Below are 54763 nucleotides of genomic sequence, written 5' to 3' on the forward strand. Positions count from 1 at the left end.
CGGGCACTGTGCGATGGCCCGGCCGAGTGCCTTGGTGGTGGCCACCCGCGAGTCCATGATGATCGCCTTGTTCCGCCTGTTGTAGCGGCAGGAGACGGACCGGCCGGCGAGGTTCACCACCAGTGCGGCGCCGTTGAGCACCCGGACCATGCCGGCGTCGTCGTCCCACGCTGCCGCAGAACTGCCGGTTCCCTTGCGTCCTATGGTGCGCACCGTCCACCCGTCCTCCTGGAAACGCCGGCGAAGGTACGTGCCGATGAAGCCCGAAGCCCCTGCCACCACCACGGTCTTTGTGCTGCCCATCTTGTCCCCCAATGTTTCTTCCCTAATCGCGGATGCTGCGGCTCAGGTCCAGGACATCGTCCAGAACCTTGTTGACTCCCGGAATGCGGGCCAGTGACAGTCCGCGGGCAAGGAGTGGGGCCGCGCCGTCCACCAGCTTCCTGGTCCGCCGCTGGCCCTCCGATGTGTCATAGACCCAGAAGAGGGTGACCCCCATGTAGCAAAGCCACAGCAGCTCCGGCAGGTCGGCCCGCAGCTTCTTCGGCACGGCAGGTTTGGCTCCCTCCACGGTGCGCCTGAAGATGTCCAGGGATGCCTCCCGCGCAGTCGTGGACCCTGCTGAAAAGGGGTTCACCGGTGACGTGGGCCGGATGGCGGTGGCCACGAAGTCCGCGCCGAACCGGTGGTACGGGGCCATGACGTCAAGGCCGGTATGCAGCGTGGCCTTCAGCCGGTCGGCCAGGGCGGCGGTCCCGTCCAGCGCCTCCGCGGCCCGCGCCGCGTGCTCTGCCTGTACTTGGATGTACAGCTCGTGGACCAGGTCATCCTTGGATGCGAAGTAGTAGTAGGCGTTGCCCACGGAAACGCCTGCCTCGGCGGCGATGGCGCGCATGGTGGTTTTCTCGAACCCGATGTCCCGGAACATCCGCAGCGCGGTGTCCGCCACCAACTGCCTGGTCTGTTCGCTCTTCGCTGCCACAGCATCCCCATTCTTGAACGTGTTCAAAAGCAGTCTGCCACACTACTTGAACATGTTCAAAAAATACTCCGCGCCGGTCAGCCCTGCTGCTCGAGGAGCTTTGTTGCGAAAGGCGGTGCGAGAATGACACGAGTGCTAATACAACCGGCCGCCCATGACGGCGGGCCGGCCAACCACTCCTGAACGGATCCCCTGATGACCCCTGCCCCCGGCCGCAGCGCCGTGCCCGAAGACATCCAGCCAACCGCCGCGCGTTCCGCCGCCAGATTCGCGGACATCGGTTCGCCCTACTTCGGGATCATGCTGGCGGCCATGGCAGTGGTGCTGATCCTGTCCAACATCGGAGCGTCCAAGGGAGTGGCATTCGGCCCCATCGTAACCGACGGCGGCTTTTTCCTCTTTCCGCTCGCGTACATCCTCGGGGACGTAATCAGTGAGGTCTACGGCTATAAGGTGGCCCGGAAGGCCATTTTCACCACCTTCGCGTTGTCCGTGTTCGCTTCCCTTTGCTACTGGGTGGTCATCGCGCTGCCCGGGTTCGACGACGAGTACGGCGCAGCCAAGCAGTCCGCCCTGGAAGGCGCCCTTGGCCCCGTGCCGCAGATTGTCCTGGCTTCGCTGCTGGCATTCCTGGCCGGGCAGACCATCAACTCCTGGATCCTGGTGCGGATGAAGGCCCGCACGGGGGAGAAGTCCCTGTGGGCGCGGCTCATGGGATCCTCGGGGGCCGGAGAGTTCGTGGACACGCTGATCTTCTGCAGCATCGCCGCGCCCGTCATCGGCATCGCCGACTTCGGCGGCTTTGTGAACTACGTGCTGGTGGGTTTCATCTACAAGACCCTGGTGGAGTTCCTCTTCGTCCCCGTGACCTCGCTGGCCATCAACTGGGTCAAGCGGCGCGAGCCCAGTTACGGTGCCCCGGCCCGCGCCGCGGAAGCGGTGACCAACGCCGCGTAGCTGCCACCCGGCGTCGGGCGTTCCAACAGCTGATCGCGTGGGACCGCCGGAAAGCTGCCGGATCGACGGAAATTACCGGCGTTTTGGTGCCGTTCCGGCGATTTGGCGCCCCGTGGCATGACTACCGCCGGAGCGCGCCAAGAACTCGGGCTTTGAACTCCTGTTCGCGGAAGAGGTCGGCCCATTTCACGCGGACGAAGGTCCAGCCGTCCTCGGTGAGGGCATTCTCCCGCTGCCGTTCCTGGTACAGCACTTCGGCGGCCGGTTTGTAGTCGAAGTACTTCGTTTTACCGTCGAATTCCAGGGCGACCTTCTTTTCCTTCCAGGCAAAATCAAGGCGGTACCGGCCCGCGCGCGTGTCAACGTTGACTTGGGGCTCCGGCAGGGGAAGGTTCAGCCGTATGAGGAGTTCACGGGTAAGCGTCTCACCGGCCGACTCCGATCGAGGATCTGCGTGGGCGAGCGCGAGCCGGAGCCACCGGATCCCACGGCTTCCCGGCAGGCCGTCAGCCATGCTTTCCATGACGGCTTTGTCCGCACCGAGCCGGAGGGCGTGGTCCATCAGCACCAGTGCCTGCCGGTGGCCCAGCATCATGGCGCAATCCACTACCGTCCGCTCAAGCGATGTCACCCGGAGGCTGCCGAGAGTCACCACATCCGCCTCCGTCCAGGGCCGGGTGTGGCCACGGACATCCTTGCCGAGCCGTTCGCTTGATGGGCTGCCTGGCAGCAGAAGGTGGATCAGGTCATCGACGTCCCAGACATACAAACGGTGCAGCCGGGCCGCCGAAGTGTGGCTGTACACATAGCCGCCTGCTGAGGAGGTCAGCGTCCCGTGGGCATGGGCGTAAATCAACTGCCTGCTGCGGACAGGCCCTGACTGCTCCTCCCACAGCCCGGAGCGGATGTAGCAGCCGTGGCGGAGGCGGACAAGCTTCCCGTGGAGCACCAGCGCCTTGATGGCCCGGGAATTGAGCCCGTGCTCGTGCAATTGTCCCGTCCGCCACAGGTTGCCGGTGCTCGGAAGGGCGGGGAGGCGGACCGGCTGCTGTGGCGTCATGCCGACACGATCCTGCAGCTGTGGCACCTCCGGAAGGGGCCGCCGTCGTCATGTGGACAACGTCCTGCCTCCCGGGCTCGCCGGAAATGTGCGGGGTCGCCGGAACGTTCCGGCGGGCCGGCAGCTTTCCGGCGGGTTCGACGGCGGCTGGCCGGCTTAGCCCTTCAGCGCGCCGTCCAGCAACGCCCGCAGTTCCTGGAAGTGCCGCTCGGTGGCTTCGGGGTGGAAGGCGGAGGTGTCCGCCATGGTGTAGCCGTGCGGGGCCCCCTCAAAAATCTCATTGGACGCTTCCAGCCCTGCGTCCTTCAGCGTTTCGCCCAGGCGGGCGACGGCGGCGGGGGCCATGCTGGGGTCGTGGTTTGCGTGGCCGAACACGAACCGCGCCTTTGCCTCCTTGAGTCCCAGATGCGGGCTGTCCGGCTCGTCGGTGACAAGGCCGCCGGCGTGGAAGCCCCCGCACGCTGCCACTTCCTCGGGGTGGGAAGTGGCGGTGCGGACGGCGAGCCGGGCACCCATGCAGTAGCCGGTGGTCCCGATAGGGCCGGGGGCCACGCCGTCGAGCGCCCTGAGCGCGGAAACCCAGGCATCAATGTCCGGCAGCGCCTTGTCCGAGGTCAGCCGGCCAACGCGCGGGAAGGCAGCCTTGCCGGCCGTCTCCCGGCCTTCCTGGCTGGTCATGTCCATTGAAGGGGCCAGCTCTGCGGCCGATCCTTCCCGGTAGAAAACATTCGGCGCCAGCACCACGTAGCCCCAGTCGGCAATGCGCTGGGCCATCTCGTGGATGCGGGGCCGCAGGCCGAAAGCGTCCATATAAAAGATGACGCCCGGGAAAGGGCCGGTTCCGTTGGACGGACGGGCCACCAGGGCCTCTGCGGTGCCGTCAGCGGCAGGGATTTCGATGGGTTCGATAGGCATGGGGCTCACCCTACCGGAGCTCCCTGATGGTAGTGCCTAGGAGTAGTACCGGCCCAGCGTCTCGGCCTTGAAGTCGAAGAACGTGCCGGACTCGATGGCCAGCCGGGCATCGTCCACCATCTTTACCACGAACCGCTCGTTGTGGATGGAGATGAGGGTGGCGGACACCATTTCCTTGGCCTTGAACAGGTGGTGGATGTAGGCCCGCGAGTAGTTGGCGCAGGCGTAGCAGTCGCAGCCTTCCTGCAGCGGCCCGAAGTCGCGCTTGTACTTGGCGCCGGAGAGGTTAAACCGGCCTTCCGGGGTGTAGAAGGCGGAGTTCCGGGCCACCCGGGTGGGGGAAACGCAGTCGAAGGTGTCGGCGCCGTTTTCGATGGCGGTGAAGATGTCATCCGGTTCGGAGATGCCCAGCAGGTGCCGCGGCTTGTCCTCCGGGAGCTCCTCGTTGCACCAGCGGACGATGGTGCCCAGGTTTTCCTTCTCCAGGGCACCTCCGATGCCGAATCCTTCGAAGGGCATGGCCCCAAGATCACGGCAGGCCTTGCGGCGCAGGTCCTCGTACTGGGCGCCCTGGATCACGCCGAACAAAGCCTGGTACGGCTTGGCCGCCCGTGCCTCCGTCAGCCGGAAGTGCTCTTCGATGCACCGCTCCGCCCACAGCCGGGTGCGTTCCAGCGATTCCTCCTGGTACCGCCGGGAGTTCTGCAGGGTGGTCAGCTCGTCGAACGCGAACATGATGTCCGCGCCGATCTGGTGCTGGACCTGCATGGAGATTTCGGGGGAGAAGCGGTGCCGGTCGCCGTTCAGGTGGGACTTGAACCAGACACCGTCGTCGTCGATGTGTGCCAGGCGTTCCTTGCCGGGTGCCACCGCGTCGTCCGGTCCGGAGGCGTCCACAGACTTCATGTCGATGACCTTTTTGAACCCCGAGCCCAGGCTCATCACCTGGAATCCGCCCGAGTCCGTGAACGTGGGGCCGGACCAGTTCATGAAGGCGCCCAGCCCGCCGGCTTCGTCAAGGATGTCCGGGCCCGGCTGCAGGTACAGGTGGTAGGCGTTGGCCAGCAGCGCCTGGGCGCCAAGGTCCGCCATGGATTCCGGGAGGACGGCCTTCACCGTGGCCTTGGTACCGACGGCGATGAACGCCGGCGTCTGGATCTCGCCGTGCGGGGTGGTGATGGTGCCGGTGCGGCCCAGGAACTCCCCGCCGTTTTCAGCAACCTGTTCCCCGGAGGGCGGGCAGGAGTCCCCAAGGCGCGTGCCTACCGTGAAGGAAAACTGTGACCGGGTATCAGGCAGGGCGAAGGCAGGGTTGGCTGGCACCGTACCAGTGTGCCAGCAAACCACCCGGCCCCCGTAAATCAAGGGGCAAGTGGGGTCAGCTGGCCGGTTCCGATGCCGGGTAGTTCGTGGCCCGCCAGGAATCCCAGGACTGCCGGATGGCGTCGAACGCCCCGGCCCCGAGATCGTAGGTGGACGCGACAACCAGCGAGCCGTCGCCTTCTGCCCGGACATCCTTGATGGCGGGATGGTCGGCCACCACCAGCAGCCCTTCGCCGTGCTCCGCGTAGCCGTGAACGGTAAGCCCCACCTGGTGGCTGGTCCGGTACCAGACCTTGCCGCTGATCTCCTCACCGGTGCCCAGCGTCACCTGGTACGGCTCACCCGGTGCCGGGAGGCCGGCGAGCCCCAGCTTGTCGATGGCGGAGCCGTTGCCCTCGGTCAGGTGCAGGAACAAGGTGTGCCGCTTGCCGTGCGGGTGCCGTTCCAAAGCGAAGCGGAGCTGCTGCAGGAACGTCAGCCAGCCCTGGGTGATGTCCTCGTCCCAGGCAGCCCACTCGGAATCGTGATCCACGGCTCCACGCGTGACGCTGACCCGCGTCCCCCCGGCTTCCGGGTGGAGCTGGAACGTGTCCCCGCCGTGCACGGTAAGGCTCGTGTGGTCCGCGGCTTCCTCCACGTCGCTGGAAAAGTAGATCTCCTTGATCTCGGATTCCAGGTCTTCGGCCTGCCAGCCATGCCACTGGGCCACCCTGGACGGTTCACGCAGCATGGTCCAGACCTGCGGCGCGTCGGCGTTGATCACTACGCTGAGATTGTTCGTCATAGCCCCGAATGTACGCCCCGGAAACTGCCCCGGGTAGGGGTAACTTCCCCGCCCGGGCAGATGCCGCGGGGCTCAGGAGCGGACGGCCTCCAGCTCGTTGCTGATGCGCCGTTCCAGCTCCGACATCCCGATGGTTTCAGAGCCGCCGTGCGCCCGCAGGAAGAGCAGGGACTCCAGCCGCAGCAGCCGCCACTCGCGCTCGGCGTCGTGATTGGAGTTGTCGATGGAGCGGAAGATCTCTTTGTCGTACAGGTTGGGCTCGTTGAGCGAGCGCTGCCGCACCTTGGCGGCCATGCGCGCCTTGAACGGGTCCGTTTCCTGGTTCTCCGGCGTGCGGATCAGCTTCTCATAGACCTCGGCGCGTTTGTCCTGGCCGTCCTGCCGGCAGATGTAGCTGGCCAGCGCCAGGGACGCCTCCACCGAGGTCCATCGACCCGGGTTTCCGTCATAGGGCAGCACGGTCAGGAGGTCCGCCACGGACAGTGCACCGTCTGCGTCCTTCAGCGTGATGAACAGCTCGTGCGCCAGGTCGCTGAGGTCCTTCAGGCAGCTTCCGGACTTGAAGTTGACGCCCTTGGACAGCCGGTCGGCCAGGAGCAGGACGCCCTCCGCGTCAGGGTGCGCCTCAGCGGCGGCTTCCACCACCGACTCAGGGGTGCCGGCAGGAGCCGGGATGAGCGCCAGTTCCTCTTCGCTGGGCCCCGTCACCGCGGGCGGCACCGGCGGAAGGGGAGGGACGACGACGGCGGGGGCCACGTTGATGGGACCGGTCCCGGCGCCGGGCTGCTCCTGCCGTCCGTCGTTGGGTGCGGCGGTTTCCGCCGGCGGTGTGGGCTCCGGAAGGTTTGCCGGCAGCGGAAGCTGGGTGACGTCGTCGTGCGCTCCATCCACCACCGTGACCGTGGTGCCGATGGCCACCCGCAGCGTGCCGCCGCCCGAAAGGCTTGCCAGCACCAGTGCCGGTGAGCCGAAGTCGTCGTGCTCGAGCTCCACCTGGTCGATTTCGGCAGTGCGGCGGCCGTCGGGAAGGAGGATGTGGCTGCCGGTGGTCAGAGATCCAGCCTGCTGCTCACTGTGGTGCCTGGCGGCTGGTGATTCGGTCATGGGAGTCCTTAAGTTCTCTTGCGGTCCGCCCTACAGTCTACAAAGGCGGGCACTCAAAACCGGGGACCCCCACGTCCCGGCGGGGTGGTTAGAAGCCCACGCCAGCGAACGCCAGGGCCTGCCGGATGAGGCCGCCACGGCCGCCGGAAAACTCCAGCTGGACGCCCGGGCTGAGGACTTCCTCGGGGGTCATCCAGGTCAGTTCCAGGGCGTCCTGGCGGGGCTCGCACTCGCCCGTCACCGGGATGACGTAGGCCAGGGACACGGCGTGTTGCCGCTCGTCCGTGAACCCCGTCTGTGAGGGCGCGGGGAAGTATTCGGCCACCGTGAACGGCACGGGGCTCAGCGGCAGCTGCGGGAACGCCAGCGGGCCCAGGTCCTTTTCCATGTGCCGCAGCAGGGCGGCGCGGATGGTTTCGCGGTAGATGACCCGGCCGGAGACCAGGGAGCGCACCATGGTTCCGTCCGAGTCCGCCTGGAGCAGCGTGCCCACCTCGTTGACGTACCCCAGCGGATCCAGCCTGACCGGTACGGCCTCCACGTACACCATGGGCAGCCGCCCGCGCGCCTCAAAGAGGTCTTCTTCGGAGAGCCAGCCGGGATTCGGGTCAGGTGTGCGCACGTTCATGCTTAAGTTCTACCCCATGGGGCGGCGCTGGGAGATCCAGACGGTGGCTGGCGCGTTGGGGCTGCCGGCGTCCGGATTGGCCACGTGGAGGGTGCTTCCAAACGCCTCCTCGGTGAGGCTGGCGGCAAAACCGGCGGCGGTGAGCCGGTCCCGCAACGGTTCCAGGCCGCCGTCGTACTCAAAGCCCAAACCCGAGCGGGAGGCGCCCGTTGCCGGCCGCACCAGGAGGACACCGCCGTTCTTGGCCGTGAAGTCGGCGGTCTCGTCATTGTCCGGGACCGGGCGGGGACGCGCGCCTACGTGCAGCAGGGTGCGGACGGCTCCCTCGGGGTCCGCTGTGTACCAGACCGCGACGACGGCCAGGGCGGGGTCGGCGTCAGCGCACTGGGCGGCATGGGATGCCTTGTCGGCCATGAAACTGAAGCCGTCCGGGGCGCTGATCCGGCAGGTTTCGCCGTGGGCCGCCGTAACCAGCTCAGCCGGCTGCGCTCCTCCTCCCTGTGTCCCATCCTCCTGCGCGGAGAGGTTGGTGCGGCGCGCGAATTCGGCCACGTCGCCCACCTCCACCCCGAATACGGTGTGGCCGTCCTGCCCGGACCCGGCCTCCGCTCCGTGGAGCGCCAGCCGTCCGGACGCTGAATCGAAGACGTGCCAGCCGCCGTCGTCCTCTGTCTGCACCATGCCCAGTGCGGTGAGGAACTGCTTCCAGGAGTCGGTGCGGGAGGTGAAGTGGACGGGGCGGACTCGAAGCATGGCGTTGTCCTTGAGGAGGTGGGCGACGGTCTGTAGGGCCATGATGCCACCTGGAGGCGCGGTGCACACGGGGCTTGTGGCCTGTGCTTCCGGGGGCAGAATTAGGCCATGGCCAATGACCTTGAGGAACTGCTGGTGCCTGATGCCGCTGCCTGGCGTGCCTGGCTGGAAGCGAATCACGGGACCAGCCCGGGCGTGTGGCTGGTCCTGCACAAGAAGGGCGGGACGGTCACCGGGCTCGACTATCCCGCTGCACTGGATGAGGCCCTGTGTTTTGGCTGGATCGATGGGCAGGGGCGGCGCCGGGATGCCGAGAGCGTGTTCCAGCGGATGACGCCGCGGCGTCCCCGCAGCATTTGGTCCGCCCGGAACGTGGGGCATATCGCCAGGCTGGAAGCGGCAGGAAAGATGACCGACGCCGGCAGGGCGGCGGTGGAAGCCGCCAAGGCCGACGGCCGCTGGGACGCGGCCTACGGCGGGCAGGCCGATGTTGAGGTTCCGGCGGACCTGGCAGCCGCCATCGCGGAAAACCCGGCCGCCCAGGCAATGTTCGATGTCCTCACCAAGACCAACCTGTTCTCCCTGGTGTACCGGACCAATTCCGCGAAGCAGGCCGCCACCCGCGAGCGCAGGATCGCCGGTTTCGTTGACATGCTGGCGCGCGGCGAGACGCCCTATCCGCAGAAGAAGCGCCCGCCAGGGTTGGATTAGGGAAGACCCGCTGCGGTTACGGCCGCGGCGGCCTCCAGCGTCATCCATGCCTGCAGCTGGGTGGCGAGCTCGACGGCGGCGCCCGGCGGATATGTCGCGGCCGCCGGTTGCGCAGCGTGAATAGAGAAGATACTCCTGCCCCGCAACCGCCCACCGGCTTCGTTGGGGCCTACCGGGCGGCGGCCGGACCAGAACGCCTCGGCCGTGTCCGTCACCAGCCGGGCCGCGGTTGCGCGGGTGGCCTGGGGAAGCCGGGTATCCGCTGCCGCAAGCGCCAGGTAACGGCAGAGGATCCCGGTGAACAGGCCGCCGTCGCCGGTTCCTTCGCAGCGGAGCACCGAACCGCCGGCGGAAGCGCCCTCCGCGCCGCCTGCCGCCACCGTCAGCAGCCGCTGCACCGCGTCCACCAGGACGGCTGCCCGGGCCAGATTCGCTTCGCCGCCCAGTTCCAGGAGCGCGCCCAGCACCGGGCCCTGGTTGTAGGTGTACACGGCCCGTTCCACCACCTCGCCGGCAGGGGTGAGGCGGACGCCGTCCAGGTACAGTCCCTGCCCGGCGTCGAACAGGGTAGCGTCCAGCCAGTCCAGCAGCGCCTGTGCCTTGGCATGTTGGCCGGTGCGGGCATAGAACAGCGCCACCGGCGCCGTGGCGGGGGTATTCTTGAAGTCCCGCTTCTTGCTCCAGAACGTTCCGCCGCCCAGGTCGTCGGTGCAGGCGGCGTCGAACTGCAGCGCCAGCGACGCACGGACTTTGGCGTTGCGGCGGCGGCCGGGGCGCCGTGTCTCCCCGGCCAGCCGGTCCAGCCGCAGGGTTGCCAGGGCAAGCCAGGCCATGTCGTCGTAGTAGCTGTTCACGAAGGTCAGCGCGTTGCGGAGCCTGATGCCCGTCACCAACCGCGAGGCCAGGTGGCCCGCGCTGGGCCGGTCCGGGCCGTCGAACCGGGCCGCGGGGGTTGCTCCGCTGCCAAGTTCGCGCCGGCCGGCGTCCACCAGGCAGTCCACGTAATGCGCCTGCCACCAGTAGTGCCACGGGAGGGCCAGGGCGGCGGCCGGCCGGGCCCGCCGGAGCAACGCGAGCCACCGGCTGCCCGGATGCGCGGCCTGGTCCTGTTGTTCCTGCTGGGCCCGCAGTCCCGGGTGCCTGCCCTGCCACAGCACCGCGCCCAGATGCGTGCGGGGGAGGAACAGCAGTCTGTGCCCGAACAAGGCGGTGACAGACCGGGCCGCGTGGTTTGCCCTGTCCGGCCAGGCGGTCATGGAAGTGCTGCTGGACGTCATGCCGTCCACCCTAACCGTGCCTGCGGAGCCGCCGGGGCAACGTGGCATGCGCTCAGGGTGCGGGAGATCACAATTTCAGTTAACATTCATTAACTGTTGCTCGAGGCCGCGCCGCGGCATGGGGACACGCATCAAGGAGGATGTATGGACATCAAAGGCAGCGTCGCGCTGGTGACAGGCGGCGCGTCCGGGCTGGGAGCGGCCACCGCGCGCAGATTGTTCGACGGCGGCGCGTCAGTCGTGCTCGTCGACCTGCCGTCCTCAAGCGGCCAGGCAGTGGCGGACGAACTCAACGGCCGCGCCCAAGCCGGCCAGTCCGCCGTCTTCGCCCCCGCAGACGTGACCAGCGAGGCCGACGTGCGGGCCGCCGTCGGGACCGCCGCGGAGTTGGGGCCGCTCCGGATCGTAGTGAACTGCGCCGGGATCGCCACCCCCGGCAAGGTCCTGGGGCGCGACGGCGTCCTGCCCCTGGACACGTTCAGCCGCGTCATCCAGGTGAACCTGGTGGGCACGTTCAACGTCCTGCGGCTGGCCGCCGAAGCCATGGTGGCCACGGAGCCCACCGCCACCGAGTTGGGCGGCCCCGAACGCGGGGTCATCATCAATACTGCCTCCGTGGCGGCCTTCGACGGCCAGATCGGCCAGCCCGCCTACTCCGCGTCCAAGGGTGCGGTGGCTGCGATGACCCTGCCCATCGCCCGGGAGCTGGCGCGCTCGCTGGTCCGGGTGGTCACCATTGCCCCGGGCATCTTCGAGACGCCCATGATGGCCGGCCTGCCGCAGGAAGCCCAGGACTCCCTCGGCGCGCAGGTCCCGCACCCCTCCCGGCTGGGCAAGCCCGCGGAATACGCCAACCTGGTGGCGCACATCGTGGACAACGCCATGCTGAACGGCGAAACCATCCGCCTGGACGGCGCCATCAGGATGGGGCCGAAATGAGCACGCCGGACCTGTCCCAGTTGCCTGCGGCGGACTTCTTCGCCGTCGAAGCGATGCTGGACGGGGCTGAACGGAACAAGCTGGCTGAGCTGCGGGACTTCCTGGCGGCCGAGGTTGCACCCTACGCGGGGGACTGGTGGAACAAGGCCGAGTTTCCGGCGCACATCCTGCCCAAGCTGGCCGCCCTGGAACTGAGCACGCCCGTGCACCGCGGCTACAGCCACCTCTTCGCCGGGCTGGTCATCGCGGAGATAACCAGGGTGGACACGTCCCTGGCCACCTTCTTCCTGGTCCACCACGACCTCTTTGTTGAATCCCTGCACACCTTCGGCACCGACGACCAGAAGGAACGGCTTCTCGCTGACGCCTCGGAACTGCGCACCACCGGTGCCTTCGCGCTCACCGAACCGATGCACGGGTCCGATGTGGCGGGCGGCATGGAGACGCGTGCCAGACGGGTTTCGTCGGCAACAGGAGAAGTGGACGACGGCGGCGACGCCTGGGTGCTCAACGGCGCCAAGCGCTGGATCGGCAACGGGACGTTCTGCGACTACATGCTGGTGTGGGCCCGGGACGAGGCGGACGGATCGGTCCGGGGGTTCATTGTCGACGCCGCTTTGCCGGGCGTCAGCCGGAGCAGGATCGAGAACAAGATCGCCCTGCGCACGGTGCAGAACGCGAACATTGAGTTCCGGGACGTCCTGGTGCCGGAAGCGGACCGCTTTGCCGGGATCAACAGCTTCGAGGACACCAAGGAACTGCTCCGCAGTTCCCGGATCATGGTGGCCTGGCAGGCGGTGGGCCAGCAGTTGGCGGCGTTCGACGTCGCCCGGCAGTACGCGGTTGAACGCCACCAGTTCGGCCGCCCGCTGGCCCATTTCCAGCTGATCCAGCAGCAGCTGGTGACCATGCTGGGCAACGCCGTGGCCAGCATGTCCATGATGGCCGGGATCGCCAGGCTACAGGACCGGGACGCCGCCGACATGCCCCAGGTGGCCCTGGCCAAGTCCTACCTCAGCGCCAGGATGCGCGAAACCGTGGCCCTGGGCCGTTCCATCCTGGGCGGAAACGGCATCGTCACCGACTACCGGATGGCCAAGATCTTCGCCGACGCCGAAGCCATCTACACCTACGAGGGCTCGTTTGAGGTCAACACACTGATCGTGGGGCGGGCCATCACCGGGATTTCCGCCATTTCCTGAGCTTCCCGGATGCTAGGCCGGATACGGCTGCTTCTCGCCTGCCTCAACCCGCACATCCAGGCTGTTGTTCTTCACCGGCATGGGGCAGGTGCCGTACGGGGTGAAGGCGCTGGGGTAGTTGATCGCGCGGTTGAAATCCAGGACCACGGAGCCATCCGGCCGCGGCCTGGGCACCGCGAGCTTTCGCCAGTCGTCCGTCGTGTCCCCATTCGTCTCGTCGCGGAAGGTGACGGTCAGGGCGCCGAGTTTCTCCTCCTCGGCCTGAAGCCGGAACTCGTGGCTGCTGCCAGGCAGGCGGAAGACCACCTCGCCCACACTCCGGTGCACGCCGTCCACCAATGGGTTCGCAGTGCCGATCGGAACGTCCACCGGCTCGGGGTACGGCTCAAACCGGCCCGTCACTTCCCAGTCCGGGTTGTAGGGGTAGGTGGGGACGCCGTCGAAGTCCGTGAAGACCGGTGAGGCCGCGTCCCGGGTGCGGATGGCGTACCGGCCTCCGCGCATGGCCAGTTCCACCACCACCTGGTCCCCGTCCGGGCCGCCGTACCGCACCCACATCAGCGATTCCTCGTCCGCCAGGACGGCGGACACGGTACCGTCCACCTTCCCGCCCGTCTCCACCAGCGTGAGCCCGTCCGACGGGACCGCGGTGAGGAACGCCGTCGTACCCTTTGCGTCAGTGGACCACAGGCCCGGGGCGAGGTCGACGGCGGCGGGGGAGTCCCCGAGCCACTGGAAGGAAGTGAGGGTGAGCCAGCCATGCGGTGAGGCGAGGGCCTTGTCCCGGTTGGTACGGAAACGCTGCCAGCGCTCTACCCGCGCGGCCGGCGGGGCGGCAGTTGGTGCAGTGGCAGTTGACGTTTGGGCGGCTGGGGTGGTGGCCATGGTTCCTTCCGTTGCGGATGCCCCCGCTATAACCGCGTACACGGCGTGTTCATTCCGCCCTAAGTCCTCTTGTTCCCGCTGGTGCGGAGAGTAGCGTTCTGCCATGAAGATCGCAGTTCTTGGCACGGGCACTGTAGGACGCACGCTGGCAGCAGCATTCAGCAGGTTGGGCCACGAGGTGGTCCTGGGAACACGGGACCCCGCCGAAACCGCGGGCCGGACCAGCCCGGATCCCATGGGCGGCCCGCCCTTCAAGGAATGGCATGCAGGGCACGGCCACATCCGGCTGGACACCTTCGCGGCCGCGGCGGGTGACTGTGAGCTGGTGGTCAATGCCACCAACGGCGCCGCTTCCCTTGCGGCCCTGGGGGCGGCCGGTGCCGCGCGGCTGGCCGGAAAAGTCCTGATGGACGTCTCCAATCCGCTCGACTTCTCGCAGGGCATGCCGCCGGTGCTGAACCCTGTCAATACCGAAAGCCTGGGTGAGCGGATCCAGCGGGCCTTCCCGGAGACGCGGGTGGTGAAGACGCTCAACACCATGAATGCCGGGCTGATGGTGGACCCGCGCCGGCTGGCGGACGCAGACCATTCGGTGTTCGTTTCCGGCGACGACGCCGAAGCCAAGAAGATCGTCACCGGCCTGCTGGAATCCCTGGGCCACCGGGACGTCATCGACCTCGGCGACATCACCACCGCCCGTGGCGCCGAAATGGTGCTGCCACTCTGGCTGCGGCTGTTCGGCGCGCTGGGCACCCCGGATTTCAACTTCAAAATCGTCCGCCGGGGTTGAATGGGGAGGTGGACATCCTTGCCGGAGTGAATCGGGAGTGGCTGGCGGCGCTCACCTGGATAGCAGCCGCGGCTGCCTGCGCGGGCGTGCTGGTGTGGCGGCGAAGGCGGGCGGACCTCGCCGCGCTCGCCGCCGTCGTCGTCTTCATGGCAGCAAACGTCGGCGCCGGCATCTATGTCCTCAACCACCTGGCGGACGGGCGCTGGGGCGGGGATGCGCAGGCCAAGCTCGCCGCGCCATCGTTGTCCGGGACTCCCGTTGTGGGCCAGTTCCTGCAGCCTCTTGAGGGGGCCATGGCCGGAATGGCCGGCGGCGTCAACGACTTCATCGACTTCCAGGCCGCGCTGCCTGTGGCACTGGGCTTCTTCGCGGCTGCAGGCTGGGCCCTTGCCGCTTCGGTGCCGGTGGCACTGGCAGCCGCAGCGGTGCAGGCCAGGCGCGCACGCCTGCGGAAGGCCCAGGCTGCTGCCTGGCAGGACGAGGTGGAAAAACTACGCAACGAGCTCGACGCGGTCAAACACCACCTGGGTATCACGACATCTTTTGAGACGGATTCCACCACCGCGCAGGAGCGGGGGTAGCATCTTTAGCTAGTAACGTGGCTCACAGTATCCAGCGCAGTGTACGAGCCAAGTCCGAACCCCTCGAAAGATTGTTTCAATGGCTCACACTGCAACACCTCCCGAGACCGATCTTGCCTCCGAACTGCGCGCGGACGTCCGGCGCGTCTCCACCCTGCTGGGCGAATCCCTGGTCCGCCAGCACGGCCCGGAACTCCTGGACCTTGTGGAACAGGTCCGGCTCCTGACCAAGGAATCCAAGGAGGCGGCGCGCGGCGGTGCGCACGCCACCGGCCCCTGGAGCGCGCACGACGTCGTTGCCCAGGTCCGTGAACTCCTCGGCTCCCTGCCCATTGAGCAGGCAACCGACCTGGTCCGTGCCTTCGCGTTCTACTTCCACCTGGCCAACGCCGCCGAGCAGGTCCACCGCGTCCGGGGACTGCGGACCCGCGCCGAAAAGGACGGCTGGCTGGCCAAGACCGTGGCGGACATCGCCGCCAAGGCCGGACCCGACGTCCTGCAGGAAGTGGTTAACGGCCTGGACGTGCGGCCCATTTTCACCGCCCACCCCACCGAGGCCTCCCGCCGCTCGGTCCTGGACAAAATCCGCAAGCTCTCCGACGTCCTGTCCCAGTCCACCGCCGAAGGATCCACGGCCCGGCGCCGGCAGGACCGGCAGCTGGCCGAGATCATCGACCAGATGTGGCAGACCGACGAACTGCGCCAGGTCCGCCCCACTCCAGTCGACGAAGCCCGTAACGCCATTTACTACCTGGGCGGCATCCTCACCGACGCCATGCCCGAAATGCTGTCCGAACTCTCCGAGCTCCTCGGCGAGCACGGCGTCACCCTTGCCTCCAAGGACGCCCCCATCCGGTTCGGCTCCTGGATCGGCGGTGACCGCGACGGCAACCCGAACGTTACCGCGGCCGTTACCCGCGAGATCCTGCAGATCCAGAACCAGAGCGCCATCCGGATCAGCATCGGCATGATCGACGAACTGATCTCCATCCTCTCCAACTCCACAGCACTGGCAGGCGCGGACGAATCGCTGCTCACGTCCATCGACGAGGATCTGAGGAAGCTTCCCGGCCTGGACAAGCGCGTCCTGGAGCTGAACGCCCAGGAGCCCTACCGGCTCAAGCTCACCTGCATCAAGGCCAAGCTCATCAACACCGGCAAGCGTGTCGCCGTGAACTCCAACCATGAGCACGGCCGCGATTACAGTGGCACCGAAGAGCTCCTGGCGGACCTGCACCTGCTGGAACTGTCGCTCCGCAACCACTCCGCAGCCCTCGCTGCGGATGGCTCCCTGGCCCGGGTCCGCCGCGCCATCGCGTCCTTCGGCCTGCACCTGGCCACCCTGGACATCCGCGAGCACGCGGACCACCACCACGACGCCGTGGGGCAACTGATGGACCGGATCGGCGGTCCGGGGCTGCGCTACGCCGAACTCAGCCGGGAAGAACGCTTTGAGGTGCTGGGCTCCGAACTGGCTTCCCGCCGCCCGCTATCCGGCCACCCGATCAAGCTCGACGGCGCTGCCGATGGCACCTACGACGTCTTCCGCGAGATCCGCCGGGCGCTGCGCATGTACGGCCCGGACGTTATCGAGACCTACATCATCTCGATGACTCGCGGCGCCGACGACGTCCTGGCCGCGGCCGTGCTGGCCCGCGAGGCAGGGCTGATCAACCTCTTCGGTGACAAGCCCTACGCCAAGCTCGGCTTCGCGCCGCTGCTGGAGACCGTGGAGGAACTGCGGGCCTCCGCGGAGATCATCGACCAGCTCCTGTCCGACCCCTCCTACCGCGAACTGGTGCGGCTGCGCGGTGACATCCAGGAAGTCATGCTGGGCTACTCGGACTCCAACAAGGAATCCGGCGTGATGACCAGCCAGTGGGAGATCCACAAGACCCAGCGCAAGCTGCGCGACGTCGCCGCCAAGCACGGTGTCCGCGTCCGCCTGTTTCACGGCCGCGGCGGTTCTGTGGGCCGCGGCGGCGGGCCCACCTACGATGCCATCCTGGCCCAGCCCAACGGCGTCCTGGAAGGCGAGATCAAGTTCACCGAGCAGGGCGAAGTCATTTCCGACAAGTACTCCCTGCCGGAGTTGGCCCGGGAAAACCTTGAGCTCTCCCTGGCTGCGGTCCTGCAGGGGTCCGCCCTGCACCGCGATCCGCGAACCTCCGAGGACCAGCGGGAACGCTACGGGCACGTCATGGAGGCCATCTCGGACGCCGCCTTTGACCGGTACCGCAAGCTCATCGACCACCCGGACCTGCCCGCCTACTTCATGGCCTCCACCCCCGTGGAACAGCTGGGTTCCCTGAACATCGGGTCCCGCCCGTCGAAGCGCCCCGATTCCGGTGCCGGCCTGGGCGGCCTGCGCGCCATCCCGTGGGTGTTCGGCTGGACCCAGTCGCGGCAGATCGTGCCCGGCTGGTTCGGCGTGGGCTCCGGGCTGAAGGCCGCACGTGAGGCCGGACATTCCGTCCAGCTGATGGAAATGATGGACCACTGGAACTTCTTCCGCTCTGTGCTGTCCAACGTGGAAATGACACTGGCCAAGACGGACATGGACATCGCCGGCTACTACGTGTCCACCCTGGTCCCGGAGGAGCTGCACCACCTGTTCCGGACCATCCGCGAAGAGTACGAGCTGACGGTGGCCGAGGTGCGGAAGCTCACCGGCGAGAACATCCTCCTGGACGCACAGCCGACGCTGAAGCGCTCCCTGGAGATCCGGGACCAGTACCTGGACCCCATCAGCTACCTGCAGGTGGAGCTCCTGCGCCGCGTCCGGACCGAATCCGACATCAGCGGAGCCGAGCTCGACGAGCGCCTCCAGCGGGCCATGCTCATCACCGTCAACGGCGTGGCCGCCGGCCTCCGCAACACCGGCTAATCTCTCCTGTTGCTCTATCACTTATGGTCCCTAACAGGCGATGTTAGGGACCATACGTGATGGAGCATCGGGGCGTTTGGATAGGGTGGAGGGCATGCCTTCCTTCCAGACCCGCCTCAAGATCACCGGGCTCCGGCCGGGCAATGCGCCGGAATCCGTCATGGACGCGGCCGTGGAGGCGTTGGGGACCCGGCACCACGTGGAGGCGCACCAGCTCCAGATCGCCGGAGGCGTGCCGCAGCTGAACCTGCGCTTCCTCGTGGAGGCGAGCGAATACAGCGGCGAGAACCGCCAGGCGGTGGAGTCGGCAGCCATGATGCGCGACGCCGTCGAACGCGTTGCGCTGACGGGTGCACTGAGCGTGCTGCGGCGCAGCCGCGGCAAGTGGCTGCCCGTCTAGCCTGCGTCGGGGATGGGCTCGTCCTCGACCGGGGAACGGGTGCCCCTGCGGCGGGTGACGATGATGCCCACGACGGCGCCGATCACCAGGCCCACCGCCACGCCGATGAGCGAGCTTGCCCAGAACGGCAGCTTGGTGGTTGAGCCGGTGAAGTAGCCAAGCCCCACCAGCCAGCAGGCCCACAGGACTGCCCCCAGCCCTGCGCACAGGCTGAAGCCGCGGACCGAAACGTTTGCCACGCCTGAGGCTGCCGAGGTGGCCAGCCTGCCGCCGGGGATGAAGCGCGCGCCGATGATGGTTCCGTAGGTGGAGGACCGCCCCGCCTTGGCCAGGGCCGCATGGATGCCGGTATGGACGCGCCGGCCCCACTTCCAGCGGTCCAGCACATGGCTGAGGCGTCGCCGGAAGAGATGGAAGACCACCATGTCACCAAGCCAGGACGCCAGGGCGGCGAGCACCAGCACCAGGAACACGTTGGCCCGGCCGTCCGCGGACAGGGCGCCGCCGGTGATCACCACCATTTCGGACGGGATGGGCGGAAAAATGGCGTCACCGATCACCATCGGGATGACCCACAAATAGAAGGTCGCTCCCCAGCTGTCGATGCCGCCGAAGTCCATTGCCACAAGGTACCGCACTTGGGAAACTGGCGGCATGCGGATCTCTGTTCTGCAGGGCGACATTACGCAACGGCGGGTGGACGTGGTGGTGAACGCCGCCAACGCTTCGCTGCTCGGCGGCGGGGGAGTGGACGGGGCGCTGCACCGGGCCGCGGGGCCGGAGCTGCTGGCAGCGTGCCGGGAACTGCGGGAAAGCGCGTTGCCGCACGGCCTCCAGACCGGCGCCGCCGTGGCAACCCCTGCGTTCCGGCTGCCGGCCCGCTGGGTGGTCCACACCGTGGGGCCCAACCGGCACGCGGGCCAGACCAACAGCGCGCTCCTGGTGTCCTGCTTCAGCGAAAGCCTGCGGCTGGCCCATACTTTGGGCGCCCGGGACATGGCCTTTCCCGCGGTGGGAGCCGGAGCCTATGGGTGGAGCGCGGCGGCCGTTGCGCAGGCCGCGGAGGATGCCGTGGCGGGGTTCCAATCCTTGCACCCGGACAGCGGACTGGCGCTGGTGGAGTTCGTGCTGCACACCGCCGGGATCGAGGCCGTGTTCAGGGACGTGCTCGGGGTTTAGGGACGTACCCGAAGCTTAGGGCTGTGCCCGAATTGCTTCGCTGAGCTCCAGGCCGCTGCGGTACTCCACTGGCTTCCCCGAGATAGGGTCTACGAACCGGATGCCACGGGCCAGGAGCTGGAGCGGCCTGGTGTAGTCGTCCGGGGCCTTGTCCAGCAGGTCCGGGTAGAAGGCGTCGTTCACGATCCCCAGTCCCAGCGAAGCCATGTGGACGCGCAGTTGGTGGGTCTTGCCGGTGTGCGGTTCCAACCGGTACCTGGCGAGGCGGTTGGCACCCGAGGTTCCGTTCGCACTGGTTCCCCGGGCACTCATGGCCGTGCCGCCGTCGAACGTTTCCAGCCGTTCAATCCTGGTTTCAGCGTTCGGCTCGCCGTCGATGACTTCCGCCAGCAGGTAGCTGCGGGACTTGGTCATCCGGTTGCGGACCACCACCGGGAATTCGACGGCGGGATACCCCGGCGCGGGCTCGGCTGCGGACACGCACTCGTACTCTTTCTGCACCTGCCGTTTCTCGAACAGCACCTGGTACTTGCCGCGTGTCTGCGGATTGGTGGAAAAGAGCAGGACGCCGGCGGTCATGCGGTCCAGCCGGTGCATGGGGATCAGGTCCGGCAGGTCCAGCTGGTTCCGCAGGCGCACCAGGGCCGATTCCTGGATATAGGTGCCGCCCGGCGTGGTGGGCAGGAAGTGCGGCTTGTCCACCACCAGCAGGTGCTCGTCCTGGTGCAGGATGCTGAGGTCCACGGGCAGGCGCGTCTCCTGCGGCAGGGTGCGGTAGTACCAGATGAAGGTGTGGTCCTCCAGCTTGGTGTGCCGGGTCAGGGGCACGCCGCCCTCGCCGACGATCTCGCCGGCGTCGAACCTGTCCTCGATGCCCTGCGGATCGATGTGGCCCCAGCGGTGCATCATGTAGTCCATCGCGGTGTCCCACGGCCCTTCGTCCGGAAGCCGCAGGCGGGTGGCGTTGACGCCGTCGCGCACGGGGAGGGGGGATCGCATCACCGGTCCATTCTACCGGGGCAGGATCGGCACCCTCCTGGCACTGTCCTCCCGACGACAAAAAAGTTCTTGACAAAAAAACTTGTCGGTTGCCAGACTGAAGGCATGCAGGACATCGCAATCATCGAGGACCCGGCTGCGGCCGAGGCATCCCTTGACCCCATCCGCACGCAGATCCTGCGCGAGCTGGTCCAGCCGGGCTCAGCCACGCAGCTGGCGGTCCGCGTGGGCCTGCCACGGCAGAAAGTGAACTACCACCTCAAGGCCCTGGAGCGGCACGGGCTGGTTGAGCTGGTGGAGGAGCGCCGGAAGGGCAACGTGACGGAGCGGGTGGTGCAGGCCACGGCGGCGTCCTACCTCATCTCACCCACCGCGCTCGCGGCGGTGTCCCCCGACCCGCGGCGGTTCGCGGACCGCTTCTCCGCCTTCTGGCTGCTGGCGCTGGCGGGACGGATGGTCCAGGAGGTGGGCAAGCTCCTTGCCGGCGCCGCTGCTGCCAGGCAAAAGTTGGCCACGTTCGCCATCGACGGCGACATAACCTTCCGCAGCGCCGCTGACCGTGCCGCTTTCGCCGAGGAGCTAGGCGTGGAAGTCACGCGTCTGGTGGACAAGTACCACGACGGCGGGGCAGCACCCCAGGGGCGGAGGCACCGGCTCGTCGTGGCGCTGCACCCTGCCCTCAAAGAAACCAATGCCCCCAAGGCAGCCAACCAAACAGCAGGCAAGGAGCAGGACAATGACTGAGAACCGAGACTTCGAAATCGTCTACGACACTGAACTTCCCGCTACTCCCGAGCGGGTCTGGGAAGCCGTCACCAACGGGACGCCGGCGTGGATGTTCCCCACGGACCAGTGGCCGGACGTCAAGACCGTGGAGGAGTACCCCCGCCACCTGGTGTCCCGGATGGACGGCCCGGACGGCTGGTTCAACCAGCTGGAGCACGTCCTGGAACCGCTCGACGGCGGACGCGCCCGGCTCCACTACGTCCACAGCGGCATCTTCGCGGACAACTGGGACCAGCAGTATGACGGCGCCAGCCGCCACACCGGGTTCTACCTGCACACGCTGGGCCAGTACCTGCAGTACTTTGACGGGCGGCCCGTGGTCTTCACCGACATCCAGGCCCCTGCGGCCTCCCAGGAGCCGGGTGGGTTCACCCTGCTCCGTGACGCGCTGGGCGCCGGTTCCGGGCAGGGGGCGCGGATTGACGTGGAGCTCGACGGCGTCGGCCGGCTTGAGGGCGAGGTGGACTTCTCCAACGAGCACTTCCTGGGCATTCGCACCGCTGACGCGATGTACCGGTTCTTCGGCCGCAACGCGTGGGGTGCCCCCGTGGGCATGACGGTGCACGACTTCAGCGGCGCGGGTGATTCCGAGGCAACTGCCAAGGCGTGGGGTGGATTCCTGGAGCGCGTGTACGCGTAGCTCCCGCTTGCCGTTCCGGCGAGTCCGGTGGTGCCGGTCACGCGATGGCGACGGCGGGGGCCTGGGTCAGAGACTGCCGGAGCTGGGGTGCGGCGTCGAGTTTGTCCTGGGCCGCCCGCAGCGCCAGGACCGCGGTCTCAAGCTTGTCGGGCGGAAGGGTGAAGGGCAGCCGCAGGTTGCGTTCGAAGGCGCCGCCAATCCCGAAGCGCGGACCGGCTGCAAGCCTGAGGCCAAAGTCGGGTGCCAGCACTGTCAGGGCCGTGCTGATGGGTCCGGGCAGCCGGCACCAGACGGAGAGACCGCCCGGCGGAGGCGCCACCTGCCATGTCGGGAGGTGCTCGGCGAGGAAGCCGAGCAGTGCGGACCGGTTGCGGCGCAGCGACTGCAGCAGCGCGGGCAGTGGTTCCTCCAGTGCCCGGACCAGGTGGGCTGCTGCCAGTTGCTCCATCACAGGGCCGCCAAGGTCCAAGGTGGTACGCGCGGCGGCGAAACGCTGGATCATTGGTTCCGATGCCCGGATCCAGCCAGTCCGCAGGCCGCCCCAGTGGGATTTGCTCAGCGACCCTATGGACACCACGCTGCTGCTGAACCCGGCAAGGGGAGTTGTGGCAACGCCGTCGAGATTAAGGTCGCGAAGCGTCTCGTCTGCCACCAGCACGGTTCCTGCAGCTGCGGCCGCGCGCGCCAGCCGGCGGCGCTGGGCATCAGGCATGATCATGCCCGTGGGGTTATGGAAGTCCGGGACCACATAGGCAAGCTTTGGCTGTTGCTGCGCCATGGCGGATTCCAGCGCGGGCAGGTCCCAGCCGGACGCTGTGAACGCCACCGGGACCGGGCGGCACCGTGCGGAGCGGATGGCATCCAGCGCGTGGGGGTAACTGGGATGTTCCACCAGCACCCGGTCCTGCCGGTCCGTCAGGGTGCGGATGATGATGGTGAGGGCGTGCTGGGCACCGGACGTCACCATGATCTGTCCCGGCTGCGTCGGCACTCCGGCGGCTGAATACCGGTCCGCGACCGCCTGGCGCAACGGCAGCAGCCCCAAGGCGTCGTACCCGAAACCTGGGAGCAGGGCAGGAAGTTCCGTCAGGGCCGCGGCGAAGGCCCGGTGCACCACCTCGCCGCTCGCGGGCAGAGCGGAGTATGCCAGATCGATGAGTCCCCCGGGCGCAGCCAGCCCGGGCGCGCTCAGCCCTGGCCCCGCCGAGGGGCTGGCGGTAGGCGGCTGGGGGCCGAAGAGTGCCGGGCCGAACGGCGTCAGTTCAGGGATGCGGGTCTTACCGCGGCTCCCTTGCCCGCTGCTGAGGAATCCCTGCTCCCGGAGGCTGGCGTAGGCCGCGGTGACGGTGGTGCGGCTGACCGTCAGGGCTGTGCACAGTGAACGCTCGCTGGGGAGGGCTGTGTCGAGCGGGATCCGGCCATCGAGGATGAGCAGGCGCACCACGTCGGCCAGTTCACGATAGGCCGGGCCGGTTCCGCTGTTCCAAGGGCCAAGGAGGCGGGACAAAGCAAGGGCACTAAGCGCGGCAGCCATGTAGCCAGTATTTCAGACTGGATATGTAATTCCATGCCAGTTGGCTGCGAACATGATTTTATGATGACCCGCAGACTGATCCAGCTCTTCACCGGCCTCGCCCTCTACGGCATCTCCCTGGCCATGTTCATCCGCGCCGGACTGGGCCTGGATCCCTGGGACGTGTTCCATCAGGGGCTGGCCAACCGCACCGGGCTCAGCATCGGCCTTGTGGTCATCATCGTGAGTTTCCTGGTGCTGTTGCTGTGGATCCCGCTGCGGCAGATGCCTGGATTCGGGACCCTGTGCAACGCCATCCTGGTGGGGGTGTTCGCGGACATCGGGCTGGCACTGCTGCCGCCGGTGTCCCACCTGGCCCTGCAGATTGTGCTCCTCGCGGGGGCCGTGCTGGTAAATGCCGTGGCCTCAGCCTGCTACATTGGCGCCGGCTTTGGCCCGGGCGCCCGCGACGGCCTGATGACCGGTCTGGCCCGCCGTACCGGATGGACCGTCAGGGTGTCACGCACTCTCATTGAGGTGACAGTGCTGGCGGCCGGGTGGCTGCTGGGCGGTTCGGTGGGCGTGGGCACGGTGGTCTACGCCCTGGCCATCGGCCTCCTGGTGCATGTGCTGCTGCCGCGTTTCACGGTGGCTGCCGCGCCGCGGAAATCCAGCAGTGAAAGCAGCGCCGCGAACTGTTGACGGCCCGCTGAACGACGTCAGGTAGGAGCCGGCTGGCACTTCGGGCAGAAGTAGATGTCCCGCTCCTCTTCACCGTTGGGCTTGCCCAGGAGCCCACGCCGGATGGGTGTGCGGCATTCCAGGCACGGCTGGCGTTCCCGGCCATAGACCCAGTAGCCGGGCCTGCCGGCCATCCTGCCCACCGGCATGCCCCGGGTGTTGAGGATGGTGACGCGGCGGCCGGGTCCAAGGTTGACCTCCAGGAGCTGCTTGGCGTCGGTCATCATGGTCCGGACGTCGGCCACCTCGGAGACAGGCGTGGCGGGATGCGTTCCTGACAGGAAGCACGCTTCGCAGCGGTAGATGTTGCCGATGCCCGCCAGGTTCCGCTGGTCCAGGAGCGCTACTCCGATGGGGACTTCCGGACGGGAGCGGATGCGGCGTTCCGCCTCGTCCAGGTCCCAGTCCGGGCCCAGGAGGTCCGGGCCGAGGAAGCCGACGATGGCGTCTTCGTTCGCTGTTGCCACCACTTCCACAATGCCAAGCGAAAAGCCGACGGCGTCCGCCACTGCCGTGCGCAGCACGCACCGCGCGGTGAAGCCCGGCTTCCGCCACCTGCCGCCGGGCGGATAAACCTGCCACGCGCCTTCCATCTTCAGGTGTGAATGGATGGTGAGTCTCTTGTCCTCCGGGCTGACCACCCGCATCAGCAGGTGCTTGCCGCGGGGGACAACTTCGTCCACGGTCCAGCCGGCCAGGTTCAGTGTGGCGAACCGGGGCACGCGGAAGTCGGAGGCAAGCAGTGTCTGTCCGGCCAGGGCCTCGTGAAGTTGGTGGGCGGCCCGCCACACGGAATCGCCCTCAGGCACGGATCCTCAACCCCTTCGGCGTGGAGTAGGCACCGGCGGAGCTCAGGGCAGCAGCGACAGGGGTATCCAGGAGGTCGTGACCGTTCACCTTCTCCATGATCAGCTTGTCCACCGCCCCGCGGGTCACCACCCCCACCAGAGCAGCACCTGCTGCCGCCAGCACAGCGTCGTCCTGGCTGAATGCCAGAAGGGTCTTTCCACCGCGCTCCACATAGAGCACCAGGGCCCCGTCCACCAGCACCACCAGTGCCCCCGCTTTCCGGCCCGGCCGGTGCCCCGTGCCGGCGTCTTCCTGCAGCGCCGGCCAGGGTAAAGCCGCGCCATAGGGGTTGGCGGGATCGGTGGCGGCGAGGGCCAGGGCCACGGGTTCGCCTTTTGCCAGCTGGGTGTCCTCCGAGTAGGAGCGGAGCCGGTCCACGGTGGCGGGAACCGCGAACTGGGCGGCACCCAGGTGCTCGATGAAGTAGCCGCGGCGGCACCGGCCTGCTTCCTCGAGCCGTGCGAGCACCTTGTACATAAGCCCGAAGCCGCCCAGGATCTGTTCCGCCATGACCGATCCCCTGGTAACCACGCCGTAGCGGTCCAGCAGGAGTTCGGCGGTGGCACGGGCATGGATGGTGGGATCGAGTTCAGGCTCCGGAAGGGCCGACCAGCGGCCTGCCGCGGTAGGCGGTGTGGCGGCACCCTGCGTTCCGTACCGCCCGCCGGCCAGCCCGGGGGACCCCATCAGGCCGGTGCCATGGGAACGGCCCAGGCGGCTTAGCCGCGGGGCCCTGGCACGCGGCGCACGGGCCACTTGCCGGTGCGCGGTGTGGCCTCCGGCGATCAGGGCCCGGACAGGGGCGAAAGTGTCGCCGGTGATCCTCCCCGCCCACGCAAGGTCCCAGAGCGCAGCCACCACTTCCTGGTCGCCCAGGACGGCGTCCATCCCGCCGGCCACCTCCGTCAGTTGCCGGAAGAAGTACCCACCGCCGTTGTTGCGCAGGTGGTCCAGGAGCCGCTGTCCCGCGTCCCCCGGTTCGAACTCGGGCGCGGGGTTGAGCGTCAGCTCGGCCGAATCCGCCAGGTGCAGGCTTATCCAGCCGTCGTTGCCGGGCAGGGCGCCTGCGCCGGACCAGAGCACCTCGCCGGCGGCCATGAGTTCGTCCAGCATGGCGGGCTGGTAGTTGGACACGCGGGTGGCCAGCACCAGGGGCTCCCATGCCGATGCCGGGACGGGCACCCCCGAAAGCTGGTCGATGGCGGTAATGATGCCGTCCAGTCCGCGCAGCGAAGGTTGGCCGCGGCCACCGCCCGGCGTCCGGACGTGCTGCCACGCAGGCAGGAAGCGTCCGTAGGCGGCGGCATCCACCGGCTCCACTTCAGCGCGCAGGGCAGCCAGCGAACGACGGCGGAGCTTGCGCAGCACCTCGGCGTCGCACCATTCGCTGGCGATGGAATGCGGAATGTCCGGCGCGCGCGCTTCGGCGGGCGGCAGAGCCGTTTCGCCAGTTGGCTGCGCTGTTTCGTCGATCGGCGGTGCGCCGGCAGCACGGGCGGCCTCCGGCGGCCCGACTTCCAGAGGTGCGGCATCCGCCAGCGCTGATTCGGCCAGCCCGGCGGCCGTCGAGGTGACATGGGGGCGGAATTCGCCCTCAACGACGCGGCCGTCCGCGGCCAGCCGTTTCAACGCGGTTCCCACCACGGCCACGCCCAAACCGAGCCGGGCGGCTGCCTCGGCCGCCGTGAAGGGGCCGTGCGTCCGTGCGTACCGGGAGACAAGATCACCCAGGGGATCGGCAACCGGTTCAATGAAAGCCAACGGCACCCCCATGGGCAACGGCACGCCGATGGCATCCCGCAGGCGCGCTGCATCTTCGACGGCGGCGAAGCGCTCAACTCCGCCGATGTTGACCTTGATGGCACGGTTGGCACGCTGGAGGGCGGCGAGGTGGGCTGCCGCTTCTGCCACGGTGGCTGCGGGCATGGGCCGAGGCCCGGCTTCAGTATGCCCCGGGTCGTCGCCTTCACCGCGCGGCTCCGGAGCTGGAGTGGCCGCGTTTCCGGCCGGCCCCGGCGCCGTAGTTTCCTGATCGGCCTCCGCCGCGCCCTGCAGCCGTGCTGCGGTTTCCTCGGGCGCCAGCGGACCCAGCAGCCGCAGCAGGTCCGCGACGCCTTCCATCCCGCGTGCCCTGCGGTCCGGCGCCAGGCGCTGCAGCTCGCGTTCGGTGGCGTCGATGACCTTGGCGTCCAGGAGTTCGCGCAGCTCCACCCGGCCCAGCAGTTCGTTCAGGAGGGTGGAGTCCAGCGCCAGGGCGGCTGCGCGCCGTTCCGCGAGCGGGGAATCGCCCTCGTAGAGGAACTGGGCCACGTAGCCGAAGAGCAGGGACTTGGCGAACGGTGAAGGCTGCTGGGTGGTGGTCTGCAGGATCCGCAGTTCCCGCCGTTCCACGGATGCGGCGATGTCCTTCAACGCCGGCAGGTCGTAGACGTCCTGGAGGCATTCGCGCACCGTTTCCAGGACGATGGGGAACGTTGGGTATTTGCGGGCCACATCCAGCAACTGGGCCGACCGCTGGCGCTGCTGCCACAGCGGCTGCCGCTTGCCTGGGGTCTGCCGGGGCAGCAGGAGTGCGCGGGCTGCACATTCGCGGAACCGCGACGCGAACAAGGCGCTGCCGCCCACCTCGGCAGTGACGATCTGCTCCAGTTCCTCCGGATCAAAGAGGAACAGTTCAGCGCCCGGCGGCTCGTCCTCCATCATGGGCACCCGCAGCACGATGCCGTCGTCGGCCGCCATTGCCGAGCCGTCCAGCCCGTAGCGCTGGTGGAGCCGCTGCCCCACGGCCAGTGCCCACGGCGCGTGCACCGGCATGCCGAAGGGGCTGTGCAGGATGACGCGCCAGTCGCCCAGTTCGTCGTGGAACCGCTCCACCACCAGGGTGGTATCGCTGGGGACTACCTCCGTGGCCTGTTTTTGTTCGGTGAGGTACTGGATAAGGTTGTTCGCCGCGAAGTCGTCCAGCCCGCTGGCCTTGCACCGCTCCGCTGCAGGGCCGGCGTCGGAGGCCGACAGCTCGCGGACAAACGCTCCCAGCGCACGGCCCAGGTCCACCGGCCGCCCCAGGGAGTCACCCTTCCAGAACGGAAGTTTGCCGGGTTGCCCGAAAGCGGGGGAGACCAGGACGCGGTCGTGTGTGATGTCCTCGATCTTCCAGCTGGTGGCACCCAGGGCAAAGACGTCGCCCACCCGGGACTCGTAGACCATCTCTTCGTCCAGCTCGCCCACGCGACGGCCGCCCTTCGGGGCACGCGCCGGTTTTCCGTCCTCCGCAGGGGACTCCGCCCCTTCCTGCTCGGTGCCGATGATGTAGACGCCGAACAAACCGCGGTCCGGAATGGTGCCGCCGGACGTGACGGCCAGGCGCTGGGCGCCCGGCCTGCCTTCGATGGTGCCGGCGTTGCGGTCCCAGATGATTCTGGGCCGCAGCTCGGCGAACTCGTCAGAGGGGTAGCGGCCGGCCAACAGGTCCAGGGTGGCCTCGAATGCTGAGCGCGGAAGGGAGGCAAAAGGTGCCGAGCGCCGGACGGTGCTGAACCATTCCTCCACATCGATGCTGCCCAGGGCGGTGGCGGCCACAGTCTGCTGGGCCAGGATGTCCAGTGGGTTGGCCGGAATGCTGAGGCGCTCAATCTTGCCGTCCAGCATCCGTTCCACGGTGATTGCGGTGTGGACCAGGTCCGCCCGGTGCTTGGGGAAGAGGACGCCCTGGGAGATCTCGCCCACCTGGTGCCCGGCCCGGCCGACGCGCTGCAGGCCGCTGGCCACCGAAGGCGGCGACTCCACCTGCACAACCAGGTCCACGGCTCCCATATCGATGCCGAGTTCCAGGGACGACGTGGCCACCACACAGCGCAGCCGCCCGGACTTGAGGTCATCCTCGATGAGGGCGCGCTGGTCCTTGGAGACGGAACCGTGGTGGGCGCGGGCCAGGACAGGATCCGCACCGGCGGAGCTTCCGGCCTGGGCCATCATATGGGCGGGCGTGGCGGTTGACGCGGGAATGCCCGACGCCGTTGCCTCCCGGGTACCGGACGCACCCGCGTGCCCTTCCGGACTGGGGTCGTCCCAGCCGCCACCCACCGCGATCAGCTGGCGTTCGGCGTAGATTTCGTTGAGCCGGGCCGTCAGGCGCTCGGCGAGGCGCCGGGAGTTGGCGAACACGATGGTGGACTGGTTGGCCAGCACCAGGTCCACGATCTTTTCTTCCACATGCGGCCAGATGGATGCCTGCGGTTGGAGCCCGGAGGCTGGCCCGGAATCGAACGCTCCCGCTGCCCCCTGCAGGTCTGACATGTCCTCCACGGGTACGGAGACGGTGAGGTCCCAGTTCTTCCTGGCGGGCGGGGCCACAATTTCCACGGGGGCCGAACCGGCAAGGAACTGGGCCACGAGTTCCTTGGGTTCCACCGTGGCGGAAAGCCCGATGCGCTGCGCAGGTTTGGGCAGCAGCGCGTCCAGCCGTTCCAGCGAGACAGCAAGGTGGGCGCCGCGCTTGGTGCCGGCCACGGCGTGGACCTCGTCGATGATGATGGTGTCCACCTCGGTAAGGGTCTCCCGGGCCTTGGAGGTGAGCATGAGGAACAGGGACTCGGGGGTGGTGATGAGGATGTCCGGCGGGTTGCTCAAAAGGGCACGCCGGTCCGCCGCCGGCGTATCCCCGGACCGGACCCCCACCGTGATCAGCGGCGCGGGAAGCCCCAGCCGCTTGGCTGTCTGGGTGATGCCGATCAAGGGGGACCGCAGGTTGCGTTCAACGTCCACGCCCAAAGCCTTTAGGGGCGAAATGTAAAGGACCCGGGTCTTGCGTTTGGGCGCGCGGACACGCTTTCCCTTGACGGGCGTATCAGCTGCGACGGGTTCAGGGGCTTGGGGCGCAGACGCCAAGAGCCGGTCCAGTGCCCAAAGGAAGGCCGCAAGGGTTTTGCCGGAGCCCGTGGGGGCCACCACCAGCGCATGCGAGCCCGAGGAGATGGCGTTCCAGGCTCCTGCCTGCGCAGGTGTTGGCTCGGAAAACGCTCCCAGGAACCATTCCCTTGTAGGCCGGCTGAACTGGCCCATGGGTGCAGCCGCACCGGAAGCACTGCTGCCGGCAGGACGCTGTTCCTGGTTCATGCCTCCATCATGCCCCAAGCCACTGACAGTCAACTGCGCCCCATTCAACTCCACCCTGCTCAGGCAGTTCCGGCCTCCGGCAGGTCTTTGGTGGCGGGCCCTTCGAGCAACTGGCCCTCGTTGGTGAACCGGGAGCCGTGCAGCGGGCAGTCCCAGGACCGTTCGTTGTCATTCCAGTGCAGGATGCCGCCCAGATGGGTGCAGACTGCGGACAGCCGGCAGGTGATTCCGTCCACGGTGGACACTGCCACCGGACGGTTGCCGTCACGGTAGACCTTGCCCTGCCCTTCCGGTGGAGCGGCGGCATCGGACGGGCCAGCCGCCACAGGTGCCGGAGGAGCCTGATCCGTGCCGCGTTTCAGGCCATCGATCTTCCGGCCCCCGGCACTCACCTTTCCCCAGTCCGTGGCCATCCTGGCAGCCACGCCGGCGTTAAGCGTGACGGCGGAGAATGCACCTGCCGGCGATGTGATGCGGTGGTGGATGGTATCCGCCCAGGGCACCTGCCCGCCCAGGATGTCCGCGGAGATGCCCAGTGCGGCGGCTACGGCGTTGGTCATTCCCCACTTGTTGTAGCCGGTGCCGAAGTAGATTTGGCCCTTGCCTCGGGGGAGTTTGCCGAAGAACGGCATGAGGTTGGTTGGCATGTAGTCCTGCGCCGACCATGTATGGGTGGTGACGGCGCCGGGGTAATGCTTCCCGGCCCAGTCCAGCAGGCCTGCGAGGTGTGCCTTTTCGGACTCCGTGCGGCCTACCTGGTGCCCGTGTCCGCCCACCAGCAGCAGGTTCCTGCCGTCCACTTCGTAGTCGCGGAGGGAGTGGGTGGGCTGCTCAACGGAGATGTACATGCCCGGCGGAGGTGCCTGGTCCTCCTGGAGCTGGAGTGCGGCGGCATAGGAGCGGCTTGGCTTCAGCTTGGCGAAATAGAGGCCGCGGTCCAGGACGGGGATGCCGGTGGCCAGGACCACCTTGTCCGCTCTTACGCTGCCCCGGTCGGTCCGGACGGCGGAGGGGGAATCCCCGGTGACGTCGCGGAGGCGCACTCCGCTAACGATCCGTCCGCCCCGGCTGCGGATATCCGCCACCAGCGCATCCAGGACGTCCAGCGGGTTGATCTGGGCCTGGTTCCGCATGCGCACGGCACCGTGGACCGGAAAGGGCAGGCCGGCGTCGCGCACGTAGTCCACGTCCAGCCCGGCGGTGGTAGCGGCGCCGATCTCTTCCCGCAGCTTTTCGGTGCCCTGGGCGGAGGCGGCGTAGGTGTAGGCATCCCGTCGCTGGAAGGGCACATCCTGTTCCTCGAGGTAGCGCAGCAGCCACGACTGCCCTTCCCGGTTTCCGTCGACGTACGCCTGCACCTGTTTCCGGGAATACTGGCGGGCAAGCTGGGACAGGAACGTTCCCTGCAGCAGGGTTACTTTGGCCGTGGTGTTGCCGGTGGTTACGGCGCCGGGGTGGCGGGCCTCCAGTACCAGCACGCTCTGCCCGGACCTGGCCAGCAACAGGGCGGTGACCAGACCCGTGAGCCCGGCACCGGCAACCACAGTGTCGTACCTGGTGTCCGGTTCGAAAGGATCAGATGTAAAAGGGGTCCTGCGGTCCAGCCATATCGACGTCATGCCAGTCCAACCTGCCTCCGGTCCAAGGCCCTGACAGGCCACTTTGTGATGGGTCCGTTACTGACCCTTACTATCCGCGGCGGATTTGCTAAGTATACTTACGATGTCGGGGTTTAAGTCTACGGTCGAGCACCAATGGTCGTGCATCGCCCGGCAGCCAAAATGGACCAACGACACAAGCAGGAGACATCATGACAACCATGAATTCCGGCGGTCGCACCGCAGGCCGGACCAACATCCAAAAAGCCACCCTTGCCGTAGGCGTGGTCTTCCTCCTGGTGGGGGTCCTGGGGTTCATCCCGGGCATCACTTCCAACTACGGATCCCTGGGGTTCGCCGGCCACGGATCCGGCGCCCTGCTGCTGGGCATCTTCCAGGTTTCGATCCTGCACAACATCGTCCACCTGCTGTTCGGCATCGCTGGCGTCGCCATGGCGCGCAGCGCGGCAGCCTCCAGGAACTACCTGGTGGTCGGCGGCGCCATCTACCTGGTGCTGTGGCTCTACGGCTTGCTCATCGGCCAGGACAGCGGAGCCAACTTCGTGCCGGTCAACAGTGCTGACAACTGGCTGCACTTCGTCCTCGGAGTCGCCATGATCGGCCTGGGCGTGGCACTGTCCCGCGGGACGGCGCGCGCAGGCCGCACCAGCACGGCGGCCCGGTAACCATAACGAAGCGCGAATAAGCCAACAGGGCCGCCGTCGGGATGAAACCTCCGACGGCGGCCCAGGACTACCGAAGGCGGCCCGGCTTGATTGCCGGGCCGCCTTTCGCCGTATGGGGAGTGGTCGCCAGGTCAGGCGGGCTGGAACGCTCCGATGGAGAGCAGGGTGATATCTGCGTTGCTGCAGGCCGTCGTAGGCTGCGGGATGAACAGTGAGTCGGTGTCCTCCGGCGGGTAGATCCGGTAACCGGCCGCATCCACCGGTGAGCAGCCCTGGTAGTTACGGGCCTGCGTGTAGCGCAGCACCGCGGTGCCGGTCTGGCCGGGAGCCAGCAGGACGTCGACGACGCCGGCGGAGTCGTCCCGCGTTGCCGGGGCGCCGATCGGTTCGCCGGCGGCGTCCGCCACCAGGGAAACGCCGGGGAAGCCCCTGAGGATGCAGGGCTCGGAGCCCTTGTTGGTGAGGTTTAGCTTCATGTAGACGCTGCCCGCCGCGCCGCCGCCGGAAGCGTCGGTGGCGGCGGTGAGGCCCGCTGCCTTGCACAGGCCGGGTGCGCCGGCGGCTGTGGTGGCGGGGGCCGGGGAGGAAGGCGTGGACGTGGCCGGCGCCGAAGACGCCGGAGGTGGCGTGCTGGCCGACGGCGTGGCGGACTGGCTCGCCTGCCCGCTGCCCGAAGGTGAGGGCGACGTCGTCGTCTGGGACTGCGGCTGGCTTGGACCGCACGCGGTGAGCAACAGTGCTGCCGCTGCAGCCGCCGTCGTCATAACCAACCCCTGGGAAATTTTCTGAGACCTCATGGCACCACCTTCGCTGTAGCTGTTGCCCGCGTCAACGATGCCACATGCGGTAGCGGCAATTTGATGCCCGGATCGTGATGATCCGGACTTTCAATCGGTTTCCGGGCCCGTGCAGTAGTGGCAGTCCTCGGGGCAGTCCGTCATGCCGGCACCCCTGCCAGGTCGAAGCCGTCCGCGATGTGGAACAGGCGCCGGCCGCCCGCGGGAGCAGCCACCCACACCACGTCGCCGTCTTCTGTCCGGGCGTCCACCAGGCCGCTGAACACGGTGCGTCCATTACTCCTCAGTTCCACTGCATCACCGGTCTCGACGGTGTCCCAACGGACAGGGATTCTTGCGCGGTTCGTCATTGAAGTCACGGTTTTTCCTTTGAAAGCGTATGGCCGGGCGGCCGTTGCCGCACTGGTGATGCCATCAAACAGGGGCGCCCCTGCCCGGCTCAATGGAGGAATGGCCACCCTCGCGCGCCGGCCTTTGTGCACGACTCCAGCAGGGCCTGTGTCGGCGTGAAGGGGCCAGGGTTAGACTGCCTCCGTACGTGTTGGCGATCGAAGGAGAAGTTCATGGACTACACCGGAAGCCAGTCAGAGAAGGCCGTCCCCGCGGGAGAGCTGGGCCGCAGCCACATCGGGCAGACCATCAGTTTCCAGCCGAACGAGTTCACCATCGTATTCGGCAAGCTCGCCGGCATCGCCCGGACAGAGGCCATGGTCTACCTCTCCCTGACGGGGGTTGGAAACGGCACGCACCTGAAGGATGAATACGACCTGCCGGTGACCCATGAGGTCTTCGTTCCTGTGGACGTTATTTCCAATGCGGAGTCCACCATCAAGGACTTGTTCGGCAAGGTCCAGGAAAACCTGCGTGGAGCCGGCCACAAGGGTGGCGAGGACCGGACCGACAGGCTCTAGCCCGAACAAATAGACGGGAAGGCCGGCATGGATGTGTCGGCCTTCCCCTCTGTCTGTCCTGCTCAGTGCCGGCTACGCCGCGGGAATGAACCTAAGGGCCGAGTTCCACTGGAACTCCGGCAACTGCTCGTTGGCTGAGAGCAGGATGTTCAGGAAGCCTGCCTGTTCCAGCTGCTGGGCACGGCGGAGAGGACCGACAACGATGGGGGTCAGGCCGGCAGCGGAAGCGAAGCCGCTGACGGCAGCAACGGCGGACTCGTCATCGCCGGCAATCAGGACGTCAAGCTGCTGGCCATCCACTTCGCCCGCACCCAGGGTGGCGGCGAAGGTGGTGTTGAAGGCCTTGACCACCTTGGCCGGGGTGATTTTCTGGAGTTCTTCGGCAGCTGAACTGTCGGCGGGAACGGAGAGGCCTTCGAAGGTCGAGAAGTCCACAGGATTGGTGATGTCCACGTACACCTTGCCCTCGAGGCTTTCGCCGTAGCGCGACACAATGTCCTTGGCGGCGTCGAAGTAGACGGCCGGCATGACGATGGAACCGGTGACGGAGTCGCCGAGTACTCCGGTGGCTACCTGGCCGCCGAGTTCCGCGGCCAGGGCGTCGGCCTTGGACTTGTCTTCGTGGGCGAGCAGCTGGACGCTCTTGCCTGCGGCCAGGGCCCGGACTGCCAATCCACGGGCCATGTTGCCGGTGCCGATGATGGTGATGTCAGTCATGATGTTCTTCTTTCCAAAGAGGCGGGATAGGAAACTCACTGCAATCCTTTGTCGAAATGCTCTTACTTGAAGCTTCAACTACTGATTCTGGAAATCTATTCCCGCCGCGCCAACTTCAATCGGACGGAATCTGGAGGACGCTTGCCGCCGCCCGCAGGTAAGGGGCCGGATCCGGCCCGGTTCCCGCTGCCCAGTCCAGCCAGGCCTGGAAGGTGGCGGCGATGAAGGCTGCGGCAAGGTAACTGGCGGTATCATCCGGTACGCCCGCTGCCGTGAGGTAGGCGAGCGTCCGCCCGCGCTGGGCACCCAAGGCCTCGTAGCTGTGACTGAGGAGCTCGCCGTGCGCGGCGATGAGCCGCAAGCGTGCCCGGGTCAGTTCGAGGTCAGGCAATGCCGCCGATCCTGCGGTTGCCGCGCGGGCGAGGCGGGCGAGCGGGTCCCCGGACCGTACAGGTTCTGCGGCACCGGCGTCGAGGGCCTCCAGCGAAGCATCGAGGGCGGGTTCCATTCCACCCCACACCAGGTCGGCTTTGGTGGCGAAGTAACGGTACAGGCTCTTGCGGCCGACTCCCGCCGCTCGGGCGATATCGTCCATGGAGGTGTCGTCGTACCCCTTTGTATCGAACAACCGCGTGGCAGCGCGTGCAACGGCGTCCGGGTCGATAGTCGCGGGACGGCCCGGCGTCCCCACCTTTGAACCATTCACTGCTGCCTCCATCGCCGCCGTCCTGCCCGCCCTTCCATAATGACACCCTGTGTCATAAAGTGTGGGCATCTGGCTCGCAATTGGGAAGGACATCATGGGCAACGAAGCTTCATGGCAGGAAGTGGTCACGCAGGGCCGCTTCGCAGGCAAGACAGTCATCGTCACCGGCGCAGGTTCGGGCATCGGGAAGGCAACGGCGCTGCGGGTTGCGAAGGAAGGCGGCCGGGTCATCGCCGCCGACGTCAGCAAGGAACGGCTGGACGAACTGGTGGAGCAGAACCCTGGACTGGACCTGGTGCCGGTCGCGGGGGATATTTCGACTGAAGAAACAGTGGCCGCCGTGGTGAGCGCCGCTGGCGGGCGAGTGGACGCATTGGCCAACGTGGCAGGCATCATGGACAATTTCGCGCCCATTCACGACCTGGACGACGAGACCTGGGATCGCGTCCTCCGCATCAACGTCACCGCCCTGATGCGGCTCACTCGGGCAGTGTTGCCGCTGATGCTTGAAGCGGGCGCGGGCTCGGTGGTCAACATTTCCTCCGAAGCCGGCCTCCGTGGCTCTGCCGCCGGAGCGGCCTACACCGCCTCCAAGCACGCCGTGGTGGGGCTGACCAAGAATTCGGCAGTGATATACGGACCCAAGGGCCTGCGCTTCAACGCCGTCGCCCCCGGCGCCACCATCACCAACATCGTGGCCAACTGGGGGTCGCAGATGGCCGCCGAACGGCTGGGCCCGCTAATGCAGGCCAACATTCCCGCACCCGCCACGGCTGCCCAGCTCGCCGCGTCGATCACGTTCCTCCTCAGCGATGACGGCACCAACGTCAACGGCACCATCCTCGCGTCCGACGGCGGCTGGTCGGCGCTGTAGCCGGTGCCGGCGCTGGTGACCGGCAGTTAGGGCAGGCGGACGACGGCGGGAAGCCCCGCCGTCGTCCCTGTCACCATTTGCCTGTCCCCGGCCTTGCCCGGCTCCTAATAGGCCTTCACCCTCTGCTCCACGATGAGGTGGATCAGGGCGAACACGCCGTCCCTGTCGATTGCCGCCATGGCGGCGTTCAGGGCAGCGGGGACTTCCCAGTCCGCCGTGACAGTGATGCCGAAACCACCGAAAGCCCTGGCCAGCAGCGCAAAATTCGGGTTTTTCAGCTGCGTGCCGGACACGCGCTGCGGGTAGTGGCGCTCCTGATGCGTCCGGATGGTGCCATATTCCCGGTTGTCCATCACCACCACCAGCGGTGTGGCGCCGTACTGGGCGGCAGTTGCCAGTTCCTGCCCGTTCATGAGGAACTCGCCGTCCCCCGCGATGGTGACCACGCGGCGGCCCGGATCGGCCAGCGATGCCGCGATGGCGGATGGGACGGAGTACCCCATGGAGCCGTTGCGGGCGCTGAGCATGGAGGCGTAGCGGCGGGTGGGGAAATACCGGTGGGCCCAGTTGGTGTGTTCACCGGCCCCGAAAGTCACCACGGCATCCTCGGGAAGGCGGGGCACGAGGTTGGCCATCAGCGTGTCCATCCGCGCCTTGCCCGGAGCCGGCGCGGCCGGGGGGAGTGCGGCAAATTTCTCCTGCTCGGCGCGCATCCTGGCGGTCCACGCCTTCCACTCTTCCTTGACCGGCAGGCGGATCTCCTCGAGGTTCCGGACGAAGGCTTCCGGTTTGGCCAGGATTTGGCAGGAAACGGGGCCGGAACGGCCGCGCAGGGAGGGGTCTACCGTCACCAGGAAGTTCTTCTTGTCCCAGTCCTGCCGGCACACAAACCCGTCAGTGATCACGTCTCCGGGCACCGTGCCCACAAATATCAGGAGGTCGGTTTCCTCCAGCAGGTCGTAGGTGGGGCGGGGACGGCCGTACCCGATGGGTCCCACATAGGACGGCGAATCAAAGGAAACCGTTCCCTGCGTCCGCCATTCGGCAGCGGCGGGGATGTGGTGCCGCTCCAGCCAGGCGGTGAGCTGATCTGCCGCCTCCTGCGTCCAATCATTGCCGCCAGTGACGAAGAGCGGCTTGCTGGACCCGGCCAGGGCAGCCTTCAATGCCGCGGAATCGCTGCCGCTCATGCCGCCGGCCGCCACAGGAATTACGGGGTGCAGCGCGGGGCTGATTTGCTGCCGGAGGATATCCTCGGGCAGGCCCACAACCACGGGCCCGGGCCGCCCGCTCATGGCCGCGAACATGGCTTCGGCCACGATTTCCGAGGCCCGCTCCGGATGGTCCAGGACCATGACGCGTTTGGCGCCGGTATCGAACCACGACTTGATGTCGAATTCCTGGAACGCTTCCCGGTCACGGTGGGCAAAGGGGATCAGGCCCACGAAGAGCAGCATGGGCGTGGAATCCTGCCATGCGGTGTGCAGCCCGACGTGGGCGTTCGCTGCTCCCGGTCCGCGGGTGACCATCGCCACGCCCGGACGCTGTTGCATCTTGCCGTCCGCCTCGGCCATGTAGGCGGCCCCGCCCTCGTGCCGGCAGACGATGGTCTCGATGTCCGAATCGTGCAGCCCGTCCAGCACGTCGAGGAAGCTCTCGCCGGGAACCACGTAGGTGCGTTCCACGCCGTGGGCCGCCAGTGAATCGACAATCACGTGCCCGGCGGACTTGAGCTGGGGCTGCACACGGTCCGTTGGATGCGGGCGGAGCCGGGGCGCGAGGGTCCTGGGGATACCCTTGTCTCCTATGGGCAGTCCCGTCCTGGACGAAGGCGCGCGGCCGCCGTCAAGAACGTCAACCGTGTGGCGGAAATCAACCTCGTCATTGGGGTTGCTGGGCATGGGTGTTCCTTTCAAATCAGGGGAAGATCCTGGTGGATGGGGAAGCTTAGAAGACCGACCAGCCGGTGCGGTCGGAGAGGTCCGCAAGGGCTGCGGTGCCGGCCAGGGAATTGCCCTTGGCGTCCAGGCGGGGGCTCCAGACACAGATGGCGCACTGGCCCGGGACGATGACCAAAATGCCGCCGCCCACCCCGCTCTTGCCGGGCAGGCCCACCCGGTAGGCGAATTCGCCGGCGGCGTCATACATGCCGCAGGTCAGCATGATGGAGCCGATCCGTTTTGCCTCGCTGGGGGACAGCACCGTGCCGGCTGTTCCCTGGCCGTTGTTGGCGAGGAACAGGCCGGCCCTGGCCAGCTGGACGCAGGTCATCATGATGGAGCATTGGCGTACGTAGTTCTCCACCACGACGGCGGCGGGCCGGGTGAGGTTGGCAAAATCCTTGAGGAAGTGCGCCAGGGCCAGGTTGCGGCTGCTGCTGTCCAGCTCACCGGCCGCGGCGGCCTCATCGATGAACGGCGCGGGACCCGCGTCCCCCGCCTGTTCGGTGAGGAACCGCAGGAGTTGCGTGGCGGCGTCGGGCGTCTCTTCCAGCAGGTGGTCGGTGACCACCAGGGCGCCTGCGTTGATGAATGGATTGCGGGGAATGCCCTTTTCGGCTTCCAACTGGACCAGCGAGTTGAAGGACGTTCCGGACGGTTCGCGCAGCACCCGGGACCAAAGGCCGGCGGACCTGCCGCCCTGCAGGGCCATGGCCAGGGTGAAGACTTTGGAAATGCTTTGGATGGAGAAGGGAACGCCGGCGTCGCCGGAGCTGTAGACCTCCCCGGAGGTGGTGGCCACGGCGATGCCGAAGCGGTCGAACGGAACCGTGGCCAGGAATGGAATGTTCGTGGGGACGTTGCCGGCGTTCTGCCGGGGCCGGTGGCGCCGGACGATGTCCTCCAGGAGGAGGCCGAGTGGCGGTGCGCTGAGTGTGGTGCTCATTTCCTGCCTGAATTGTCGTTGGAGGAGGCCCACTCCTGGATGTGGAGCAGGGCCACCAGTGAATCGCGGGGATTGCCGAAGTCCAGCCCGGTCACCCTGGCCGCCTTGGCAACGCGGTAGTAGACGGTGTTCTTGTGAAGGTTCATGTGTTTGGCGCATTCGGACACGTCGAAGCACGCGTCGAAGTAGGCCCGCAGGGTTGCTGCGAGTTCGGCGTCCTCCTGGAGCAGCGCGGCCAGGCTGCGGTGCCTGAAGGGTGAGCTGTGAAAGTTCCGTATGGCCTCGCGATAGAGGACTTCCGCCTCGAAATCGTCCACGCCGGCCACCGTGCCCGGGGTGGCGTCCCGGACGCAGGCCAGCAGGGCCTCGGTAATACCGGCGATCCCGTGGATGGACAGCAGGTCCGGGGCCAGCGGTCCGACGGCGGCGAAGGGGGTGATGCCCAGGTGTCTGCGGGCATCCTTGACCACCGCTTCCGCGAGGGACCTCAGCCCAGCCTCCGCCGTGCCGGATTGAAGGTCCGGCAGGATGATTGCGGTGTCGCCCTTGAACTGGCCGACGACGGCGGACGCCTTGTACGCGGCGGCGTGGATGGATGCCAGGTTGGCCAGTTCGCCGTGCTTGAGTGCGGCGTCATCAGCCCGGGAGTCGGCGTCGGACATGCCGATCAGGAGCAGAGCGGCGGGACGCTCCGAAGGGATCTTTCCGCTGTGGGCGCTGGCGGCGGCCTCGGCGGGGCCCGACAGGATCCGTGCCACCCGGTCCTCCCGCATGTGGACGGACTGCTGGTTGCGGTAGCGGATCAGTTCGGCGGAAACCCTGGCCGCGGATCCGGTGAGGACGTACTCCACATCCGGGCCGAAGCCCTCTCCGGTCTCCTGGAGCCAGATGTAGCCCATGATGCGCTCGCCGGCGAAGAGTGCGATGGCCACCCGTTCCCGCAGCCCGTCCTGGGGGCGGGCCGGCACACGGACCGGCTGGCGGGTCCGGTGCAGTTCGCGGTAGGCGCCCAGGTCCTTGAGCAGCAGCTCGTACTTCCGCGGGCCGCGGCGGGAGAGGATGGACGCTTTGCGGAGCTCGTCGATGTCATTGGTCACCGTTGAATACGCCAGGACCTTGTTGGCCGCGTCCTCGATCAGCACGTGGCTGGAGGTGAGCCTGGCTGTGGTCTGGGCGATGGCGAACAGGTCTTCCTCGAGCAGGGTGAGGACTTCGCTCTGGTAACTGCGCGGCTGGATCCGGTCCTGCGCGATAGAGAGCAGGCGGTCCCAATCGGCGGCCGGATCCACCAGCAGGAGGCCCGAGCCGGCGGCCTGCAGCAGTTCTTCCGCTTCGGCGAGGTCTTCGTGGGTGCCCTTGACGGCCACCACCGGCGGCGGGTCTTTGAGGAGCCGCCGGAGCGCCGGGAGGGCGGAGCGGCCGCGGACGCCGATGAGCAGGACAAACGCGCCGGAGGCTGCGGGTGCGTCGTCGTCGGCGTCGACAATCAGGAACCGTTCAATGGCCGGCGCCGTAGAAGCGGGCCGGAGAATGAGGCTGGCGAAGCCAAGGGGGAGATCCGAGAGGATGTCATCCACCGTAACCGCGGCCATGGGGTTTCCTTTTGCGTCGATCCCGCCGGACGGCTTTGTCCGGTTCCCTCATGCTACCGAGCGCCGGGCAGCCGAAATATGGATCCCCTTCCAAGTGCGGGCGGTGATTTTTGGTCCGCAGACTGAGGTGCGGCGGCAGGCGGGGACAGGCGAGTAAATGACGGTACACACGAAAGGCGGGCCAGCGGATGCTGACCCGCCTTTGGCGGTTAGTGGAAGTGTCCCGGGCGTTAGATCCAGGCAGGAGCCGGTAACGCCGGGGTGACCGATCCGCCGTCGCGGGTTGCCGTGGTGCCGTCCGTGTCGCGGCCGGTGGCCCACTGTGCAATGGCGGCCAGGGAGCCGGAGACCACGGTGGGGGAGGCGGCTGCCGTGTCACCGAAGACCAGCTCGGAAGGCTGGCCGGTGACTTTGACCACCAGGTCCTTGTCCGTGCCGCGGGCGTGCCAGGCGCCGGTGATGTCCGTGAGGAGCCGTGCCAGGACGGGCTCGGGGATGTCCTTGAACGTGGCTCCGTTGTCCAGGTCCACGGCGTGCACCCAGACTTCCCGGGTGCGCATCCACACGGTTTCCTCGGCCGGGACCGTCCGTCCCTGGACGGTTTTGACCTTGTGGTGCCAGTTGTCCGCGGGCAGGTCCCGCCACTCGACGTTCAGGTGCACCGCGGAGTGGTCGAACAGGTTCCGCAGCGCGATGGGGGAGAGCGTCGCACCGAAGTCGATCTCGTGGTTGCGGACCTCGACCGAGGGATACATGGGGGTCTCCACGCCGGTGGCTGCCCATTCGACCAGGCGGGCGACGGCCCGGGCGTTGTAGCCCACGTGGGCTGCAACGTGCCGGCGCGACCAGCCCGGCAGCAGGGACTTCCCGTCGAGTTCCGCGTCGGTGAGCTCGTTGAGCTTGCGGGCGAAGAACGCGGTGCCGCGCCGGGCCTGCAGCAGCCCGTCGAGCAGGACAGGATCGGTGGTCTGGTCGTGCCGGGCAACCATCAGGCTTCCTTGACCACGCGGTTGGTCAGCTGGCCCAGGCCCTCGATGGTGGTGACCAGGACCTGGCCCTCCTGCAGGTAGCGCTTGGGGTCCTGGGCGTGGCCCACGCCGCCGGGGGTGCCGGTGGCGATCACGTCGCCCGGGTTCAGCGTGATGATGGTGGAGATGTAGGAGACCAGGAACTCAGGGGTGAACACCAGGTCCGAGGTAGGGGTGGACTGCTGGACTTCGCCGTCCACCGCCGAGGTCATCAGCGGGCCGGGGGTGAATTCGTCCCTGGTGACCAGGGCCGGGCCGAACGGGGTGGATTTCTCCCAGGTCTTGCCCTGCAGCCACTGGATGGTGCGGAACTGGTAGTCGCGCATGGAGATGTCGTTCAGCACGGCGTACCCGGCGATGTGGTCCGCTGCCTCGGATTCGCGGATGCGGCGGCCGGCCTTGCCGATGACGACGGCGAGTTCGGCTTCCCAGTCCACGGTGTCCGATTCCTGCGGCAGGGCAAGGTCGTCGTTGGGCCCGATCAGGGATTCTGCGTACTTGGCGAACAGGGTGGGGTGCGCCGGGACTTCGCGGCCCATTTCCTTGATGTGGTTGCGGTAGTTGTGGCCCACGCAGATGATCTTGCCGGGGGAGGGCACGACGGCGGCGAGGTCGGCGCCGTACAGGGCATGGGTTGCGCCGTTGGCCGCCTTCGCCGTGGTTTCCCAGTTGGGGTCCTTCAGGAGGGCCCCGACGTCGGAGAAACCCGGGATCTCGGTGAGGGTGTCGCCGTCCTGGCGGACCGCCACCGTGCTGCCATTGCCGGTGCCGTCAGCGGTGCGGAGGGTGAGGAGTTTCATTACTTGGTGCGTCCTTCGATGTAGGTGCGGTTGAAGTTCAGGCGCTCAAAGATTGGGGCGTCGCTGAACCGGAACAGGTCGAACTCGGATTCCGCCTGCAGGGACCATGCGGCCCAAGACGGGACGACGAACAGGTCGCCCTTGGCCAGGACCCGGGTTTCGCCGTTCAGGGTCACGGTGCCGATGCCTTCGAAGACCTGCCAGACGCTGGAGCCCACCTCGCGGACGGTCTCGGTCCAGGCGCCGACGCGCAGCCGGTGGAATTCGGCGCGAATGGTGGGCATGACATCCCCGCCGGTGGTGGGATTGGTGTACCTGATGGCGGCGTGGCCCTGCGACACGGTGGCCGGGTGGCCCTCGTCCTCCAAGAGCAGCTGCTCGCGCAGGGCGGCGTCGGTGTACTTCCACCGGTAAGCGGCGATGGGGGAGTTGGTGGTGTTCTCCAGGCCGGAGAGGGGGCGCAGGCCGGGGTGGGCCCAGAGCCGCTCGGAGCGGGAAATGTCCGGGGTGGCCTCGTCGGTGACACGCTCGGTGCCGAATTCGAAGAACCCGGCGTCGGCGTAGTGCACGAACGGGATGTCCAGGCCATCGATCCAGGCCATTGGCTCGTCGGTGTCGTTGTGGTGGCCGTGGAAGTTCCAGCCCGGGGTGAGCAGGAAGTCGCCGCGGGACATCCGCACGGGATCGCCGTTCACCACCGTCCACACACCCTCGCCTTCAACCACGAAGCGGAAAGCGTTCTGGGAGTGGCGGTGCTCCGGGGCAGTTTCGCGGCCGCCCAGGTACTGGATGGCAGCCCATAGCGTGGGGGTGGCGTAGGGGGTGCCGCCCAGGCCGGGGTTGGCCAGCGCAATCGCACGGCGTTCCCCGCCGCGTCCCACCGGAACCAGGTCGCCGGCGCGGGCGGCCAGCGGGTACAGGTCATCCCACCGCCACACGTGCGGCACGGCCTTGGGCGACGGAACCATCGGCATCAGGTCCGCGATCTCCGTCCACAACGGAATGAGGTTCTCTTTGTCGAAATCCCGGTACAGCTGCTCAAGCTGAACAGCCTCCTCCGGGGTGGGCTCGGGAACGTGGTGTTCCTGCGCGACGGACTCGTGCGTTTGGTTTTCAGCGCTGATCGACACTGGCCTTCTCCTTGCGTGCGGACTGAATGCGACGTGGATTCGACCTTAGGGAGTGCGGTGCTGTGATCTCCAACATATTCTGTGGTGCAGAATTTAGCGGTGCGCATCCACGGGCAGTCAGCTGCCCGCCGCACCGTCCACCGGATTCGCCGCGATGTCCAGCTCCAGCTGCCGCCGGGTTTCCATCATTACGCCCACCAGTCCGGCATCGAACAGGGGCCGGAACCTGGCCACCGGCGTGGCCACGCTCAAGGCGCCCACCACCATGCCCTTGCCGTTGTGCAGGGCCATGCCAAAGGCGCTGATGCCCTCCTCTGTGCCCTCAAAGTTTGCGGCGAATCCGTTGGCCCGCACCGACTCCAGCTCGCGCAGGAATGCCGGGTACTCGGCGTCGGGAATGTAGTCGCCGGCCAGCTCCGCGTTGGGGCTTCGGAACAGCTGTTCCAGCGCGGCCGGTTCCAGCTCGGCCAGGATGGCCTTCCCGCCGGATGCCTTGTGCGCCGGAAGCAAGGTCCCTTGGCGGTCGCCCACGCGCAGGATGTTCGAGCTTTCCACCGTGTCCAGGAAGCGGACCTTGGTACCCACCCGGATCATCAGGTTGACGGTCTCGTTGGTTCGCGCGCAAAGCACTTCCATGTGGGGCCGGGAAATGTCCCGCAGCTGCCGGGTCCAGCTGAATCCGGCAGGCCCGGCGCCCATCGCCGGGCCGGGCACGTAACGGCGGGTTTCGTCCTGGACGGCAAACCCGCGGTACACCAGCATGGCCAGCAGGCGGTGCGCCGTGGATGGGGCCACGCCGAGTTCCGCTGCGGCGTCCTTGAGCCGCAGGCTGCCCACATCCCGCAGGAGCTGCAGGAGCTGCAGGGCGTTGTCCACCGCCTCGATGGAGTAGGTGGGCTTTCGCCGGGCAGGAAGATTCTGCATAACAGAATCTTATGGGCCACCCGTTATGACTGCCAGCACAGTGGTGGGATGAATCACACAACTTCCGCTGCAGCGCCGCAGCGCATGGCCGCCCCCGCCCCGGGCGCAGGCCTTTCCGGGTTTCCCCGGCGTTCCGTGCTCGCCGTCCTGGTGTGCTGGCTGCTGGTCGTTTTCGACGGCTATGACCTGATCGTCTACGGCACCGTCCAGGGCTCGCTCATCAACGACACCGGCTGGGGCCTGACCAAGGCCACCGCCGGCACCATCGGCTCGATGGCCTTCGTCGGCATGATGATCGGAGCGGTCTTCGCCGGCCGCATGTCCGATACCTGGGGCCGACGACGCACCATCATCGGCTGCGCCGTCGTCTTCTCCCTCTTCACCATCCTCTGCGCCTTCGCACCCAACGCCCCGGTCTTCGGCGGCCTGCGGCTCCTGGCCGGAATCGGCCTGGGCGGCCTGGTCCCGTCCGCCAATGCCCTGGTGGCCGAGCTGGTTCCGGAAAAGTGGCGTTCCACCATCGCCACCCTGATGATGTCCGGCGTTCCCATCGGCGGCTCCATCGCCGCCCTCGTCGGCATCCCGCTGATCCCGGCCTTCGGCTGGCCCGTGATGTTCCTGGTGGCCGTCGTCGCCCTGGTGGTGGTCATCCCGCTGGGCATCCGCTACCTGCCGGAGACGCTGGCCCCCACCAAAACGGGCGCCGCCGGGGGCGGCACCGCCAAGGAAGCCGTCGGCTTCGGCTCCCTGCTCCGGGCACCCTATCTCGGCATCAGCCTGCTGTTCGCCATCGGCACCCTGGTGACCCTTTTCGCCTGGTACGGGTTGGGCACCTGGCTGCCCAACCTCATGCAGTTGGCCGGATACAACCTGGGGTCCGCCCTGACGTTCGCGTTGGCGCTCAACCTGGGCGCCGTGGCGGGCTCGGTGCTGACGGCCTGGGCAGGCACCCGTTTCGGGCCCATCCCCACGGCCATCGCGGCAGCGGCGGTGGCGGCCGTCGCCCTGGTGGTCCTGGTGACCGGGCCGCCCGTCGCCGTCGTCTACTTCATGCTGGTGCTTGCCGGCGTAGGCACGCACGGCACCCAATGCCTGATCATCGCCGCCGTGGCCAGCCACTACCCCGCGCACCTCCGCGGTACCGCCCTGGGCTGGGCCCTGGGCGTGGGCCGGATCGGGGCCGTGGCCGCACCGCAGGCCGGCGGGCTCCTGCTCGCAGCGGGCCTGGGCGTGAATTCCAACTTCCTGGCATTTGCCGGAGCAGCAGCCGCAGCGGCAGTCCTGATCGCTGCAGTCGGCATCAAAATCAAGAAATCAACAGCAGTAGGAGTTTCCAATGTCTAACGTCAAAGATTCCACCGATGTCCTGGTGGTGGGTGGCGGCATGGCCGGACTGGCCGGCGCGCTGGCACTGCGCGAAAACGGCGCCGACGTCACGCTCGTTGAGGTGGCACCGGCCTTCGGTGAAGTTGGTGCCGGACTGCAGATAGCCCCCAACGCCTCCCGCGTCCTCAAGCGCTGGGGCCTGCTGGAAAAAGCCCTGGAAATCGGCGTCCAGCCCAAGCACCTGGTGTTCCGCGACGCGGTCACCGGGGAGGAACTGACCCGCCAGACCCTGGGCGGCGAGTTCGAGGAACGCTACGGCGCCCCCTACGTGGTGATCCACCGCAGCGACCTGCACCGGATCCTGCTCGAAGCATGCCAGGAAGCCGGCGTCACCCTGGTGAACGACGTCCTGGTGCAGAAAGTGGAAACCGACGGCGACCGGGCGCGGGCCTACAGCGCCAAGGGCGAGGTTTTCGAGGCAGACGCCATCCTGGCTGCGGACGGGCTGAAGTCCACCCTCCGCGGCACCGTTGCCAATGACGGCCCGGTCAACTCCGCCTACGTGGCGTACCGCGGAACCGTGCCCATCACGGAGGAAACCCCTGCAGCGGACCTGGAGGACGTCATCGTCTACCTCGGCCCCAACTGCCACCTGGTCCAGTACCCGCTGCGGAAGGGCCAACTGCTCAACACCGTGGCAGTATTCAAGTCCCCGTCCTTCGAGCGCGGCGAAGAGCAGTATGGCGGCGTAGACGAGCTCGAGGCCGCCTACGCCGACTGCGTCCCGGCCGTGCAGGAAGCCCTGAAGAACCTCGCTACCGGCATCCGCTGGCCCATGTATGACCGCAACCCGATCGAGAACTGGGTTTCCGGCCGCATGGCGCTGATCGGCGATGCCGCCCACCCGATGCTGCAGTACCTGGCCCAGGGCGCCTGCCAGGCGCTGGAGGACGCGGCCGTGCTGCAGGACGCCGCCAGCAACCGCGTCTTCACGCCCGAAGGCATCGACGCCGGTGCGTGGGAGGATGCCTTCCGCGAGTTCAACGAAACCCGCGCAGCCCGCACCGCCCGCGTCCAGCGCACCGCCCGGATCTGGGGCGAGTCCTGGCACGTTGACGGCGTGGCACGCGTCCTACGCAACATGCTGTTCAAGAGCCGCGGCGACAACAACTTCCAGTACAACGACTGGCTGTACGGCCGCAACGAGCCCGGCGCACCGGCCGAGGTTCCGGCCGGAGCCAAGCTGGTGGAAGCCTAAGCACCGCGGTCCAGGGCGGGCGTACGACGGCGGGTGGCTCCCGGCGTCGTACGCCCGCTTTTTGCATGGGCTGGGTGCGGGCGTCCGGCGGGGACTTACGTGGGGCAGCTCAGGTCCGGGTTATAGGAAGCGAACATGCCGTCCGGGTTGTCCCGCCAGATCCATGCGTGAAGCGCGTAGGAACCGGGGAACGGTCCGTCCTCGAAGTCGAGGCCGGCGAGCTCAGGCCGGTCGGCCGCCGTCGAGATGAATTCGGCCGCTACCAGCTCGTACTGGCCGTCCTCGTCGGGCATGTACACCAGGACCTCGGGCTTGCGGGCCTGGGTCTTGTCATCGATCAGGTCCTGCCTGGCGTAGTGGAAGCCCATGGCTCCGACGCCGGGTTTGTCGATGCATTCAGTGATTTTCCGGTAGCCGTCCGCCTCCGCGTTTTCCAGCCACCGGTAGTCGTCGGTAACGTCGCGCAGGGTCTTGACCAGCCGGCGCTGATCATCATTGCTCCGCCAGTCGTCGCTGTTGTCGGAGTCACCGTGCCCGGATCCGCCATGGGCCACGGCAGCTCCGGGAGCAACTCCCAGGGCAAGTACGGCAGCGGAGGCTGCGGACAGCAACCCCGTCCTGGTGCGGTTCATCGTTGATCTTTACCCCTTTTCGAGACCGATGTTGTTTGTACAGGCCTCCCTGCAGGTCTTCGGTGCAAGGTTTTGCCTGCAGGGGATGCGAAGCGATGGAGGAAGATTCCACCCACCCTTCGCCATGGTGCCGGCAGGATTCCCCGGAGCTGTCGGTGAGGGTGCGGCTGGACGATTCGTCGTCCGTGACTTGAGTGGTGCCCCAAGTATGCTCTGGTGGCCAAGGGGTCCGGTAGGCTACGGCCTGGTAATAGGTGGCCCCTGCCTGCTGGTTGTCCTGCAGGCCGCTCCCATAGGTGCCACCCATACCCACGGCGGGCCCCGAACCGGACGCGGGAGCGGAGGTTAGCCTTCGTCGCAGAGCAGGTGGTACCAGCTGTCCGCCAGCACTTCCAGGGCATGCTCGCGGTTTGGCTCCAATTGCGGCGGGTCCACAGCGTAGCCACGTAGTCGAGCTGCGTGAAGGCCAGGGTGCCGCGGATGCGGCGGGTTTCCGCGGCGAAGCGCCCGGCAAGCTGCAGGCCGCGGACCATGTCCGTGATGACTTCCTCGTGCCAGGGAACCCTCCGATTGCTCCCCGCCGAACCTCGCAAGCTCGGGCAGGGACTCCATCGACTGCTCCGTAACTGCCGTTTTGACCCCCGAAAACGACAACTACGGAGCAATGGATGAGGCCTACGCCGGCGCGGGGCCGGTCGATTCCCGGATGGTGAGGTGCGTGGGCATAACGGCCAGTTGGCGGGTGGCGCTGCCGGGCAGCGGGTTGAGCTGGGCCAGCAGCATGGACACCGCCACCCGGCCAGCCTGTTCAATGGGGCTGGAAATGGTAGTCAGCGGCGGGTTGCAGAAGTCCGCACCGAAAATATCGTCCGATCCGATGATGCTCATGTCCTGGGGAACGCGGATGCCACGGGCCTGCAGGCGCTGCAGCATACCGATGGCCAGCAGGTCATTGAAGACGATGCAGGCCGTTGCCCCGGTCCTGACCGCCGCGTCGGCGGCGGCGGCCCCCGATGTGGTCTTCGGGGTGTAGGGGCCAATGCGGTGCACTTCCATTCCACGCTTGGTGGCATCCTCGTCGAAGACCTTCCACCGCATCTGGTTGGACCATGAGGTCGGTGGGCCGGCGACGTAGCAAACTTTGTGATGGCCCAGCGAAGCCAGGTGTTCCAGGGCCTGGATGATGGCGGACGGCGTATCGATCATCACTGTGGGGGCGCTGGTGGAAGCGCGGTTGAACGTTACCAAGGGTTGAGACTGCGACACCTCGGCAAGCTGGGCGTCCGACAGGCGTGAGGCGGCAAGGATGAACCCGTCGGCCGACTTCCGCATCTTGTGCAGGGCATCCAGTTCCATCTCGCTGGACTCTTCCGTGTCAACCAGAAGCTGGGTGACGCCTGCAGCCTTGAGTTGGTGCTGCGTGCCGCGGATGATGTCGAAGTAAAACGGGTTGGTGATGTCAGGAACCAGCACGGCCACGGCGTTGGTCCGTCCGGAACTGAGGCCCCGGGCCTGGGAGCTGGGCACGTAATTGAGCTGGGCAGCCGCCTCTTCGATCCGAATCCGGGTCCGGGGATTCACGCGGTCCGGCCGGGCGAGGGCGCGTGACACGGTGGAAGTGGCAACTCCTGCCAGTTCCGCCACATCCCGGATGGTGGGCGGCCGGTCCCGCTGGGCGCCGGCGCTCAAGCTGGCCGGGCCTGACGCCTTCATTGTGGGGTCTGCCATCGCTGCGGCCTTTCCTCGCGGCCCGGAATACCGGCCCTTTGGGGCTCAAACGCTGTCCGCCGTCTGATACCTGATGCATCTATCTGAGCATTTATGGCAATTTTTGGCAACCGCTTGCCACCCACTTGCCATCTTCCTAGACTGAATTTCGAGTCGCCTGCAGTGATCTCCGCCACAGGACGGATGTGGCCATGCGGGTGTCCAAGAGGAGAAAAACAATGAGGTTTAAATCGACTACTGGGCTCGCGGCAATTGTCACGGCTGCAGCACTCGCCCTGACCGGTTGTGGGTCCGGAGGCTCCGGAAGCGGCGGAGGTTCCAACGCGGGTGGAAAGGTGGACGGAGCGGGCAAGACCCTCAATGTCCTGACCGGCGTCCTGGCCCAGTACCCCGAACAGCAGAAACAATGGCAAAGCGACATCGCCGCCAAGTTCAAGGCTGAAACCGGCGCCGACGTGAAATTTGAGACCTTCGCCTCGGCCAATGACGAGCTCACCCGGATCCAGACCTCGGTGGTATCGGGCCAGGGACCTGACATTTATGGACTCGGCACAACGTTCACGCCTACGGCCTACGCCACCAAAGCATTCGTCACCCTCTCGGATGATGACTGGAAGGCAGTGGGCGGCAAGGACCGCTTCAACCCCGCCGCCCTCGGCATTTCCGGTCCGGACAAGGACCATCAGGCAGGCATCCCGTTCGTGAGCCGTCCGTTCGTGATGGCCTACAACAAGGACCTGCTGGCAGCGGCCGGCATCGACAAGCCCGCCACCACCTGGGACGAACTGGCAGCCCAGGCGAAGAAGATGACCAAGGGTGATACCTACGGCATCGCCACCGGCTACAAGGACAACTACGATCCCTGGAAGTTCATCTGGGCCATGTCCGTGCAGGCCGGCAACCCCCTGGTTGACGGAAACAAACTGAAGTTGGACGATCCCGCCGTCAAAAAGGCGTACGAGACCTACTTCGGGTGGCTGACCGACGACAAGGTTGTTGACCCTGCTTCCGTCGGCTGGAGCAACAGCAACGCCGTGGCGGCCTTTGCCAGCGGCAAGGCCGGCTACCTGATGATGACCACTGGCACCTCTATCCCGACGCTCGATAAATCGGCCATAGCCGGCAAATACGAGTACACGCTGATGCCCACCATCCCCCCGGGTGAGACGCAGTCCAAGTCCGACGGCGACGCCGCCAGCATCCTCTCCGGTGACAACCTGGTGGTAGCCGACTACTCCAAGCAGAAGGACCTTGCGTTCGCCTACATCAAGCTGATCACGTCGAAGGATGAGCAGTTGAACTACCAGAAGATCTTTGGCGATTTGCCGGCCAACGCCGAGGCCCTCGCCAGCCTGACCGATCCGAAGCTCAAGCCGATGGCTGACGCCGCTGCCAAGTCCAAGGCGACACCCTTTACCGGTGCCTGGGGCGATATCCAGCTCGCACTCCTGAATGTCACCGTCCAGTCCATTCCGGACCTGGCCGCCGGCAAGGTGGACGAGTCCGCCCTGGACCAAAGGATCAAGGACGCCCAGAACAAGGGCCAGGCATCCCTGGACCGGGCCTCCAAAGGATAAGTCCTGATGTCAACCGACGCCTCACATGAAGTCCGGCTTGCGGCGGATACCGCCGCAAGCCGGGCGCCCCGGAACACAGACGACGCCGGGCAGCAGCCCGGCCACAAGGGCGGCAAGCGCCGCAAGGGACTGAGCGAACGCAACCGGCCGCTCTGGATGCTGATCCCCGGCGGGGCACTGATGATCATCATCATCGTGCTCCCGCTCCTGCTGGGCATCTACATGTCGGTCCTCAACCTGGACCAATACACCCTGCGGAAGTGGATCAGTGCACCGCTCATCGGAGCCGAAAACTTCGTTGAAGCTGTCACTGCTTCGCCGCTGCTGCACGCCGTCTGGCTCAGCGTCAGCTACTCGTTCCTGGCCATGGTGGTCACGCTGCCGCTGGGCATCGCCGCCGCTGTGGCCACGCAGAACGCCTTCAAGGGCCGCGCGGTGATCCGGTCGATCTTCCTGATTCCCTACGTCCTCCCGTCCTTCGTGGTGGCCACCGTCTGGCGGACCATGCTCCAGCCCGGCGGCATCGTGGACGAAGCGTTGGGCACAGTGGGGATCCATGTTGGGCTGTGGCTTAACGGCCCCCAAACCTTCTGGACGCTGGTCCTGGTGCAGATCTGGGCCTCCTGGCCGTTCATCTACCTGCTGGCGCTCTCCGGCCTGCAGTCCGTGGACCATGAAGTGCATGAAGCTTCGGCCTTGGACGGGGCACTGTGGTGGAACAAGCTGCGGTACGTGGTCTTCCCCTACCTGAAGGGCCCGCTGGCGTTGGCGTTCCTGATCGGGATGCTGCACCACATCAACAACTTCACCCTCCCGTTCGTGCTGTTCGGCGTTCCGGCCCCGTCCGACGTCGAAGTCCTGCCCATCCTGACGTACGTCACCAGCTTCCAGAGCTTCCGCTTTGGCCTAAGCGCCGCGATGGCCTTCATTTCCCTGGTGCTCATCGCCATCCCGCTGTTCGTCTACCTCCGCGCCGTCAAACTTGATGACGCCGAAACACCAGGAGGCAAAAAATGAGCGCCACGACAGCCACCCGGCGGAGTGCGCCAACGTTTGAAGTCGACCGGCCGGGCTCGCACCGGCAGCACGAGGTGCTGCGGCTGCTCCCGACCCCGCTGCTGATTTTCGTCCTGGTGTTCCTGGGCGCCCTGGTCCTGGTCCCCGTGCTGTACATCTTCCTGGCCTCGGTGAACTCGGACATTGGGGTGGCCAACGGTGAGTTCTGGCCCTCGACGGTCACGTTCGAGAACTACTCCAAGATCTGGACCAGCGTGGGCCTCGCCACCGGTTTGGCCAACAGCGTCCTGGTGGCCGGCGCCACCGCAGTGGTTTCGGCTGCACTGTCCGTATCCACCGCCTTCGTGCTGGTCCGCTACACCTTCCGCGGGCGGCTGACCATCCTCCGGGGGCTGCTGGCCCTGCAGTCCGTGCCCGGAACCCTGATGGTGCTGCCGGTCTTCGTCCTGTTTTCCTCGGCCGCGACCTACCTGGGGATCCAGGTCATCGGAACCCAGTGGGGCCTGTTCGTCACCTACCTGACGTTCGCCATGCCGTTCTCGACGTGGGTGATGGTCACCTACCTCCGCGGGCTTCCCAAGGAGCTGGAAGAGGCGGCAAGGATCGACGGCGCGTCCAACCTGGGAGTGCTTTTCCGCATCATCCTGCCGCTCAGCTGGCCCGGCATCGTTGTTTCCGGCATCTTCGCGTTCCTGCTCGGCTGGAACGACGTGCTGTTCGCCTCGGTGATGACGCGCCCCGAAAGCCAGACGGCCGCCGTCGCACTTCAAATCTTTGGTGCCTCCCAGGAAGGCGGCGCCATTCCCTACTACGGCCAGATGATGGCGGCGGCGCTGGTGTGTGCCGCTCCCGTGGTCATTCTTTACCTGATTTTCCAGCGTTACCTAGTAGGCGGGCTGACCGCCGGAGGAGTTAAATAACCATGGTTTCGACCACCCAGGTCACCTGGCAGCTGTCAGGCTTCGGTGATGAGATCGACGACGACCCCGCAGTCCAGATCGCAGTGCTGCAGGCCCTCGGCGCCAACCACATCGAAGTCCGCAGCGCATGGGGTACCAACATCGTGGACCTCAGCGACGAACAGCTCCAGGCCCTCGCGTCCCTGCTGGCGGAGAAAGGCATGAAGGTCTCGGCCATCGCTTCGCCCATCGGGAAAGTGGATGTCACCCTGCCCGTGGAGCACGAGGTGGAGCGGCTCCGCCGGGCCGTGAACGCCGCCAAGGTCCTGGATGCAAAGTACATCCGCATCTTCTCCTTCTATTACGGGGAGTCCGTGCAGGTGGAGAGCATCCGCGATGCCGTCATCGAACGCATGCGCGCCCTCGCCGATGTGGCGGAGGAAGCCGGCGTGATCCTCCTCCACGAAAACGAAAAGGACATCTTCGGGGATGTTCCGGACCGGGTCCTGGACATCATCGAGACCGTCAACTCGCCCGCCCTGAAGGTTGCCTGGGATGCCGCAAACTTCGTCCAGGTGGGGGTCAAACCCTTCGATGAGGCGTACACGAAACTGCGCCCGCACCTGGAATACCTCCAGGTCAAGGACGCCCTCTTCGCCAACGGCCACGTCAAGCCGGCCGGTGAGGGCGACGGGGACCTGCTGAAGACCGTGGAGGCACTCAAGGCCGACGGCTACCAGGGCTTCGCCTCCCTGGAGCCGCACCTGGCCGGAGCCCACGGACTGGGCGGTTTTTCCGGGCCCACAGCCTTCGGCATCGCAGCACGGGCCTTCGCAAAAGTCACCGCAGAAGCAGGAGTCCAGACCGCATGAGCACCTTGAACGTAGCCATCACCGGATGCGGCGTCATCGGCCGCACCCACGCCGTAGCCCTGCAGCAGTTCCCGGAGGTGCGGATCGTCGCCCTCGTCGACGCCATCCCGGCAGCTGCCGAGGCCCTGGCCGATTTCATCGAGAAGCAGGGCGCCCCGCGTCCGCCGCAGTTCAGCACCCTGGCGGAGGCCTTCGCGGCTGAAGACATTGACCTCGTGGCACTGGCAACGCCCAGCGGCCTCCACATCCAGCAGGGGCTGGAGGTCCTGGCCGCCGGCAAGCACGTGGTGATCGAGAAGCCCCTCGACGTGGACCTCACCCGGGCCCAGGAAATTGAAGCCGCCGCAAAGGAAGCCGCGGAAAAGGGAGTTGTTGCCTCGGTCATCAGCCAGCACCGGTTCGACCAGTCCAGCGTGGCTGTCGCGGACGCCATCGCGAAGGGCCGGTTCGGCCGGCTCACCTCGGCCATCGCTTCGGTTGCCTGGTGGCGCAGCCAGGGCTACTACGACTCCGGCGACTGGCGCGGTACGTGGGCCATGGACGGCGGCGGTGCACTGATGAACCAGGGCGTCCACACCGTGGACCTGCTCCTGTGGTTCATGGGACGCCCCGTGGAAATCCACGCGCACACCGCCCTGCTGGCGCACGAGCGGATCGAAGTGGAGGACACTGCCGTAGCCACCGTCACCTTTGAAAACGGCGGACTGGCAGTCCTGCACGCCACCACCTCCGCCTACCCCGGGCTGACCGTCCGCGTCCAGCTCATGGGATCCGAAGGATCGGCCGTGGTGGACAACGACCGGCT

The 54763-nt window shown here is 67.0% G+C and carries 53 protein-coding genes (2 of these 53 running past the window's edge); 23 read left to right on the top strand and 30 right to left on the bottom strand.

Features of this window, described 5'->3' with window-relative positions:
• Together ACFO0G_RS16230 and ACFO0G_RS16235 are read right to left on the bottom strand one after the other, a co-directional pair.
• Positions 1-303, bottom strand: partial view of a TIGR01777 family oxidoreductase gene (locus ACFO0G_RS16230; protein WP_376978881.1) — the beginning only. 609 nt of this gene lie to the left of the window's left edge; 303 of the gene's 912 nt are visible here — the first part of the coding sequence; the start codon lies at positions 301-303; its stop codon lies off the left edge, out of view.
• Positions 304-325: 22 nt separating this feature from the next.
• On the bottom strand, positions 326-982 hold the full coding sequence (locus tag ACFO0G_RS16235; protein ID WP_376978883.1) for a TetR/AcrR family transcriptional regulator: 657 nt from the start codon (positions 980-982) through the stop codon (positions 326-328).
• 195 nt (positions 983-1177) lie between these two features.
• Between ACFO0G_RS16235 and ACFO0G_RS16240 the strand changes: the two genes are divergently transcribed.
• The gene (locus ACFO0G_RS16240) at positions 1178-1939 is read left to right on the top strand and encodes a queuosine precursor transporter (RefSeq protein WP_376978885.1); all 762 of its coding nucleotides are present in this window, start codon (positions 1178-1180) and stop codon (positions 1937-1939) included.
• Between the two features lie 121 nt (positions 1940-2060).
• On the opposite strand, the gene ACFO0G_RS16245 is transcribed toward ACFO0G_RS16240, so the two are convergent.
• From ACFO0G_RS16245 to ACFO0G_RS16275, 7 genes are all read right to left on the bottom strand, one after another.
• Complete coding sequence (locus ACFO0G_RS16245; protein WP_286401630.1) at positions 2061-2999, bottom strand: type IV toxin-antitoxin system AbiEi family antitoxin domain-containing protein; 939 nt, start codon at positions 2997-2999, stop codon at positions 2061-2063.
• A gap of 156 nt (positions 3000-3155) precedes the next feature.
• Positions 3156-3914, bottom strand: coding sequence for a dienelactone hydrolase family protein (locus tag ACFO0G_RS16250; RefSeq protein WP_286401632.1), 759 nt, complete (start codon positions 3912-3914; stop codon positions 3156-3158).
• A 36-nt stretch (positions 3915-3950) separates the two neighbouring features.
• A complete protein-coding gene (tgt, locus tag ACFO0G_RS16255; RefSeq protein WP_286401633.1) occupies positions 3951-5237 on the bottom strand; it encodes a tRNA guanosine(34) transglycosylase Tgt in 1287 nt (428 codons plus the stop codon).
• A gap of 55 nt (positions 5238-5292) precedes the next feature.
• Positions 5293-6021 carry an SRPBCC family protein gene (locus ACFO0G_RS16260; protein WP_376978889.1) on the bottom strand — a complete coding sequence of 243 codons (729 nt, stop codon included), beginning with the start codon at positions 6019-6021 and terminating at the stop codon, positions 5293-5295.
• A gap of 72 nt (positions 6022-6093) precedes the next feature.
• The gene (locus ACFO0G_RS16265; RefSeq protein WP_376978891.1) at positions 6094-7125 is read right to left on the bottom strand and encodes a DUF6707 family protein; all 1032 of its coding nucleotides are present in this window, start codon (positions 7123-7125) and stop codon (positions 6094-6096) included.
• Positions 7126-7213: 88 nt separating this feature from the next.
• On the bottom strand, positions 7214-7753 hold the full coding sequence (locus ACFO0G_RS16270; protein ID WP_286401639.1) for an NUDIX hydrolase family protein: 540 nt from the start codon (positions 7751-7753) through the stop codon (positions 7214-7216).
• A gap of 9 nt (positions 7754-7762) precedes the next feature.
• Positions 7763-8506 carry a VOC family protein gene (locus ACFO0G_RS16275; RefSeq protein ID WP_376978962.1) on the bottom strand — a complete coding sequence of 248 codons (744 nt, stop codon included), beginning with the start codon at positions 8504-8506 and terminating at the stop codon, positions 7763-7765.
• A 108-nt stretch (positions 8507-8614) separates the two neighbouring features.
• On the opposite strand from ACFO0G_RS16275, the gene ACFO0G_RS16280 reads away from it, so the two are divergent.
• Entirely contained in the window at positions 8615-9217 is a 603-nt protein-coding gene (locus ACFO0G_RS16280; RefSeq protein ID WP_286401641.1) for a YdeI/OmpD-associated family protein, read from the top strand.
• Here ACFO0G_RS16280 and ACFO0G_RS16285 read toward each other — a convergent pair.
• Positions 9214-10494 carry a glycoside hydrolase family 76 protein gene (locus tag ACFO0G_RS16285; RefSeq protein WP_376978894.1) on the bottom strand — a complete coding sequence of 427 codons (1281 nt, stop codon included), beginning with the start codon at positions 10492-10494 and terminating at the stop codon, positions 9214-9216. The two genes, ACFO0G_RS16280 and ACFO0G_RS16285, sit on opposite strands and share 4 nt — an antisense overlap.
• 144 nt (positions 10495-10638) lie before the next feature.
• Here ACFO0G_RS16285 and ACFO0G_RS16290 point away from each other — a divergent pair, with 144 nt between their 5' ends.
• Positions 10639-11433 carry a 3-hydroxyacyl-CoA dehydrogenase gene (locus ACFO0G_RS16290; protein ID WP_286401645.1) on the top strand — a complete coding sequence of 265 codons (795 nt, stop codon included), beginning with the start codon at positions 10639-10641 and terminating at the stop codon, positions 11431-11433.
• A complete protein-coding gene (locus ACFO0G_RS16295; RefSeq protein WP_376978896.1) occupies positions 11430-12635 on the top strand; it encodes an acyl-CoA dehydrogenase family protein in 1206 nt (401 codons plus the stop codon). The genes ACFO0G_RS16290 and ACFO0G_RS16295 overlap by 4 nt, the downstream gene beginning before the upstream one ends.
• Positions 12636-12647: 12 nt before the next feature.
• Here ACFO0G_RS16295 and ACFO0G_RS16300 read toward each other — a convergent pair whose 3' ends face one another.
• The gene (locus tag ACFO0G_RS16300) at positions 12648-13520 is read right to left on the bottom strand and encodes a DUF1684 domain-containing protein (protein WP_376978898.1); all 873 of its coding nucleotides are present in this window, start codon (positions 13518-13520) and stop codon (positions 12648-12650) included.
• Between the two features lie 103 nt (positions 13521-13623).
• Here ACFO0G_RS16300 and ACFO0G_RS16305 point away from each other — a divergent pair, with 103 nt between their 5' ends.
• The 4 genes from ACFO0G_RS16305 to ACFO0G_RS16320 all read left to right on the top strand — a co-directional run bounded on the left by ACFO0G_RS16305 (position 13624) and on the right by ACFO0G_RS16320 (position 18178).
• Positions 13624-14310, top strand: coding sequence for an NADPH-dependent F420 reductase (locus ACFO0G_RS16305; RefSeq protein WP_376978900.1), 687 nt, complete (start codon positions 13624-13626; stop codon positions 14308-14310).
• Between the two features lie 8 nt (positions 14311-14318).
• A complete protein-coding gene (locus ACFO0G_RS16310) occupies positions 14319-14891 on the top strand; it encodes a hypothetical protein (protein WP_376978902.1) in 573 nt (190 codons plus the stop codon).
• Between the two features lie 79 nt (positions 14892-14970).
• A complete protein-coding gene (ppc, locus tag ACFO0G_RS16315; RefSeq protein WP_376978904.1) occupies positions 14971-17778 on the top strand; it encodes a phosphoenolpyruvate carboxylase in 2808 nt (935 codons plus the stop codon).
• Positions 17779-17872: 94 nt separating this feature from the next.
• On the top strand, positions 17873-18178 hold the full coding sequence (locus ACFO0G_RS16320; protein WP_286401657.1) for a hypothetical protein: 306 nt from the start codon (positions 17873-17875) through the stop codon (positions 18176-18178).
• Here ACFO0G_RS16320 and ACFO0G_RS16325 read toward each other — a convergent pair.
• Entirely contained in the window at positions 18175-18834 is a 660-nt protein-coding gene (locus ACFO0G_RS16325) for a DedA family protein (protein WP_286401658.1), read from the bottom strand. The two genes, ACFO0G_RS16320 and ACFO0G_RS16325, sit on opposite strands and share 4 nt — an antisense overlap.
• Between ACFO0G_RS16325 and ACFO0G_RS16330 the strand changes: the two genes are divergently transcribed.
• Positions 18833-19357: an O-acetyl-ADP-ribose deacetylase gene (locus ACFO0G_RS16330; protein ID WP_286401660.1), complete on the top strand. Its 525-nt coding sequence runs from the start codon at positions 18833-18835 to the stop codon at positions 19355-19357. The genes ACFO0G_RS16325 and ACFO0G_RS16330 overlap by 2 nt on opposite strands.
• A gap of 15 nt (positions 19358-19372) precedes the next feature.
• Here the strand turns inward: ACFO0G_RS16330 and ACFO0G_RS16335 are convergent, their stop codons facing one another.
• A complete protein-coding gene (locus tag ACFO0G_RS16335) occupies positions 19373-20356 on the bottom strand; it encodes an RluA family pseudouridine synthase (protein ID WP_376978964.1) in 984 nt (327 codons plus the stop codon).
• 105 nt (positions 20357-20461) lie between these two features.
• Between ACFO0G_RS16335 and ACFO0G_RS16340 the strand changes: the two genes are divergently transcribed.
• Positions 20462-21100 (top strand): winged helix-turn-helix domain-containing protein, encoded by a 639-nt coding sequence (locus tag ACFO0G_RS16340; protein ID WP_286401661.1) that lies wholly within the window; start codon positions 20462-20464, stop codon positions 21098-21100.
• Positions 21093-21782, top strand: coding sequence for an SRPBCC family protein (locus tag ACFO0G_RS16345; protein WP_376978907.1), 690 nt, complete (start codon positions 21093-21095; stop codon positions 21780-21782). The genes ACFO0G_RS16340 and ACFO0G_RS16345 overlap by 8 nt, the downstream gene beginning before the upstream one ends.
• Positions 21783-21819: 37 nt before the next feature.
• On the opposite strand, the gene yczR is transcribed toward ACFO0G_RS16345, so the two are convergent.
• A complete protein-coding gene (yczR, locus tag ACFO0G_RS16350) occupies positions 21820-23316 on the bottom strand; it encodes a MocR-like transcription factor YczR (protein WP_286401665.1) in 1497 nt (498 codons plus the stop codon).
• Between the two features lie 60 nt (positions 23317-23376).
• On the opposite strand from yczR, the gene yczE reads away from it, so the two are divergent.
• A complete protein-coding gene (yczE, locus tag ACFO0G_RS16355) occupies positions 23377-23997 on the top strand; it encodes a membrane protein YczE (protein WP_376978909.1) in 621 nt (206 codons plus the stop codon).
• 17 nt (positions 23998-24014) lie between these two features.
• Here the strand turns inward: yczE and ACFO0G_RS16360 are convergent, their stop codons facing one another.
• The 3 genes from ACFO0G_RS16360 to ACFO0G_RS16370 are packed head-to-tail and all read right to left on the bottom strand — an operon-like array spanning position 24015 to position 31619.
• Complete coding sequence (locus ACFO0G_RS16360) at positions 24015-24845, bottom strand: Fpg/Nei family DNA glycosylase (protein WP_376978911.1); 831 nt, start codon at positions 24843-24845, stop codon at positions 24015-24017.
• Entirely contained in the window at positions 24838-30000 is a 5163-nt protein-coding gene (locus ACFO0G_RS16365) for an Lhr family helicase (protein ID WP_376978913.1), read from the bottom strand. Before ACFO0G_RS16365 ends, ACFO0G_RS16360 begins: the two co-directional genes overlap by 8 nt.
• A gap of 59 nt (positions 30001-30059) precedes the next feature.
• Positions 30060-31619: an FAD-dependent oxidoreductase gene (locus ACFO0G_RS16370; protein ID WP_376978915.1), complete on the bottom strand. Its 1560-nt coding sequence runs from the start codon at positions 31617-31619 to the stop codon at positions 30060-30062.
• A gap of 200 nt (positions 31620-31819) precedes the next feature.
• Between ACFO0G_RS16370 and ACFO0G_RS16375 the strand changes: the two genes are divergently transcribed.
• On the top strand, positions 31820-32284 hold the full coding sequence (locus ACFO0G_RS16375) for a DUF4383 domain-containing protein (protein ID WP_376978966.1): 465 nt from the start codon (positions 31820-31822) through the stop codon (positions 32282-32284).
• A 131-nt stretch (positions 32285-32415) separates the two neighbouring features.
• Here ACFO0G_RS16375 and ACFO0G_RS16380 read toward each other — a convergent pair whose 3' ends face one another.
• Positions 32416-32829 carry a DUF4232 domain-containing protein gene (locus tag ACFO0G_RS16380; protein WP_350310815.1) on the bottom strand — a complete coding sequence of 138 codons (414 nt, stop codon included), beginning with the start codon at positions 32827-32829 and terminating at the stop codon, positions 32416-32418.
• Between ACFO0G_RS16380 and ACFO0G_RS16385 the strand changes: the two genes are divergently transcribed.
• Complete coding sequence (locus ACFO0G_RS16385; RefSeq protein WP_350310816.1) at positions 32822-33073, top strand: hypothetical protein; 252 nt, start codon at positions 32822-32824, stop codon at positions 33071-33073. The two genes, ACFO0G_RS16380 and ACFO0G_RS16385, sit on opposite strands and share 8 nt — an antisense overlap.
• 148 nt (positions 33074-33221) lie before the next feature.
• Here ACFO0G_RS16385 and ACFO0G_RS16390 read toward each other — a convergent pair whose 3' ends face one another.
• Complete coding sequence (locus ACFO0G_RS16390; protein ID WP_376978968.1) at positions 33222-33431, bottom strand: hypothetical protein; 210 nt, start codon at positions 33429-33431, stop codon at positions 33222-33224.
• 213 nt (positions 33432-33644) lie between these two features.
• On the opposite strand from ACFO0G_RS16390, the gene ACFO0G_RS16395 reads away from it, so the two are divergent.
• Positions 33645-33992 (top strand): hypothetical protein, encoded by a 348-nt coding sequence (locus tag ACFO0G_RS16395; protein ID WP_286401676.1) that lies wholly within the window; start codon positions 33645-33647, stop codon positions 33990-33992.
• Positions 33993-34064: 72 nt separating this feature from the next.
• Here ACFO0G_RS16395 and ACFO0G_RS16400 read toward each other — a convergent pair whose 3' ends face one another.
• Both ACFO0G_RS16400 and ACFO0G_RS16405 read right to left on the bottom strand, forming a co-directional pair.
• Positions 34065-34748, bottom strand: a complete 684-nt coding sequence (locus ACFO0G_RS16400) for an NADPH-dependent F420 reductase (RefSeq protein WP_376978917.1) — start codon at positions 34746-34748, stop codon at positions 34065-34067.
• 76 nt (positions 34749-34824) lie between these two features.
• A complete protein-coding gene (locus ACFO0G_RS16405; protein WP_376978919.1) occupies positions 34825-35427 on the bottom strand; it encodes a TetR/AcrR family transcriptional regulator in 603 nt (200 codons plus the stop codon).
• 82 nt (positions 35428-35509) lie between these two features.
• Here ACFO0G_RS16405 and ACFO0G_RS16410 point away from each other — a divergent pair, with 82 nt between their 5' ends.
• Positions 35510-36289 carry an SDR family NAD(P)-dependent oxidoreductase gene (locus ACFO0G_RS16410; RefSeq protein WP_376978921.1) on the top strand — a complete coding sequence of 260 codons (780 nt, stop codon included), beginning with the start codon at positions 35510-35512 and terminating at the stop codon, positions 36287-36289.
• Between the two features lie 104 nt (positions 36290-36393).
• Here the strand turns inward: ACFO0G_RS16410 and ACFO0G_RS16415 are convergent, their stop codons facing one another.
• The 7 genes from ACFO0G_RS16415 to ACFO0G_RS16445 all read right to left on the bottom strand — a co-directional run bounded on the left by ACFO0G_RS16415 (position 36394) and on the right by ACFO0G_RS16445 (position 44649).
• Positions 36394-38190 carry a thiamine pyrophosphate-dependent enzyme gene (locus ACFO0G_RS16415; protein ID WP_376978923.1) on the bottom strand — a complete coding sequence of 599 codons (1797 nt, stop codon included), beginning with the start codon at positions 38188-38190 and terminating at the stop codon, positions 36394-36396.
• 46 nt (positions 38191-38236) lie between these two features.
• Entirely contained in the window at positions 38237-39175 is a 939-nt protein-coding gene (locus ACFO0G_RS16420; RefSeq protein WP_376978925.1) for a glutaminase, read from the bottom strand.
• Positions 39172-40767: a PucR family transcriptional regulator gene (locus ACFO0G_RS16425; protein WP_376978927.1), complete on the bottom strand. Its 1596-nt coding sequence runs from the start codon at positions 40765-40767 to the stop codon at positions 39172-39174. Before ACFO0G_RS16425 ends, ACFO0G_RS16420 begins: the two co-directional genes overlap by 4 nt.
• Positions 40768-40997: 230 nt before the next feature.
• Positions 40998-41756 carry a maleylpyruvate isomerase family mycothiol-dependent enzyme gene (locus tag ACFO0G_RS16430; RefSeq protein ID WP_376978929.1) on the bottom strand — a complete coding sequence of 253 codons (759 nt, stop codon included), beginning with the start codon at positions 41754-41756 and terminating at the stop codon, positions 40998-41000.
• Entirely contained in the window at positions 41756-42595 is an 840-nt protein-coding gene (locus tag ACFO0G_RS16435; protein WP_286401687.1) for a fumarylacetoacetate hydrolase family protein, read from the bottom strand. Before ACFO0G_RS16435 ends, ACFO0G_RS16430 begins: the two co-directional genes overlap by 1 nt.
• Entirely contained in the window at positions 42595-43725 is a 1131-nt protein-coding gene (locus ACFO0G_RS16440) for a cupin domain-containing protein (protein WP_286401690.1), read from the bottom strand. The genes ACFO0G_RS16435 and ACFO0G_RS16440 overlap by 1 nt, the downstream gene beginning before the upstream one ends.
• Positions 43726-43842: 117 nt before the next feature.
• Positions 43843-44649, bottom strand: coding sequence for an IclR family transcriptional regulator (locus ACFO0G_RS16445; RefSeq protein ID WP_286401692.1), 807 nt, complete (start codon positions 44647-44649; stop codon positions 43843-43845).
• Between the two features lie 48 nt (positions 44650-44697).
• On the opposite strand from ACFO0G_RS16445, the gene ACFO0G_RS16450 reads away from it, so the two are divergent.
• Together ACFO0G_RS16450 and ACFO0G_RS16455 are read left to right on the top strand one after the other, a co-directional pair.
• Positions 44698-45993, top strand: coding sequence for an MFS transporter (locus ACFO0G_RS16450; RefSeq protein ID WP_286401693.1), 1296 nt, complete (start codon positions 44698-44700; stop codon positions 45991-45993).
• Complete coding sequence (locus ACFO0G_RS16455) at positions 45986-47233, top strand: FAD-dependent oxidoreductase (RefSeq protein WP_286401695.1); 1248 nt, start codon at positions 45986-45988, stop codon at positions 47231-47233. The genes ACFO0G_RS16450 and ACFO0G_RS16455 overlap by 8 nt, the downstream gene beginning before the upstream one ends.
• Positions 47234-47328: 95 nt before the next feature.
• Here ACFO0G_RS16455 and ACFO0G_RS16460 read toward each other — a convergent pair whose 3' ends face one another.
• Together ACFO0G_RS16460 and ACFO0G_RS16465 are read right to left on the bottom strand one after the other, a co-directional pair.
• Entirely contained in the window at positions 47329-47865 is a 537-nt protein-coding gene (locus tag ACFO0G_RS16460) for a hypothetical protein (protein ID WP_286401697.1), read from the bottom strand.
• 675 nt (positions 47866-48540) lie between these two features.
• Entirely contained in the window at positions 48541-49593 is a 1053-nt protein-coding gene (locus tag ACFO0G_RS16465) for a LacI family DNA-binding transcriptional regulator (protein ID WP_376978933.1), read from the bottom strand.
• 218 nt (positions 49594-49811) lie between these two features.
• On the opposite strand from ACFO0G_RS16465, the gene ACFO0G_RS16470 reads away from it, so the two are divergent.
• The 5 genes in view from ACFO0G_RS16470 to ACFO0G_RS16490 are tightly spaced (at most 6 nt apart) and all read left to right on the top strand, a layout consistent with a single transcriptional unit that may run on beyond the window.
• Positions 49812-51170, top strand: coding sequence for an ABC transporter substrate-binding protein (locus ACFO0G_RS16470; protein ID WP_286401699.1), 1359 nt, complete (start codon positions 49812-49814; stop codon positions 51168-51170).
• A gap of 6 nt (positions 51171-51176) precedes the next feature.
• A complete protein-coding gene (locus tag ACFO0G_RS16475) occupies positions 51177-52187 on the top strand; it encodes a carbohydrate ABC transporter permease (RefSeq protein ID WP_286401702.1) in 1011 nt (336 codons plus the stop codon).
• Positions 52184-53107 (top strand): carbohydrate ABC transporter permease, encoded by a 924-nt coding sequence (locus tag ACFO0G_RS16480; protein ID WP_286401705.1) that lies wholly within the window; start codon positions 52184-52186, stop codon positions 53105-53107. The genes ACFO0G_RS16475 and ACFO0G_RS16480 overlap by 4 nt, the downstream gene beginning before the upstream one ends.
• A gap of 2 nt (positions 53108-53109) precedes the next feature.
• Positions 53110-53958, top strand: coding sequence for a sugar phosphate isomerase/epimerase family protein (locus ACFO0G_RS16485; protein ID WP_286401706.1), 849 nt, complete (start codon positions 53110-53112; stop codon positions 53956-53958).
• Positions 53955-54763 carry the 5' portion of a Gfo/Idh/MocA family protein gene (locus tag ACFO0G_RS16490; protein ID WP_376978937.1) on the top strand. The gene runs 355 nt beyond the window's last position, so 809 of the gene's 1164 nt are visible here — the first part of the coding sequence; its start codon is at positions 53955-53957; the stop codon falls past the right edge of the window. The genes ACFO0G_RS16485 and ACFO0G_RS16490 overlap by 4 nt, the downstream gene beginning before the upstream one ends.

The sequence above is a fragment of the Arthrobacter sedimenti genome (assembly GCF_042652025.1).
Classification (GTDB): domain Bacteria; phylum Actinomycetota; class Actinomycetes; order Actinomycetales; family Micrococcaceae; genus Arthrobacter; species Arthrobacter sedimenti.

Excerpts from the sequence above, each read along its gene's own strand:
- ACFO0G_RS16240 (WP_376978885.1), top strand. The coding sequence starts at position 1,178 with ATGACCCCTGCCCCCGGCCGCAGCGCCGTGCCCGAAGACATCCAGCCA.
- ACFO0G_RS16245 (WP_286401630.1), bottom strand. The coding sequence starts at position 2,999 with ATGACGCCACAGCAGCCGGTCCGCCTCCCCGCCCTTCCGAGCACCGGC.
- ACFO0G_RS16250 (WP_286401632.1), bottom strand. The coding sequence starts at position 3,914 with ATGCCTATCGAACCCATCGAAATCCCTGCCGCTGACGGCACCGCAGAG.
- ACFO0G_RS16260 (WP_376978889.1), bottom strand. The coding sequence starts at position 6,021 with ATGACGAACAATCTCAGCGTAGTGATCAACGCCGACGCGCCGCAGGTC.
- ACFO0G_RS16265 (WP_376978891.1), bottom strand. The coding sequence starts at position 7,125 with ATGACCGAATCACCAGCCGCCAGGCACCACAGTGAGCAGCAGGCTGGA.
- ACFO0G_RS16270 (WP_286401639.1), bottom strand. The coding sequence starts at position 7,753 with ATGAACGTGCGCACACCTGACCCGAATCCCGGCTGGCTCTCCGAAGAA.
- ACFO0G_RS16275 (WP_376978962.1), bottom strand. The coding sequence starts at position 8,506 with ATGCTTCGAGTCCGCCCCGTCCACTTCACCTCCCGCACCGACTCCTGG.
- ACFO0G_RS16280 (WP_286401641.1), top strand. The coding sequence starts at position 8,615 with ATGGCCAATGACCTTGAGGAACTGCTGGTGCCTGATGCCGCTGCCTGG.
- ACFO0G_RS16285 (WP_376978894.1), bottom strand. The coding sequence starts at position 10,494 with ATGACGTCCAGCAGCACTTCCATGACCGCCTGGCCGGACAGGGCAAAC.
- ACFO0G_RS16290 (WP_286401645.1), top strand. The coding sequence starts at position 10,639 with ATGGACATCAAAGGCAGCGTCGCGCTGGTGACAGGCGGCGCGTCCGGG.
- ACFO0G_RS16295 (WP_376978896.1), top strand. The coding sequence starts at position 11,430 with ATGAGCACGCCGGACCTGTCCCAGTTGCCTGCGGCGGACTTCTTCGCC.
- ACFO0G_RS16300 (WP_376978898.1), bottom strand. The coding sequence starts at position 13,520 with ATGGCCACCACCCCAGCCGCCCAAACGTCAACTGCCACTGCACCAACT.
- ACFO0G_RS16305 (WP_376978900.1), top strand. The coding sequence starts at position 13,624 with ATGAAGATCGCAGTTCTTGGCACGGGCACTGTAGGACGCACGCTGGCA.
- ppc (WP_376978904.1), top strand. The coding sequence starts at position 14,971 with ATGGCTCACACTGCAACACCTCCCGAGACCGATCTTGCCTCCGAACTG.
- ACFO0G_RS16320 (WP_286401657.1), top strand. The coding sequence starts at position 17,873 with ATGCCTTCCTTCCAGACCCGCCTCAAGATCACCGGGCTCCGGCCGGGC.
- ACFO0G_RS16330 (WP_286401660.1), top strand. The coding sequence starts at position 18,833 with ATGCGGATCTCTGTTCTGCAGGGCGACATTACGCAACGGCGGGTGGAC.
- ACFO0G_RS16325 (WP_286401658.1), bottom strand. The coding sequence starts at position 18,834 with ATGCCGCCAGTTTCCCAAGTGCGGTACCTTGTGGCAATGGACTTCGGC.
- ACFO0G_RS16335 (WP_376978964.1), bottom strand. The coding sequence starts at position 20,356 with ATGCGATCCCCCCTCCCCGTGCGCGACGGCGTCAACGCCACCCGCCTG.
- ACFO0G_RS16340 (WP_286401661.1), top strand. The coding sequence starts at position 20,462 with ATGCAGGACATCGCAATCATCGAGGACCCGGCTGCGGCCGAGGCATCC.
- ACFO0G_RS16345 (WP_376978907.1), top strand. The coding sequence starts at position 21,093 with ATGACTGAGAACCGAGACTTCGAAATCGTCTACGACACTGAACTTCCC.
- yczR (WP_286401665.1), bottom strand. The coding sequence starts at position 23,316 with ATGGCTGCCGCGCTTAGTGCCCTTGCTTTGTCCCGCCTCCTTGGCCCT.
- yczE (WP_376978909.1), top strand. The coding sequence starts at position 23,377 with ATGATGACCCGCAGACTGATCCAGCTCTTCACCGGCCTCGCCCTCTAC.
- ACFO0G_RS16365 (WP_376978913.1), bottom strand. The coding sequence starts at position 30,000 with ATGAACCAGGAACAGCGTCCTGCCGGCAGCAGTGCTTCCGGTGCGGCT.
- ACFO0G_RS16370 (WP_376978915.1), bottom strand. The coding sequence starts at position 31,619 with ATGACGTCGATATGGCTGGACCGCAGGACCCCTTTTACATCTGATCCT.
- ACFO0G_RS16375 (WP_376978966.1), top strand. The coding sequence starts at position 31,820 with ATGAATTCCGGCGGTCGCACCGCAGGCCGGACCAACATCCAAAAAGCC.
- ACFO0G_RS16390 (WP_376978968.1), bottom strand. The coding sequence starts at position 33,431 with ATGACGAACCGCGCAAGAATCCCTGTCCGTTGGGACACCGTCGAGACC.
- ACFO0G_RS16395 (WP_286401676.1), top strand. The coding sequence starts at position 33,645 with ATGGACTACACCGGAAGCCAGTCAGAGAAGGCCGTCCCCGCGGGAGAG.
- ACFO0G_RS16405 (WP_376978919.1), bottom strand. The coding sequence starts at position 35,427 with ATGGAGGCAGCAGTGAATGGTTCAAAGGTGGGGACGCCGGGCCGTCCC.
- ACFO0G_RS16410 (WP_376978921.1), top strand. The coding sequence starts at position 35,510 with ATGGGCAACGAAGCTTCATGGCAGGAAGTGGTCACGCAGGGCCGCTTC.
- ACFO0G_RS16415 (WP_376978923.1), bottom strand. The coding sequence starts at position 38,190 with ATGCCCAGCAACCCCAATGACGAGGTTGATTTCCGCCACACGGTTGAC.
- ACFO0G_RS16420 (WP_376978925.1), bottom strand. The coding sequence starts at position 39,175 with ATGAGCACCACACTCAGCGCACCGCCACTCGGCCTCCTCCTGGAGGAC.
- ACFO0G_RS16425 (WP_376978927.1), bottom strand. The coding sequence starts at position 40,767 with ATGGCCGCGGTTACGGTGGATGACATCCTCTCGGATCTCCCCCTTGGC.
- ACFO0G_RS16430 (WP_376978929.1), bottom strand. The coding sequence starts at position 41,756 with ATGGTTGCCCGGCACGACCAGACCACCGATCCTGTCCTGCTCGACGGG.
- ACFO0G_RS16435 (WP_286401687.1), bottom strand. The coding sequence starts at position 42,595 with ATGAAACTCCTCACCCTCCGCACCGCTGACGGCACCGGCAATGGCAGC.
- ACFO0G_RS16445 (WP_286401692.1), bottom strand. The coding sequence starts at position 44,649 with ATGCAGAATCTTCCTGCCCGGCGAAAGCCCACCTACTCCATCGAGGCG.
- ACFO0G_RS16450 (WP_286401693.1), top strand. The coding sequence starts at position 44,698 with ATGAATCACACAACTTCCGCTGCAGCGCCGCAGCGCATGGCCGCCCCC.
- ACFO0G_RS16455 (WP_286401695.1), top strand. The coding sequence starts at position 45,986 with ATGTCTAACGTCAAAGATTCCACCGATGTCCTGGTGGTGGGTGGCGGC.
- ACFO0G_RS16460 (WP_286401697.1), bottom strand. The coding sequence starts at position 47,865 with ATGAACCGCACCAGGACGGGGTTGCTGTCCGCAGCCTCCGCTGCCGTA.
- ACFO0G_RS16465 (WP_376978933.1), bottom strand. The coding sequence starts at position 49,593 with ATGGCAGACCCCACAATGAAGGCGTCAGGCCCGGCCAGCTTGAGCGCC.
- ACFO0G_RS16470 (WP_286401699.1), top strand. The coding sequence starts at position 49,812 with ATGAGGTTTAAATCGACTACTGGGCTCGCGGCAATTGTCACGGCTGCA.
- ACFO0G_RS16475 (WP_286401702.1), top strand. The coding sequence starts at position 51,177 with ATGTCAACCGACGCCTCACATGAAGTCCGGCTTGCGGCGGATACCGCC.
- ACFO0G_RS16480 (WP_286401705.1), top strand. The coding sequence starts at position 52,184 with ATGAGCGCCACGACAGCCACCCGGCGGAGTGCGCCAACGTTTGAAGTC.
- ACFO0G_RS16485 (WP_286401706.1), top strand. The coding sequence starts at position 53,110 with ATGGTTTCGACCACCCAGGTCACCTGGCAGCTGTCAGGCTTCGGTGAT.